This is a genomic window from Streptosporangium vulgare (genome assembly GCF_042428775.1).
Lineage (GTDB): Bacteria > Actinomycetota > Actinomycetes > Streptosporangiales > Streptosporangiaceae > Streptosporangium > Streptosporangium vulgare.
Genome location: NZ_JBHMBS010000021.1, coordinates 1 through 57419, shown reverse-complemented (window position 1 = coordinate 57419; position 57419 = coordinate 1). Strand labels below are relative to the sequence as shown.

Annotated in this window: 47 protein-coding genes and 1 riboswitch (1 of these 48 running past the window's edge); of the genes, 20 read left to right on the top strand and 27 right to left on the bottom strand. The window is 69.9% G+C overall.

Annotated elements, in window-relative coordinates:
* Positions 1-395: the 5' portion of an HAD family hydrolase gene (locus tag ACFFRH_RS32425; protein WP_344746326.1), read on the bottom strand. Its footprint begins 265 nt before the window's first position; the window shows 395 of its 660 coding nt (coding positions 1-395); it begins with the start codon at positions 393-395; its stop codon lies beyond the left edge, outside the window.
* A gap of 493 nt (positions 396-888) precedes the next feature.
* Here ACFFRH_RS32425 and ACFFRH_RS32420 point away from each other — a divergent pair, with 493 nt between their 5' ends.
* Positions 889-1965, top strand: coding sequence for a methyltransferase domain-containing protein (locus tag ACFFRH_RS32420; protein WP_386161204.1), 1077 nt, complete (start codon positions 889-891; stop codon positions 1963-1965).
* 56 nt (positions 1966-2021) lie between these two features.
* Here ACFFRH_RS32420 and ACFFRH_RS32415 read toward each other — a convergent pair whose 3' ends face one another.
* Together ACFFRH_RS32415 and ACFFRH_RS32410 are read right to left on the bottom strand one after the other, a co-directional pair.
* Positions 2022-4292: a sigma-70 family RNA polymerase sigma factor gene (locus tag ACFFRH_RS32415; RefSeq protein WP_344746328.1), complete on the bottom strand. Its 2271-nt coding sequence runs from the start codon at positions 4290-4292 to the stop codon at positions 2022-2024.
* 48 nt (positions 4293-4340) lie between these two features.
* Positions 4341-4673, bottom strand: coding sequence for a YciI family protein (locus tag ACFFRH_RS32410; protein WP_344746330.1), 333 nt, complete (start codon positions 4671-4673; stop codon positions 4341-4343).
* Positions 4674-4964: 291 nt separating this feature from the next.
* Between ACFFRH_RS32410 and ACFFRH_RS32405 the strand changes: the two genes are divergently transcribed.
* Entirely contained in the window at positions 4965-5666 is a 702-nt protein-coding gene (locus ACFFRH_RS32405) for a DUF998 domain-containing protein (RefSeq protein WP_344746331.1), read from the top strand.
* Between the two features lie 260 nt (positions 5667-5926).
* On the opposite strand, the gene ACFFRH_RS32400 is transcribed toward ACFFRH_RS32405, so the two are convergent.
* Positions 5927-6562, bottom strand: coding sequence for a DUF998 domain-containing protein (locus ACFFRH_RS32400; RefSeq protein WP_344746332.1), 636 nt, complete (start codon positions 6560-6562; stop codon positions 5927-5929).
* Between the two features lie 553 nt (positions 6563-7115).
* On the opposite strand from ACFFRH_RS32400, the gene ACFFRH_RS32395 reads away from it, so the two are divergent.
* From ACFFRH_RS32395 to ACFFRH_RS32385, 3 genes are all read left to right on the top strand, one after another.
* Positions 7116-7931, top strand: coding sequence for an SAM-dependent methyltransferase (locus ACFFRH_RS32395; protein WP_344746333.1), 816 nt, complete (start codon positions 7116-7118; stop codon positions 7929-7931).
* Between the two features lie 565 nt (positions 7932-8496).
* On the top strand, positions 8497-9066 hold the full coding sequence (locus ACFFRH_RS32390; RefSeq protein WP_344746334.1) for a gluconokinase: 570 nt from the start codon (positions 8497-8499) through the stop codon (positions 9064-9066).
* Positions 9063-10436 (top strand): GntP family permease, encoded by a 1374-nt coding sequence (locus ACFFRH_RS32385; RefSeq protein WP_344746335.1) that lies wholly within the window; start codon positions 9063-9065, stop codon positions 10434-10436. Before ACFFRH_RS32390 ends, ACFFRH_RS32385 begins: the two co-directional genes overlap by 4 nt.
* Positions 10437-10480: 44 nt before the next feature.
* Here ACFFRH_RS32385 and ACFFRH_RS32380 read toward each other — a convergent pair whose 3' ends face one another.
* Positions 10481-12394, bottom strand: a complete 1914-nt coding sequence (locus ACFFRH_RS32380; RefSeq protein WP_386161203.1) for an FUSC family protein — start codon at positions 12392-12394, stop codon at positions 10481-10483.
* 10 nt (positions 12395-12404) lie between these two features.
* A complete protein-coding gene (locus ACFFRH_RS32375) occupies positions 12405-13199 on the bottom strand; it encodes an SDR family NAD(P)-dependent oxidoreductase (protein WP_344746338.1) in 795 nt (264 codons plus the stop codon).
* A gap of 188 nt (positions 13200-13387) precedes the next feature.
* Between ACFFRH_RS32375 and ACFFRH_RS32370 the strand changes: the two genes are divergently transcribed.
* The gene (locus ACFFRH_RS32370; protein ID WP_344743390.1) at positions 13388-13663 is read left to right on the top strand and encodes an O-methyltransferase; all 276 of its coding nucleotides are present in this window, start codon (positions 13388-13390) and stop codon (positions 13661-13663) included.
* Between the two features lie 60 nt (positions 13664-13723).
* Here ACFFRH_RS32370 and ACFFRH_RS32365 read toward each other — a convergent pair whose 3' ends face one another.
* From ACFFRH_RS32365 to ACFFRH_RS32355, 3 genes are all read right to left on the bottom strand, one after another.
* Positions 13724-14233 (bottom strand): DUF4396 domain-containing protein, encoded by a 510-nt coding sequence (locus tag ACFFRH_RS32365; protein WP_386161202.1) that lies wholly within the window; start codon positions 14231-14233, stop codon positions 13724-13726.
* 233 nt (positions 14234-14466) lie between these two features.
* Positions 14467-15036 (bottom strand): carboxymuconolactone decarboxylase family protein, encoded by a 570-nt coding sequence (locus tag ACFFRH_RS32360; protein WP_386161201.1) that lies wholly within the window; start codon positions 15034-15036, stop codon positions 14467-14469.
* Positions 15037-15171: 135 nt separating this feature from the next.
* Entirely contained in the window at positions 15172-15627 is a 456-nt protein-coding gene (locus ACFFRH_RS32355; protein ID WP_344743392.1) for a winged helix-turn-helix transcriptional regulator, read from the bottom strand.
* Between the two features lie 162 nt (positions 15628-15789).
* On the opposite strand from ACFFRH_RS32355, the gene ACFFRH_RS32350 reads away from it, so the two are divergent.
* Entirely contained in the window at positions 15790-16500 is a 711-nt protein-coding gene (locus tag ACFFRH_RS32350) for an SDR family oxidoreductase (protein WP_386161200.1), read from the top strand.
* Positions 16501-16771: 271 nt separating this feature from the next.
* Here the strand turns inward: ACFFRH_RS32350 and ACFFRH_RS32345 are convergent, their stop codons facing one another.
* Positions 16772-17362, bottom strand: coding sequence for a phosphoribosylanthranilate isomerase (locus ACFFRH_RS32345; protein WP_386161199.1), 591 nt, complete (start codon positions 17360-17362; stop codon positions 16772-16774).
* 750 nt (positions 17363-18112) lie between these two features.
* On the opposite strand from ACFFRH_RS32345, the gene ACFFRH_RS32340 reads away from it, so the two are divergent.
* Complete coding sequence (locus ACFFRH_RS32340) at positions 18113-18634, top strand: helix-turn-helix transcriptional regulator (protein ID WP_344743395.1); 522 nt, start codon at positions 18113-18115, stop codon at positions 18632-18634.
* 126 nt (positions 18635-18760) lie between these two features.
* Here the strand turns inward: ACFFRH_RS32340 and ACFFRH_RS32335 are convergent, their stop codons facing one another.
* From ACFFRH_RS32335 to ACFFRH_RS32320, 4 genes are all read right to left on the bottom strand, one after another.
* Positions 18761-19840 carry a lysylphosphatidylglycerol synthase domain-containing protein gene (locus ACFFRH_RS32335; RefSeq protein ID WP_386161198.1) on the bottom strand — a complete coding sequence of 360 codons (1080 nt, stop codon included), beginning with the start codon at positions 19838-19840 and terminating at the stop codon, positions 18761-18763.
* A gap of 139 nt (positions 19841-19979) precedes the next feature.
* On the bottom strand, positions 19980-20936 hold the full coding sequence (locus tag ACFFRH_RS32330) for a UbiA prenyltransferase family protein (RefSeq protein ID WP_344743397.1): 957 nt from the start codon (positions 20934-20936) through the stop codon (positions 19980-19982).
* Between the two features lie 19 nt (positions 20937-20955).
* Positions 20956-22002: an NAD-dependent epimerase/dehydratase family protein gene (locus tag ACFFRH_RS32325; protein ID WP_344743398.1), complete on the bottom strand. Its 1047-nt coding sequence runs from the start codon at positions 22000-22002 to the stop codon at positions 20956-20958.
* On the bottom strand, positions 21996-23303 hold the full coding sequence (locus ACFFRH_RS32320; RefSeq protein WP_344743399.1) for an aspartate aminotransferase family protein: 1308 nt from the start codon (positions 23301-23303) through the stop codon (positions 21996-21998). Before ACFFRH_RS32320 ends, ACFFRH_RS32325 begins: the two co-directional genes overlap by 7 nt.
* On the opposite strand from ACFFRH_RS32320, the gene ACFFRH_RS32315 reads away from it, so the two are divergent.
* The 6 genes from ACFFRH_RS32315 (at position 23265) to ACFFRH_RS32290 (ending at position 29179) form a co-directional block, all read left to right on the top strand.
* Positions 23265-23471, top strand: coding sequence for a hypothetical protein (locus ACFFRH_RS32315; protein ID WP_344743400.1), 207 nt, complete (start codon positions 23265-23267; stop codon positions 23469-23471). The two genes, ACFFRH_RS32320 and ACFFRH_RS32315, sit on opposite strands and share 39 nt — an antisense overlap.
* A gap of 382 nt (positions 23472-23853) precedes the next feature.
* Positions 23854-24885 (top strand): aldo/keto reductase, encoded by a 1032-nt coding sequence (locus tag ACFFRH_RS32310; protein ID WP_386161197.1) that lies wholly within the window; start codon positions 23854-23856, stop codon positions 24883-24885.
* 260 nt (positions 24886-25145) lie between these two features.
* Entirely contained in the window at positions 25146-25802 is a 657-nt protein-coding gene (locus ACFFRH_RS32305) for a class I SAM-dependent methyltransferase (RefSeq protein ID WP_344743402.1), read from the top strand.
* Positions 25803-25873: 71 nt separating this feature from the next.
* Positions 25874-26974, top strand: a complete 1101-nt coding sequence (locus ACFFRH_RS32300) for an endonuclease/exonuclease/phosphatase family protein (RefSeq protein ID WP_344743403.1) — start codon at positions 25874-25876, stop codon at positions 26972-26974.
* A gap of 23 nt (positions 26975-26997) precedes the next feature.
* On the top strand, positions 26998-28164 hold the full coding sequence (locus tag ACFFRH_RS32295; RefSeq protein ID WP_344743404.1) for a glycosyltransferase: 1167 nt from the start codon (positions 26998-27000) through the stop codon (positions 28162-28164).
* Positions 28157-29179: a glycosyltransferase family 2 protein gene (locus ACFFRH_RS32290; protein ID WP_344743405.1), complete on the top strand. Its 1023-nt coding sequence runs from the start codon at positions 28157-28159 to the stop codon at positions 29177-29179. The genes ACFFRH_RS32295 and ACFFRH_RS32290 overlap by 8 nt, the downstream gene beginning before the upstream one ends.
* A gap of 182 nt (positions 29180-29361) precedes the next feature.
* Here the strand turns inward: ACFFRH_RS32290 and ACFFRH_RS32285 are convergent, their stop codons facing one another.
* The 7 genes from ACFFRH_RS32285 to ACFFRH_RS32255 form a co-directional block, all read right to left on the bottom strand.
* Positions 29362-31017, bottom strand: a complete 1656-nt coding sequence (locus ACFFRH_RS32285; RefSeq protein ID WP_386161196.1) for a penicillin-binding transpeptidase domain-containing protein — start codon at positions 31015-31017, stop codon at positions 29362-29364.
* A gap of 254 nt (positions 31018-31271) precedes the next feature.
* Positions 31272-32090, bottom strand: a complete 819-nt coding sequence (locus ACFFRH_RS32280; RefSeq protein WP_344743407.1) for a PIG-L family deacetylase — start codon at positions 32088-32090, stop codon at positions 31272-31274.
* Positions 32091-32287: 197 nt separating this feature from the next.
* On the bottom strand, positions 32288-33571 hold the full coding sequence (locus tag ACFFRH_RS32275; RefSeq protein WP_344743408.1) for a Gfo/Idh/MocA family protein: 1284 nt from the start codon (positions 33569-33571) through the stop codon (positions 32288-32290).
* 109 nt (positions 33572-33680) lie between these two features.
* Complete coding sequence (locus ACFFRH_RS32270; RefSeq protein ID WP_344743409.1) at positions 33681-34943, bottom strand: ABC transporter substrate-binding protein; 1263 nt, start codon at positions 34941-34943, stop codon at positions 33681-33683.
* Between the two features lie 34 nt (positions 34944-34977).
* Positions 34978-35838, bottom strand: a complete 861-nt coding sequence (locus ACFFRH_RS32265) for a carbohydrate ABC transporter permease (RefSeq protein ID WP_344743410.1) — start codon at positions 35836-35838, stop codon at positions 34978-34980.
* Positions 35822-36802 carry a carbohydrate ABC transporter permease gene (locus ACFFRH_RS32260; protein WP_344743411.1) on the bottom strand — a complete coding sequence of 327 codons (981 nt, stop codon included), beginning with the start codon at positions 36800-36802 and terminating at the stop codon, positions 35822-35824. The genes ACFFRH_RS32265 and ACFFRH_RS32260 overlap by 17 nt, the downstream gene beginning before the upstream one ends.
* 763 nt (positions 36803-37565) lie before the next feature.
* On the bottom strand, positions 37566-38543 hold the full coding sequence (locus tag ACFFRH_RS32255; protein ID WP_344743412.1) for a LacI family DNA-binding transcriptional regulator: 978 nt from the start codon (positions 38541-38543) through the stop codon (positions 37566-37568).
* A 147-nt stretch (positions 38544-38690) separates the two neighbouring features.
* Between ACFFRH_RS32255 and ACFFRH_RS32250 the strand changes: the two genes are divergently transcribed.
* Genes ACFFRH_RS32250 through ACFFRH_RS32235 form a run of 4 tightly spaced genes read left to right on the top strand, consistent with a single transcriptional unit; the run spans position 38691 to position 43422 of the window.
* Entirely contained in the window at positions 38691-39578 is an 888-nt protein-coding gene (locus ACFFRH_RS32250) for an NAD-dependent epimerase/dehydratase family protein (protein ID WP_344743413.1), read from the top strand.
* A 24-nt stretch (positions 39579-39602) separates the two neighbouring features.
* On the top strand, positions 39603-40469 hold the full coding sequence (locus ACFFRH_RS32245) for a 5-dehydro-4-deoxyglucarate dehydratase (protein WP_344743414.1): 867 nt from the start codon (positions 39603-39605) through the stop codon (positions 40467-40469).
* The gene (locus ACFFRH_RS32240; protein WP_344743415.1) at positions 40466-41509 is read left to right on the top strand and encodes a mandelate racemase/muconate lactonizing enzyme family protein; all 1044 of its coding nucleotides are present in this window, start codon (positions 40466-40468) and stop codon (positions 41507-41509) included. Before ACFFRH_RS32245 ends, ACFFRH_RS32240 begins: the two co-directional genes overlap by 4 nt.
* A complete protein-coding gene (locus tag ACFFRH_RS32235; protein WP_344743416.1) occupies positions 41506-43422 on the top strand; it encodes a DUF6807 family protein in 1917 nt (638 codons plus the stop codon). Before ACFFRH_RS32240 ends, ACFFRH_RS32235 begins: the two co-directional genes overlap by 4 nt.
* A gap of 217 nt (positions 43423-43639) precedes the next feature.
* Here ACFFRH_RS32235 and ACFFRH_RS32230 read toward each other — a convergent pair whose 3' ends face one another.
* From ACFFRH_RS32230 to ACFFRH_RS32210, 5 genes are all read right to left on the bottom strand, one after another.
* Positions 43640-47536 (bottom strand): NB-ARC domain-containing protein, encoded by a 3897-nt coding sequence (locus tag ACFFRH_RS32230; protein ID WP_386161195.1) that lies wholly within the window; start codon positions 47534-47536, stop codon positions 43640-43642.
* Positions 47537-48205: 669 nt separating this feature from the next.
* Positions 48206-48712 (bottom strand): lytic polysaccharide monooxygenase auxiliary activity family 9 protein, encoded by a 507-nt coding sequence (locus ACFFRH_RS32225; RefSeq protein ID WP_344743417.1) that lies wholly within the window; start codon positions 48710-48712, stop codon positions 48206-48208.
* Between the two features lie 244 nt (positions 48713-48956).
* Positions 48957-51203: a 5-methyltetrahydropteroyltriglutamate--homocysteine S-methyltransferase gene (gene metE, locus ACFFRH_RS32220; protein WP_386161194.1), complete on the bottom strand. Its 2247-nt coding sequence runs from the start codon at positions 51201-51203 to the stop codon at positions 48957-48959.
* An 89-nt stretch (positions 51204-51292) separates the two neighbouring features.
* Positions 51293-51503, bottom strand: a riboswitch (cobalamin riboswitch).
* A gap of 287 nt (positions 51504-51790) precedes the next feature.
* Positions 51791-51985 carry a DUF397 domain-containing protein gene (locus ACFFRH_RS32215; protein WP_344743419.1) on the bottom strand — a complete coding sequence of 65 codons (195 nt, stop codon included), beginning with the start codon at positions 51983-51985 and terminating at the stop codon, positions 51791-51793.
* On the bottom strand, positions 51976-52800 hold the full coding sequence (locus tag ACFFRH_RS32210) for a helix-turn-helix domain-containing protein (RefSeq protein ID WP_344743443.1): 825 nt from the start codon (positions 52798-52800) through the stop codon (positions 51976-51978). Before ACFFRH_RS32210 ends, ACFFRH_RS32215 begins: the two co-directional genes overlap by 10 nt.
* Positions 52801-52977: 177 nt before the next feature.
* Here ACFFRH_RS32210 and ACFFRH_RS32205 point away from each other — a divergent pair, with 177 nt between their 5' ends.
* Positions 52978-53304, top strand: a complete 327-nt coding sequence (locus tag ACFFRH_RS32205; protein WP_344743420.1) for a hypothetical protein — start codon at positions 52978-52980, stop codon at positions 53302-53304.
* Positions 53305-54381: 1077 nt separating this feature from the next.
* Here ACFFRH_RS32205 and ACFFRH_RS32200 read toward each other — a convergent pair.
* Positions 54382-54594, bottom strand: a complete 213-nt coding sequence (locus ACFFRH_RS32200; RefSeq protein WP_344743421.1) for a hypothetical protein — start codon at positions 54592-54594, stop codon at positions 54382-54384.
* A 447-nt stretch (positions 54595-55041) separates the two neighbouring features.
* Between ACFFRH_RS32200 and ACFFRH_RS32195 the strand changes: the two genes are divergently transcribed.
* The gene (locus ACFFRH_RS32195) at positions 55042-57024 is read left to right on the top strand and encodes a tetratricopeptide repeat protein (RefSeq protein ID WP_344743422.1); all 1983 of its coding nucleotides are present in this window, start codon (positions 55042-55044) and stop codon (positions 57022-57024) included.
* Positions 57025-57419 lie beyond the last annotated feature (395 nt).

The following is a 57419-nucleotide window of genomic DNA, read 5'->3' as shown; positions in this document are numbered from 1 at the left end:
GTGGTCCACGCCCGGCAGCGTGACCGGCCGTCGATGAGGTCGAGGAAGTGCTCGACGTGCTGGGGCTTGCCCGACGAGGCCAGCACGACGGTGAACCCGCGCCCGCCGAGCTCGTCCAGGAGTTCCGTGGCTCCCTCGAAGGGCCGTATGTCGTCGAGGAACACGTCGAACTCCTCCACCCACGCGTCGCGCAGCGCGTCACCGTGCCGCCGCTCGACGTCCTCCCCGGCGAGGGCGGTCACCAGCCGGTCCCCGCCCATGCCGATGTGCCGGTGGATGCGCCACACCGGCAGCCACACGTCGTAGCGCCCCAACGCCCTGAACCAGGCGAGCGCGTGCTGGTAGTTGGTGTCGACCAGGGTGCCGTCGATGTCGAGGATGGCGGTGTCGGCCATGTGGGGGATGTGCCCTCGCCCGTACGACGTCATTCGGAACGGCGTCCCCGGGATTGGGGAAAGAACCTGCCTGACGCGCTTTGCGAAGAAGGCATCGCGGGTGTCGCGGGCGTCGTCCTCGGCCCGGAGCGCCGACGCCCCTCGAACGGTCCCCGGGTGCCCCTCGGGGGAAGAGGACAGCGGGACGAAGCTCGGCGGGGCGCTCACCGGGCGTCGGTGCCACAGACCGCCGGCCGCGCCGGGCACGTGCTCGCGTTACGGTCACCTCCGCCTCCGGTTGCGTACGCGGCTCCGATCACTAAGATTCTCGGCATGACGTATTCGTTCTTCTTCAACCTCCGCTAAGCCCCCGTCGGCGAAGCGAGGCACACCCCGTCGTCGACGACGCGGGGCGGCGTGGCGCCGTCCCGGGCTGACGTGGGAGAAGAACGATCACTATGCGCATTCGCGCGAGTTTTCTCACCGCACCGCGTCCCAGCGCCCTCGCCGTCTCGTGACGGCGGCGCGTCTGGTGGCGCGGTGCGTTCACGGGCTGGAGTCGACGGTCGCGGCCGAGATACTCCAGCTCGGACTCGGAACGGTCACCCATCTGGGGCATCGCGAAGTCCACTTCCGCACGTTCCGTTCGGGCCCGCGAGCGCTCGGGCTGAGCACGGCGGACGACGTGTTCCTGCTCGCCGCGCAGCGGCCCGACATCGGCACGACCAAGCGGGACCTCACCGAGCTCGCCCGGCTCGCCGACACCGCCGACATCGGCACGCTGATGCGGCTGCGGGAGGAGCAGGGAGGTTCCGGCGCGGTCACCGGGGTCGAGGTGTCGGCGTCGTTCCTGGGCAGGCGTACCTTCAACCGGTACGACGCCGAGGACGCCGTCGGTCAGGTCCTGGCGCGGCGGCTGGGGATCGGCTACCACTCGCGGCGGGCGGGCGTCGGTCCCCCGCCCGCGCACAGCGGGTGGCGGCTCACCCTCGACGGCACGCGGGCCACCCTCATGCTGAGGATCACCGACCGGCCCCTGCACCGGCGCGCCTACAAACAGCGCTCCATCCCGGGGACCCTGCATCCTCCGCTGGCCGCCGCGATGGTGCGGATGGCCGACATCCACCCCGGGCACACGGTCCTCGACCCCTGCTGCGGTGCCGGAACCCTGCTGATCGAGGCCGGGCTCCACCAGCCGCGGGCCCGTTTCCACGGCTTCGACCTGGCCTCGGAGTCGTTGCGGGCGGCGAAGGAGAACGCGGCGGGGCTGCCGATCTCCATCGACCAGGCCGATGCCGGTCACCTGCCGCTACCGGGTGGCGGCATCGACCGTGTCCTGTGCAATCCCCCCTGGAACGGCCAGGTCGCCGCGCGGGGCCGGCTCTCCGGCTCCTCCTCGCACTGGTGGGCGGAGTTGCGCCGCGTCCTGGCGCCCGGCGGCATGGCCGTGGTGCTGCTTCCCGAGGCCGGTGACATCGCGGCCGGGATCCGGCGGCGGTTCGTCCCGCTGCGCGTGCAGCGTGTCCGGATCTCCGGCGCGCAGCCCTTCCTCGTCCAGTTCGCGGCGCCCGACGAGCAAAGGGGGTCGTGAGGAGAGGGACACGTGTCACGGGGTCCGTCCGGCGGGAGGAGCGGCCGGACGGTCCCCTAGCGGGTCCTGAGCTGGTCGAGGGTGTGGCCGGTGGCCCGTTTGAACAGGTATTCGGCCCGTTCGTAGGAGAGCCTGCGACGGCCGGTCTCCGGACACAGGTCGCCGGGCGCCGGAGGCCGGCCGGGGCCGGGCCTGCGGTCGGACAGGAAGAGCGGGCCCCGGCGACGGCCCGCGACGAGGTACGGGAGGAGTTCGGCGGTACCGGAGCGCCAGTGAACCCAGCCGGATCCGGTGGCCGCCCTCCCGCGCCTTCCGGCCAGGTCGAGATCCTCGACGTTGAGCGAGAGCACCGGGCCCGCTCCGGCCGCGCTCTCGTGGAGCAGCACCCACAGTGCGCGCTCGCGCGGGGCGATGTCCGGACGCTCCCAGAGCGCCTCGACCTGCGGCCGGTCCATGGGGTGGGTGCGCCCCCGGGGTTCGGGCCTGCGTCCGAGCCCCGCGGCCAGGTCGCGGAGCACTCCACCGCCCAGGTCCCCGACCGGTGAACCCCGACCGGCGGCCCGCGTCCCGGCTCCGGAGGTCGGGGGTTCCTGGGCGGCGGCCCAGGCGCAGAAGGAGCGGACGGCCCCGCGGTGACGGTTCCAGGTGGCGGGGGCCGCGTCTCCCCACGCGGCGCCGAAGATCTCCGCGACCCGCGTGGCGGTCACGTCCGGCAGCGGCGTGTCGTCACCGAGGTCGCGGCGCAGCCGGTTCATGGTCTGGCGGTAGGAGCGGACGGTCGCGGCGTCCAGGTCGTCACGGGCGAGGAAGGCGCTCGCGGCCTCGGCCAGGGTGACGACCGTCCTCGGCACGGCCTTTCGAGTGAGCCCTTCCGGAGTGACCGTCTCCGGCTCGCCCGTCTCCAGCCCGGCCGTCCTCGCCCCGGATTTTCCTCGCGCGACCGTTCCCGGCCCGGCCACCTTCGGTCCGGCCACTCCGGATCCGTCCGTTCCCGGCCCGGCAGCCCCCGGTCCGGCCGTTCTCCGCGCGGTGACATCGGCGCAGGCCGCGGCGCGTCCTGTGAGGATGGCGCGTTCCGGTCCGTTGAGGGTGAGGGCGGCGGCGCGTTCGAACTCCCGCCGGGCCTCCTCGTGGCGACCGAGCCTGGCCAGCAGGTCACCGCGCACGCTGGGCAGGCGGTGGTAGCCCTTGAACACCGGTTCGCCGACCAGCGTGTCGGCGAGCGCCAGACCCGCTTCCGGGCCGCGGGCCATGGCCAGCGCGACCGCGCGGTTGAGCTGCACGACAGGAGTGGGCAGCACCCGGGCGAGCGCCTCGTAGAGGGCGGTGATCTGTGTCCAGTCGGTCTCCTCCGCCGTACGGGCCCGCGCGTGGCAGGCGGCGATGGCGGCCTGCAGCACGTACGGGCCGAAAGGCGCGGCGCACTGCCTGGCGCGCAGCAGGGCGGCGAACCCCCGGCGGATGAGGAGTTGGTCCCAGCGCCCGCGGTTCTGCTCGTGCAGCGCGACGGGCTCCCCCGACGCTCCCGTCCTCGCGGCCGACCGCGACGCCTGGAGCTCCATCAGCGCGACCAGGCCGTGCACCTCGGCCTCGCCGGGCGCGAGTCCGGCCAGCAGGCGGCCCAGGCGCAGCGCCTCCTGGCAGAGGTCCTGACGCATCCAGTCGTCACCGGCAGTCGCCGCGTACCCCTCGTTGAACACCAGGTAGACGACCCCGAGAACCGACGACAGGCGCGCCGCCCGGTCAGGCCCCTCCGGGACCTCGAAGGGGATCCGGAGGGCGGCGAGGGTGCGCTTGGCCCGGACGACGCGCTGCGCGACGGTCGGCTCGGAGACGAGGAACGCGCGCGCGATCTCCTCGGTGCGCAGCCCGCCGAGCAGTCGCAGCGTCAGAGCCACCCGGGACTCGGCGGACAGCGCCGGGTGGCACGAGACGAACATCAGGCGCAGGACGTCGTCGCCCACCTCGTCGTCGAGGGCCGCGTCGATGTCGGCCTCGGCGGTCCCGACGGCCCCGATGCCCCCGGTCGTCCCGGCGGTGTCCTGCCGGGTGGCGAGGTCGTGGGCGATCTGCTCGTGCCTGAGGCCGAGCCGCCCCTCACGGCGCAGGTGGTCGATGGCGCGACGCTTGGCGACGGCCATCAGCCAGGCACCCGGGTTGTCCGGGACGCCTGCCCCCGGCCACTGTTCGAGGGCGGCCAGGAGCGCGTCCTGCGCGAACTCCTCGGCCAGCCCCACATCGCCCACCATCCGGACGAGCCCGGCGACGATCCTCGCCGACTCCATCTTCCAGACCGCGTCGACCGCGCGGTGGGCGTCTCCGGACATCACGTGCTCGATGAGAGCACCCTCCGGACCGGGTGCGCAAGCGCCCGGTCAGTCCCCCGGGCCGAAGACCTGCTGGATGTCCCCCTCGCCGTCGCCGACGATCCTCCAGAAGCCCCGGGCCAGCTCGACGGCCTCCTCCTTCGAGCGCGCCTCGACGAGCGCGAAGCTGACGATGGCCTCCTTCGCCTCGGTGAACGGCCCGTCGGTGACGGTGATCTCGCCGCCGGAGGACGAGATGTGGGTGCCGGCCGGGTCCAGGCCGCCGGTCGCCAGCAGCACTCCCGCCTTGGTCATCTCCTCGATGAAGGCGGCCATCTCGGCGTGCATCGCCTCACTCGGGGGCGCCGTGTCGCCGCCCTTGGACGTCATCAGGAATCGCATCGCCGTATCTCCTTCGGGTGGTCAGGTGACCGATCCTCGCCGGTCCTCGGCCACGCGTCGAACGGATCGGCCGGAAATCGACACGCGTCACCCGACCTGGGCCGTGACCGGATGTGACAGGGAATGCGATGTGACAGGGAATGCCCGCCGGATCCAGGTGATCGCAGCTCAGGGGTGCACTGGAGGGGAGGCGTCGATTCCCGCCCCTCCCGTTCGACGCGTCAGCGAGGCCGGGCGAACCGGCGGACCGAGAACGGCGACGGACCACCGTCACGCCGAGAGGAAACAGACATGACCGCCATCCGGCCCGGCATCGCCACCGGTTCCAGCAGCGACTCCACCGGTGGCTACGTCACCGGTCCCCTCGCCCCCGCGACGCGCGTGCTGCTCGCCTGCTCCGTCGCCGCCGCTCCCCTCTTCGCGGTCGTGTCGCTGGCGCAGGCCTTCACCCGCGACGGGTTCGACCTGACGCGCCACCCCCTGAGCATGCTCGCCACCGGCGACCTCGGCTGGCTCCAGATCGCCAACTTCCTGCTCAGCGGCGCCCTGACGGCCGCCGGGGCGGTCGGCCTGCGCCGCGTCATGCGCGGCACGCCCGGCGGTACGTGGGCGCCCCGGCTGATCCTGGTCAACGGCGTCACGATGGCCGCCGCCGGTGTCTTCGTGATGGACCCGGGCGACGGATTCCCCGCGGGTACCCCCCTGGGCCAGACGGGCACGCTGAGCTGGCACGCGCTCATGCACATGGTCGCCGGGTCCATCGCGTTCACCGCCCTCATCGCCGCCTGCTTCGTCCTGGGCCGCCACTTCTCCCGCGCCGGTCGCCCCGGTTTCGCCGCGGCCTCGCGGCTCAGCGGGCTGGTCTTCGCCCTCGGGGACGGCTGGGCGATGTCGGGCGGGCGGGCCGGTTCGCTGACCCTGGCCGTCGGCGCGATCACCGCGATGGTGTGGATCTCCGTGGTGGCGGCCGACAAGCGGGCCGCGCTCCGCTAGGGCCGTGCCCCACCGGGACCGCCTCCGCGGGCCGGGGCTCCCTCGTGACGCGAGGGAGCCCCGGCCTTTCCCTTCCCACCTGCCCACCTGTCTCGCCCCGGTCCCGCACAGGCTTGTCCGGTCTCGGACCGTCCCGCAGCGTGCCGGTCCCCACCTCGGCTCGTCCCGTACGCGCCGGTCCCCGCCTCGAGGCGTCCCTGTGCCGCACGGGCTTGTCCCGCCTCCGGCCTCGTTCCGGACGGTGGAGGAGATCTCCGGCCCTAGGTACGGCTGACGACGGCCGCGTCCGGAAGGCCGCGCATCACGCGGACCGCCAGGGCCGCCACGAACGCGAACAGGACCGCCGACGCGAGCAGCAGCCGCACGCTGAGGCCCTCCGGATCGGGCCACGCGGTGAGCACCAGGGCCGCGACGGCGGTCCCCGCGCACGCCGCGACCCAGCCCCACCACCCGAGCGCGGCGAACCGGCGGGCGAACACCAGGCATCCCACCGTCATCCCGCCGACCGCCGGCATCGGCCCGAGACCGTGCACGGCACCGTGCCAGCTGATCTCGGGTGCCCCGGCGGGAGCGCCCGGCGGGTACCCGGCGCCCGCGTCGGTGACGAAGACCCCGCCCACGATCAGCCCGGCCCCGAGAAGGCCGACCAGCAGCGGGCCCCAGGTGCCGCTCCGGCCTGGACGCAGTGCCCGCCGCATGCCGACGGCGCAGGCCACGTACAGCACGCCGGTCACGGTGAAGTTGACGATCTGGATCCAGCCCAGATCGCCGAGACTCAGCAGGCTGATCGGGTGGTGGCCCAGGTCGTACCCCTCGCGGGTGAACGCCTGGATCAGCACCACCGCGACGAACAGCGGGCCTGCGACGACGCCGCACGCCGGCAGCTTGTACTTCACGGCTCTGTCTCCTCGCCGGGCACCCCTGCGGTGCCACTCGGCGGGGACGTCGGAGCAACCTGCCCCGTTCCGGACATCCGCTCGTCACCACCTCGCGGGAGCCTCACGGATCCGGCCCTCCGCCGTACGCACCCGGCCGGATCCGTGGGGCTCCCGCCCCGGGCCGCGCATTCGTTCTCGGCAAAAGCCCCGCCCCGCAGGAACGCGTTTCGGGTGGCTGAATGTCGCGTATTTCGTGCCAATACTCCGTCACCTCCGCCGCGAGTCGGCCGAGTCGCGGGTCCGAAGAAAACGGCATCCGAGGAGACGGGTGGAGAACGGTGATCGGCGGGCGTGTCCGTGCCGCGCCGCCAGTACTCCCGCCCGATCGCCGCCTTTCCCGTGCCTCGGAGGGCGTTCGGGGTTCGTCGCTCTTCATCACGTGAAATGGCAGCCGCATAAGGGCTTCACGATGACCGTGGACGCGCAGTTGATTTGCCTCGAACATCACGTTTGTGATCGACTACCTCCCGTCCCATTCGATGCGAATACCTCATGAACGGATCCCGCCCCCATGAGTACCTCTCGCGAATCCGACTGGCAGCCCGTGGAACTCGACGCCGGCCGGCCTCATTCGGCCCGCATCTGGAACTACTGGCTGGGCGGGAAGGACAACTACCCCGCCGACCGCGAGGCCGGGGACATGGTCGAGGGGCTCATCCCCGGCATCGTCGACTCGGCCCGCGCCGACCGGGCGTTCCTCGGCCGCTGCATCAAGCACCTCGTCACCGAGGCGGGGATCCGCCAGTTCCTCGACATCGGCACGGGCCTGCCCACCGCCGACAACACGCACGAGGTGACGCAGCGGCTCGCCCCGGAGTCCCGGGTCGTCTACGTCGACAACGACCCGCTGGTCCTGGTCCACGCCCGCGCCCTGCTCGTCAGCAGCCCCGAGGGCGCCACCACCTACATCGACGCCGACCTGCGCGACCCCCACCACATCCTGCGGGTCGCGGCGGAGACCCTCGACTTCACCAAGCCCGTCGCGCTGATGCTGCTGGGGATCCTGCACCACCTCACCGATGACGAGGAGGCCGGGAAAGTCGTGCGGGACCTGGTCGACGCCGTCCCGCCGGGCAGCTACCTGGTGATCGCGCACGCCACCGCCGAGGTGCACGGTGACGCCATGCACGAGGCGATGCGGCGGTTCATGGAGCGGGGCGGCACCCCGATCGTGGCGCGCGACCGTGACCACCTCGCCTCGTTCTTCGACGGCCTGGACCTCCTGGAGCCCGGCGTGGTCTCCTGCTCACGCTGGCGCCCGGAGCACACGCCGTGGGGAGAGCCCGCGGAGGTGTCCCAGTTCTGCGGTGTCGCCCGCAAGCCCTGACACCTCTCCCCCGCCCCTTCCGGCCCCATTCCGGCTCTCCCCCCCGAGGGCCGTCCTCCACTCCCCCGCCCATGCTCCCCCGGACCCGCCTGCCCCGCCGAACGATCCCAGGGGCGGGAGGGTTCCAGGCCGGTACACCGAACCGCCGTGCCCACCGTGCCCACCTGGCCTGCCTGGCGAATCCCGAGGCCGGAGCCCGGGAGCCGGGGACGGCGGGAGTTCCCGCCGCTCGCGTGCGGCCACGACGCCGGCACCCGTACGGTCACCGGCCGGTCCTGACGGGCTCCGGGGTGTGGATCACCGCCCCGGACGCCCCGCGCGGAGCCGGGCGGCCCGGGTCGCGGCACCTGACCGGTGACGAGGTCACCCGACGCGACCAGCGCGCCGAGTTTATTCGGGGCGCTCCGGTGCAGTCCCATAGTCGTCCGGTCGTTACCCCTCACAACGACTGAACATCCCAAAAAGGGAAGTAACAGTACAAAACGTGATTTACAACCTTTAACTCTGGGTGCAGATCACTGATCCAGTCAGGCTGTCGCGAAGATCGACATGGGAGGCCGTCTCCATGAACCCCACTCAGGATCCCGCCGCACCACCCCCCGGCGCCGCGCTGCTCGTCGTCATGGGGGTGACCGGTTCCGGCAAGACCACCGTGGGCGCCGCCCTCAGCCAGCGGTTACGGCTGCCGTTCGCCGACGCCGACGACTTCCACAGCGAGGCGAACATCGCCAAGATGTCGGACGGGATCCCCCTCGACGACGAGGACCGGCTGCCCTGGCTGCGCGCGATCGGCGTCTGGCTCGCCGAGCACGCCGCCACCGGCGGCGTGGCGAGCTGCTCGGCACTCAAACGAAGCTACCGGGACATCCTGCGCGAGGCCGCACCGACGGTGACCTTCGTCCACCTCCACGGCGAGATGGACGCCGTACGCCGGAGAGTGGCCGGCCGCCCGGGACACTTCATGCCCGCCTCGCTGGTCGAGTCGCAGTTCAAGACCCTGGAGCCCCTGGAGCCCGACGAGCGGGGGATCGTCCTCGACTTCGCCATGTCCGTCGACGAGCTCGTGGACGCCTACCTCGCCGCGACGGCCGAACCCGGAAACCGGGACGCCGGCGAGGCCGGGAGCGCGAGGTGAGCCCCCTCCTGACCGCGCTCGCCGAACCCGCCGCCACCTCCCCCGGCAGGCTCGTCCCCGCCGCGCTCGTCGGCATCGCGCTGATCGTCGTACTGATCACGTACTTCAAGCTGCACCCCTTCCTGAGCCTCACCCTCGGCTCGCTCGCGGTCGGAGCCGTCGCGGGCCTGGCGATGACCGACACCATCGCCGCCTTCACCGACGGGTTCGGCAGCACCGCGGCCGGTGTCGGCACCCTCATCGCGCTCGGCGCGATGTTCGGCAAGCTGCTCGCCGACTCAGGCGGGGCCGACGAGATCGTGGACACGATCGTCGGCCGGTCCAGCCCCCGCTCCCTGCCCTGGGCGATGGCCGCGGTGGGCGCGCTGATCGGCCTGCCGATGTTCTTCGAGATCGGCCTCGTGCTGCTGATGCCGGTCATCTTCCTGGTCTCGCGCCGCTCCGGGGTCTCGCTGATCCGGGTGGGCATCCCCGCGCTCGCGGGTCTTTCCGTGATGCACGGGCTCGTCCCCCCGCACCCGGGCCCGCTGGTCGCCATCGACGCGCTCAAGGCCGATCTCGGCATCACGCTGGGCCTGGGCGTGCTCATCGCCGTCCCGACGGTCGCCATCGCCGGGCCGCTGTTCGCCAAGTACGCGGCCCGCTGGGTGGACGTACCGGCACCGGAGCTCTACGAGACCCGGCCTCCGGCGGAGGACACCCGGCGGCCGTCGTTCGGCGTCACCCTCGCCACCGTGCTGCTGCCGGTCGTGCTGATGATGGGCAAGGCCCTCGCCGACATCCTCGCCCCCGAGGGCAACGTGCTGCGCACGGTCCTCGACTTCCTCGGTACGCCGCTGGTGGCGCTGCTCATCGCCGTCATCGTGGCGATGTTCACCCTGGGCCTCGGCGCCGGCATGGACAGGAAGGGGGTCGCGAAGTCCCTGGAGCAGTCGCTGCCGCCGATCGCGGGCATCCTGCTGATCGTGGCCGCCGGCGGCGGTTTCAAGCAGACGCTGATCGACACCGGGATCGGCGACCTCATCGCCACGTGGGTGGAGAACAGCGGCCTGTCGGTGCTGCTGCTCGCCTGGCTGGTCGCCGTGCTCATCCGGCTGGCCACGGGCTCGGCGACCGTCGCGACGGTCACGGCCTCGGGGATCCTCGCCCCGCTGGTCGCCAACCTCAGCGTCGGGGAGACCTCGCTGCTCGTGCTCGCCATCGGCGCGGGCTCGCTGTTCTTCTCCCACGTCAACGACGCGGGCTTCTGGCTGGTCAAGGAGTACTTCGGGCTCACCGTGGGCCAGAACATCAAGACCTGGTCGGTGATGGAGACGATCATCTCGGTGACCGGCCTGGTGTTCGTCCTGCTGCTGAGCCTGTTCATATAGCCCTCGCGACAGGTCGGTCCTCGCGCGACACGGTGCCGGTCAGGTCAGCCCCGGCGGTCACCCGACACCGTGTCGCGCAGGCCACGGACCGCGGAGTGGACCCGTTCCAGGGACTCCTCCGCGCAGAGCCCGGGGTCGCCGGGGTCGCTTCTCTCCCGGATGTTCCCGGCGATGTCCTCCAGGCTGCCCGCCAGCGTCCATACGGCCGCCTCCGGCGGCGGCGGCGCGCCGCGCTCGGTGCACGCGACGGTGACGGCGATCGCGTCGGCCACCTGTTCCAGCGCTGCCATCGCGGGCATCCAGGTGGTGACGCGTCGGCTGATCACGGGAGGTTCGGCCAGGGCCCGCTGGAAGACCGTCCGCAGGTCGCCCAGGGCGTCGTACACCCCGCGGCGCAGCCGCGCCCTGCCGGCGTGTTCCGTGTCGAACGCGTGCCGCAGGTAGTTCGCGGTGGCCGCCACCGCGTCGGCGAGCCGCGGCCCGACCGGCGCCTCCCAGCTCGCCGGCCACGGCAGGTATCCCAGCACCAGGACGATCACGCATCCGATCAGCGTGTCCACCATCCGGATCCTGCCCAGGTCGGGGCCTCCGTGGGTCAGCAGGTCCACCAGGAGCAGGACCAGCGACGCCTGGAAGGTCGACATCAACCCCCAGTTGCGTTGCAGGCCGTACGGCATGAGCGCCGCGCACACGGCGATGGGGACCAGGAGCAGCGGACCGTACGGCACCAGGACGAGCAGGAGGGTGCCGATCAGCGCGCCCACGAAGGTGCCGAGCGCGCGTTGCACGGCGCGCACGAACACCGACCCGAAGTCGGGCTTGAGCACCAGCGCGACGGTCAGCATCATCCAGTAGGACCGTTCGAGCCGGCCGGACGCGCTGAACGCGGCGGCGACGCCCATGCAGAGCGCGAGCCGGACCGTGTAGACGCGGACGAGGTGGCCCCGCCACATCTGTTCCAGAACAGAGAGGGCCCGGGAGCGGTAGCCGACCGGTTCGTAGGGCAGCTGGTCCGCCGCGACGTCGCCGCCGGACACCAGCTCGACGGCTCCCCGCACGGCGGAGCAGAGGGCGCGCGCGGCGGGCGAGCCGAGCTCGCAGGGCGGCATCCGGGGCGCGGGCCCACCGGCGAGCGCCCCGGCGACGGCCCTGACGGCGGACGCGGCCTCGGCGGGCGGCTCGCGTCCCTCGTAGCGCAGCGAGAGCAGCGCGTTGCGGATCAGCGAGGCCTGGTTCAGCAGGGCGACCAGGCGGGTGCGATCGGCATCCAGCCCCGCCGCCGGGGAGCGGGCGCCGAGCACGACGTCGTAGCCGCGCTTGAGATCGGTGTCGAACGCCGCCAGCGCGGGGGCGTCGCGGTCGGAGAACAGCCGGTCGAGAGCCTGGTAGACCTCCATCACGGCGCCCCGTTCCGGCGCCCGGGGATGGAACGGCCAGTCGGCGACCGCCAGCACGATCACCCACAGCACGCCCAGCAGGAAGGCCAGCGCGTTCGTCTCCGACGCTCCCGGCAGTCCTATCCCGGTGGCGATCACCGTCATCACCAGCAGTTGCAGCCCGGCCGCCGAGCCCGTCGCCCCGCCCGTGCTGACGAACGCGGACACCACCGAGACGGCCACCACGACCGGCACGATCCACCAGCCGTGGCCGCGGACCATGGACCCGACGAGATACCCCAGCGCCCCGGCGACACCGGCCGCGCCCATCAGGACGATCCTGGCCCGGTACGAGCCGCCCCGGTCGGCGATGCCGGCGTTCATCGCGCCCAGCGCGGGCAGCAGTCCGGTCGTGACGTTCCCGGAGACGAACCCCAGCAGGAGCGGGACGGTCACCGCCACGGCCAGGCGCAGCATCGGCCACCACCGTAGCGGCGCGGGCGCGGGCCTCACCGTCTCGACCAGCCAGCCGGGTGCGGCGTCGGTCAGCCGGTCGGCGGCCCGCCGGAAGAGCGGGGGCATCGCTCGCCGCTCAGGGGAGGATGGCGTCGACGTATCCCCCGTCGACGCGCAGGGCGCCGCCCGTGGTGGCGGAGGCCTGCGGCGAGCTGAGGTAGACGACCATGTTGGCGATCTCCTCCGGCTCGATCAGCCGCTGCAGGAGCGACTGCGGGCGGTGCTCGCGCATGAAGACGCGCTGGGCCTCCTCCCAGGGCAGGCTCCGGTCGACGAGCCCGTAGACGAAGTCCTCCACCCCGCCGGTGTGGGTGGGGCCGGCGATGACGGAGTTGACGGTGACGCCGCTGCCCGCGGCCTTCTTCGCGAAGCCGCGCGAGACGGCGAGGAGGGCGGTCTTGGACATCCCGTACTGGATCATCTCGATGGGGGTGACGATCGCGGAGTCGCTCGCGATGTACTGGACGCGGCCCCAGGAGCGCGCCGTCATCCCCGGCAGGTAGGCGCGGGTGAGGCGGACCGCGGACAGGACGTTCACCTCGAAGTAGCGGCGCCACTCGTCGTCGGTGATCTCCAGGGCGTCCTTCGACTCGAAGATCCCGAGGTTGTTGACCAGGATGTCGACGTTCGGCAGGAGGTCCACGGCGCGCTCCGCGCCCTCCTCGGTGGCGAGATCGGCGGCGAGCGGGACGACCCGCGCGCCGGGGACATTGGCGCGCAGCACGTCGGCGGCGACCTCGACCTTGTCGGGTTTGCGGCCGTTGACGGCCACTGTCGCGCCCGCCCGCGCGAGGCCGGTGGCGATGGCCGCCCCGATGCCCTGGGTGGATCCGGTGACCAGCGCCGTCCTGCCGGTGAGATCGATATGCATGCGTCACGTCCTTGGCGCCCGGCGCCCGGCGCGCGGCCGCCCGCCGGTGCGGGCGCCTCACGACCTGGCGATATGTCGTCCTGCTGATCCGGTGTTCGTTCCCGTGTCCGCCGGGGCGGAACGTGCGGACGGTGATCGTCTTCACGAAACAAGTCCAGGTGACAGTGATTTTTCCTGATAATGCCCTCATGTCACTGCTAGGCACCGAGGCGTACCGGAGCGAAACCGGCCTCCCACCCCTCGTGGCCCGCGCGGTCGAGGCCGCCGCCGACCCCGGGCGGTTGCTCACCCCCGGTGGCGTGCTGGTCGTCGACGACTTCACCCCGTCGGCCACCTGGCCGCCCGAGCATCTCGGGCGGCCCGACTCCGCCCGCGTCCACTGGCTGGAGCATCCGGCGCTCCGCGCCGTCGACCTCCCGCTGTCCGGGGACCTCAGCACCGTCGTCGGGGTCCGCCGTCCCTGATCCGATCGGATTCGACGATCTCCCGGTGGTGGAACGGTCTCTCAGCGGCAGGACTGTCTCTCAGTGGTGGTAGGCGTGGACGACGGCGTGCCCCCTGCCCCGGCCGATGACCCACTTGTTGACGGGCGTGGTGACCAGGAAGGCCACCGCGAGGGCGAAGGCGAGTGAGCCCCAGAAGAGGCCGGAGGTGAGCCCCGCGTCCATCGCACCGGGGACGACGACCATCACCCCGTTGTCGACGATCTCCATGACGACGATGGACAGGGTGTCGGCCGCGAGCGCCAGCCGCAGGGCCTCGCGCCACTCGACTCCGGCCCTGCGCAGCCCGACCAGGGTGAGCGCGTATCCGAAGAAGAAGGCCAGCGCGACGGCGAGGACGAGGGTGGGCACGTTCGGCCACCCCAGAGCCGTGCCGACCACCATGCCGAGCACCTCACCGATGGCACACCCGGTGAGGCAGTGCAGGGTCGCCGACGCGGCCACCCGCCAGGTCGCCTTCCGCGGATGGTGGCCGGATCCGTGGTGGCCCTCGCCGCCCGGACTGCTCGCGTGCTGCGCCGGTTCGGACATCACGATCTCCTCCTTCACCTGTCGATCGTTTACCGATGCCCAATCTATACCCATGGGGGGTATCTGGCAACGATCGGAGGCAGGCGGGAGGAACCGGCTCGACCCCATCGGGCACAGGGCCTGCGGCGAGCACGGCCACCCGGCCTTCCGGATACGCGAGCGACAGGAAGGCCGGGATACCGGGCGAACGGCCGCCCGGAGCCCCCGGAACGCGGAACGGCGCCGCGAACCGGTCAGACCCCGGCCGTCCCCCCGTCCCAGGCGAAGTCGCGGAACGGCGGGTCGAGGGGGGCGTCGATCAGGCGGTTGGCGAAGGTCGAGATCGTGTACGCGCCGACGCCGAGGACGACCTCAAGGGCGTTCCGCGCACTGTGGCCCGCGTCGAGGAACGCGAGCATCTCCTCGTCGCCGACCGCGCCGCGACGGTCCATGACGGCGACGGTGAACGACCGCAACGCCTCCGACCGCGCGTCCGGGAGGGGTTCGCCGGTCCGGAGCGCCTCGACGAGCTCGGGCGGGGCCTCCAGCCCGACCAGCGTGGCGGTGTGCATCGCCACGCAGACGTGGCAGCCGTTGCGGGTGGCGACCGTCATGATGACGATCTCCCGGTCGACCGGGGCGAGGGTGCTCTGCTCGAAGGTGGCACTCGCCGCCAGGAACCCCTTGAGCAGCTGCGGGGAGGTGGCCATCCGGCCGACCGGCGTGGGGACGTGGCCGAACTTCCGCCGTACGCCCTCGATGGTGGCGCGGGCGTCGGGCGGGGCGCTCTCGGCGGTGTGCGTGACGAAGACGGCATGGGACATGGGGGCCTTCTCTCTTGTTCTCCGGGTCCTCGGACGTGGGCTCCGTGATCGCACTCAGGGCGATATCGTCAACGAGGTTGTCTATATAGTAAAGATGGTTGACGACTTTGGCAACGCCGTATCCCGGAGGGCCGCTCAGGTACCGAGGAAGACCAGGTCGACATCCTCCCGGGGGACGGGCGCGCCGGTGTCGTCGACGAACGCGACGCGCACGCCACGTCCGGTGGACCGGCTGCGGCTCAGCACCGAGGGGCCGGCCTCGTGGGGCCGGTTGGCGTCGCCCCACTGCTGGAGCGAGGCGAGCACCGTCACCAGCTCCTCCCCCGCCGGGGTCAGGTGGTAGCTGTGGCGGACCCTGGCCCCCGGCTCCCGGTAGGGGCGGCGCTCCATGACACCCGCGTCGACCAGCGCGTTCAGCCGGTTGGTGAGCAGGTCGGAGGCGACGCCCAGGGACTCGCGGAAGTCGGCGAACCGGGTCAGGCCCGCGAGAGCGTCCCGGACGATCAGCAGCGTCCACCGCTCCCCAAGCACCTGCAAACTCCGGGCGACGGAGCAGCGCGGTTCGGGTACGCGGTCGATCTTCGTGGGCATGATTCCAGTCTATGCGAGGTTGGGTTTTCCAATCCAGGATGCTAGGTTGGATATACAAACTCAGATGCCGGAGAACCCTTCCGGTGACCCCGTGACGGGGAGACCGTCTCGCGGCGTCCCGGCCACCGGCGTCCTCGGCGACCACCCACGGTAAGGAACATCATGCGGATCAACGGTTCTGTCGCCCTCGTCACCGGCGCCAATCGCGGGCTCGGCGAGCGGTTCGTCCAGGCACTGCTCGAACGCGGCGCGTCGAAGGTCTACGCCGCCGCGCGCAACCCCGACACGATCACCACGCCCGGCGTGGTGCCCATCGCGCTGGACGTCACCGACCCGGCGGCCGTCCGCGCGGCGGCCGACGTGGCGCGGGACGTCACCCTGCTGATCAACAACGCCGGAAGCTCCACCAGGGCGGGGCTCCCCGACGGGGACCTCGACGACTTCCGGCTGGAGATGGAGACCCACTACTTCGGCACGCTCGCCATGAGCCGGGCCTTCGCCCCCGTCCTCGCGCGCAACGGCGGCGGGGCCGTCCTCAACGTCCTGTCGGTGCTGTCCTGGATCGCGCTCCCCAGCAGCGCCGCCTACTCGGCGGCCAAGTCGGCTGCCTGGGCCCTGACCAACGCGCTGCGCCTGCAGCTCGCCGAGCAGAAGACCCTCGTCACCGCCCTGCACGTCGGATACATGGAGACCGACATGGCCGCGCACGTCGACGGGCCCAAGAGCGATCCCGCGGCCGTCGCCCGCGCCGCCCTCGACGGTGTGGAGGCCGGGCGGTACGAGGTCCTCGCCGACGCGATCAGCACGCGCGTCAGGGCCGCGCTCTCCGGCGACCTCACCGCGCTCTACCCGCAGCTGACCGAGACCCGCTGAACAGCACGGGCCGATGAACAGCGCCAGCCGCTGAACAACGCGAGCCGATGAACAGCACCGGCTCCCCCGAACAGGCACCGGCCCCCCGGACGGCTCCGCTCCCGGTCCTCGAACGCCCGAGCCGCCGTCCTCACGGACGTGCCACCGGGTGACCAGACCGGCCACCGGCCTCGTGGACGCGGTGCCGGGTGACCAACCCGGACACCGGCCTCGTGCACACGGTGCCGGGTCACCGGTCCGGACCCCCGCCGGGCGAGCCCGGCCGCGACGCTCAGCCGCCGCGGGCGGCGGTGACGAAGTCCCTGATGAGACCGGGGTCCTTCACCCCGGGCGCGACCTCCACCCCGCTCGACACGTCGACCCCCCAGGGCCGGGCGGCGGCGATCGCGCGGGCCACGTTCGACGGGTCCAGCCCACCGGCCAGCATCCAGCGGCCCTCCGGGCGCCCGCGCACGGCCGACCAGTCCCACGGCTCCCCCGAGCCCGGCCTGGGCGCGTCGACGATGAGCAGGTCCTCGTCGAGAGCGCCGCAGCGCAGGTCGGTGCTCGCGGCCCCCGCGCGCACCAGCGTGACCCCGAGGTCCCTCAGCGCGGTGAAGTCCTCGTGCGGGTGGTCGCCGTGCAGCTGGACGGCGCGCAGGCCCGCCTCCAGCGTGGCAGCCCTGACCTCCTCGGAGGGCTCACCGGCGAACACCCCCACGGTCAGCACGTGCGGGGGGACCGCCTCGGCAAGCTCCCTCGCCCGCGCGGGGGTGACCCGCCGCGAGCTCCTGGTGAGGACGAACCCGATGGCGTCGGCTCCCGCCTCCACGGCGGCCGTCACATGTCCGGGCTCGCGCAGCCCGCAGATCTTCACGTACACCCTGTGTACGGTAGCCCGTCCCTCACCCCCGATGGCCCTCGATAGTCCCTGCGGGGTTTCCCGCCCCCGGACCACCCTTGACATCATCCGTCACAAATGTTGAATCTGTAGAAGTCAGAGAGCGCTCTCCCAATGAAGGAGGAACTCGGGTGACGCACGAGGGGGCAATCATCCAGCCCGGCACCGCGGCGGGCGTCACGAGAGACATTCCGGACGGCGACTCCCGCACGGTCACCCAGCCGCGTGACATCGATTACGGTCTACCTTAAACAAATACGCGCGTCCTTTATCGCCATCCTGCCGAGGATATTCCGGCAAGGAGGCATTCGCAAGCCGTTCCATCGACCGCGGAATACGGCCCGACCTCCGATCCGAAACCGTACGGCCGCGACCGCGACAGCCGGTAAGGCGCTGATACGTAATCCCCTTAAGGGTGACCGTAAACTTCACAAAACATAACCGGGCATCCGGAAGCGAGGCGCCGTCCGCATGCTGGACGAATTTAGTTCCGTTATTGCAACATCTTGACCTTGTGCCCATAATGAACGAGTGAGGCAATATCCGCCCAAACAATCGGGGGCCGGAGTGATAGAACAAAATCGAGGATCGGGCGTCAAGATTGCAGACCAAAAGCTTAACGTCGGAATAGTCTCCGAGAATGAAATACTCCGTTTCGGGCTGAGGGTCGCCCTCACCGATCTCAAGGTGGTCGAGAGCCTGAGGGAGCTTCGGCCCAATAACGCGACATCCGTGAACGAGACGTTCAGGTCTCTCGACGTCGTCATGGTCTCCTACACGGAATGGGCGACGGCCCAGCGGGTCGTCTCCGCCGCCCACGCCTCTGACGTGCGGGTTCTCGCCTTCATCGACGACACGAGCGCCAAGGATCCCGAGAAGCTGGTGTCCCTGCGGCCCGACGGGTTCATCCTGCAGCGCGAGCTGAACAAGGACACGCTGGAGGAGGCCCTGGTCAAGGTGTCACGGAGCGAGGCGGCCGTTCCCGCCGAGATCATCTCGGAGGTCTTCGACTCGGCGGCCCGCGCGCTGAAGACGTCACACCTGCGCTTCATCGAGCTGACGTCGAGGGAGAAGTCCGCCCTCGAACTCCTCGCCGACGGCCTCAGCAACAAGGAGATCGCGAAAAGTCTCAACATTTCCCTGCACGGCGCGAAACGCCTTGTCGGGAATATACTCCTCAAGCTTAATTGCCCCAACAGGACCCAGGCCGTCGTTCTCGCGATGCGTTACGGTCTGGTCGGCGAGGGAAAATAGTGCGACTTCCCGGATGAGCCCTCCGCAGCGGGCTTTTCCATCCGATCTTTTCGAACGACTCTTTTCGAACGACAGCTTTCCCACACGGGACTCCTCGGGGGGACGCGCTTTCCTCACGGCTCCGGATCAGGGGGTGGCGCCCACCCCCTTTTCCCGTTCCGGCGCCCGCGCCGGCATCCGGGAACGGCTCTCCCCCGGTGAATCCTCCGATGATTCCCGCGGTTCCCCCGATGCCAAGGAGACCTCGGACAAGGACGACGGTGAGGCGGAAACCACTCCCGGTGATTGTGCTCCCCCCTTCCCGGCTCGCACCCGCAGCTGGGCGACGCCGAGCACGGCGGCCGCCAGGCCCACCTCGCTGACAGTGCACACCAGCCGGCTGGTGAGCACGATGGTGCCCGCGACGGGAAGAGGCAGCACCGTCGTCAGGGCCGCCAGCAGGATCGCCTCGCGGACGCCGAGGCCGTCGGGGACGAGCACCATGAGGTGGCCCGCCACGACGGCCAGGCCGAAGGAGCCCACGCATATCACGTACGACCGCAGCGGCGGGGCGCCCGCCGCGAGGGCGAGGAACCAGAGGTGGTGGCCGGAGACCAGCCAGGAGAGCGTCTGCAGGACGATCGCCAGGCGCACGGCCCGGTCCGAGGTCCTGGTGAGCGGCCCGGGGCGTCGCAGCACCCGGGCGGCGGCCGTGGCGACGCGGTGCGTGAGGTCCGGGCGGATGACGCACGCGACGACCGGTATCGCCGCCAGCCCCATCCACGCGCCGTGCTCGCCGAGGACGGCCGGCGCCGCGACCAGGCCCGTCGTGAGCCCCGTCAGGGTTCCGACGGCTATGTTGACCAGGTAGACCGTCGCCGTCCTCGCCGGTGGGATGCCGCTCGCCTTTCCCATCTGAATGTTGGCGAGAAGCGCCCAGACCCGGCCGGGCACGAACTTGGTCATGAATCCCACGAAGAAGATGCGGGCCACCGCCCACATCCCGACCGGTGCCCCGGCACCGACGATCAGCGCCCGCCACGACAGCATGCCGAGCAACAGTCCGGCCGCGTTGGCGACGAGCCCGGCGCCGACCAGCGCGAGTGCCCTCGGCTCCGCGAGGGCGGCGAGCAGCGACCAGTCCTGCTCACCGACCGTCACGGCGACGAACACCGCGACGGTCAGCACGGCCAGGAGGGTCAGTACCGGGCGAATCTTTTTGATCATCTTTTCACCGACGGAGCCGGTCGGACGGACGGGCGTACGCGAAGGGACAGACGGTCGCGGACGGACGCGCGATCGCGAGCGGACGTCGCCGAGGCCGGCGGTCCGTCCCGGGACACGAGGTCACCGAACCCGCCGGGGGTCATGGCAGCCACCCCGCACCCGCCACATGCCCGGTGACCACCAGGGCCGCGAGCAGCGCGGCGGTCAGCAGGGCGGTGAGGACGATCGCCCGGTCACGCAGCAGCGCCCGTACCGGGTCTCCCCCGGCCCGGTGGACGGCGAGGATCTGCAGGTACCGGAAGAGGCCGAAAAGGCCGAGGGGGGTGAGCAGCAGCGTCGCCAGGTCGTCGAAGTCGGACGCGGGCGGGGTACGGCTGAGGAAGAACAGGAACGCCACCGCGGTCAGGCCCGCGCTGAGGGTGAGCATCTGGTCGATCAGGCCGGGCGAGTATCCCGCCAGCGCCGGCCGGTGGGTGGCCCCCGAGTCCTCCAGCTCCCTGCGGCGCTTCCCCAGGATCAGCATGAGGCAGAGGAAGAACACGCACAGGAGCAGCCAGGTCGACGGCGTCACGTCGACGGCCCGGTACCCGGTGACGATGCGCAGTTCGAAACCGAGCACCACGGCGAAGAGGTCGAGGAGCGGCACGTGCTTGAGCCAGGTGCTGTAGAGGACGTTCAGCACCAGATAGCCCGCGACCGGCCAGGCCAGCCGGGGGACGACCAGGACGAGCAACGTGGCCAGGACCCCGGTGAGGGCGCAGCCGAGGGCGACGGCCAGCGCCACCGAGACGTGCCCGGCCGCGATCGGGCGGCCACACTTGACCGGGTGGCTGCGGTCGCGCTCCCGGTCGGCGATGTCGTTGCCGATGTAGACCAGGGCCGACGCCAGGGTGAAGACCACCACCGCGACGGCGAGCCGCGCCACCGAGGCCGGCGTCCAGGCCGCGGGTGCCACCAGGGGAAGCGGTACCACCAGCAGGTTCTTCAGCCACTGGTGGGGCCGTACGAGAACGAGCAGGTCACGCGACAGACTCCGGCGTGACGACGCCGGGGGGACGGCCAGTGCCGGTGGCAGTTCCAGCGGTGTGCTGGACATACCTCACCTCCGGGAACGCTCAGAAGAAGACCTTGGACAGTGCGAGCACACCCTGGCTCCAGGGGTCCCTGCTGGTACGGCCGGTGGCGCGGCCTCCCGATTCGACCCGGTTGCGCCGCCACCAGTCGTAGGTGCCCAGGATGGCGTCCCGGTTGGAGAGGCGGGGGGTGAACCCGAGCCGCTCCCGTGCCTTGTCGATGCTCACGTACGAGTCGGCGAGCAGCTTGTGCAGCAGCCTGCCGTACACCGGGGAGAGCCTGCAGCGCTCCAGGAGCCGCAGCGCCCCCACCGCCGGGCGGCCGGGCACCGAGATCACCCGCCCGCCGTGGCCCGCCGCGTCGAGCACCGCCTGGAAGTCCTCCCGGATGGTGCCGAAACGCGCCGCGCCCAGGTTGTAGGTGTCGTTGGCGACGTCGTCGGGAGCGGCGATGACGGTCGTGACCGCGTCGACCAGGTCCTCGAGCCCGAGCATCTGGATGCGTACGTCACCGCGTCCGAGGACCGGGAAGTCGCGCCCCTCCTCGGCCCACTCGAAGAGCATCGAGAACAGGCCCATGCGCCCCGCGCCGAGGAACGTCTTGGGCCGCAGGACGCTCACGCACCGCCCGCCCGCGCGGTGCTTCTCGGCGATCTCCTCGGCCTCGGCCTTGGCGGCGCTGTAGGTGTCGACCGGTTCGCGGGGATGCTCCTCCGTCGTGGGCACCGTCTTCGGCAGCCCGTACACCGCGGTGGACGAGATGTGGACGACCCTGCGCACCCCGGCGGCGTCGGCCGCGCGCAGGACGGAGGCGGTGCCGTCGACGATGATGGACCGGATCTGCTCGGCCGGGTAGCTGGGGAGCGCCGCCGCGCAGTGCACGACCGTGTCCGCTCCCGCGAGGGCCTCCGACATCGCCCGCGTGTCGCGGATGTCGGCCACGCGCGAGGTGAGACCGGGGGCAGGGGGGATCTCGCGCACGTCGATCCCGCACGGGGCGGCCCCGTCGGTGAGGAGGCGGCCGACCAGGTGCGAGCCGAGGATCCCCGCGGCTCCCGTCACCACCACGCGCGCGGAGGGGTTCACCACAGTGAGCTCACCTTCTCCTTGAGGAAGCGGGTCAGCAACCGGGGCAGGCCCTGCGCGAGGGTGGCGTCCAGCGCCTCCAGGAAACGTTCCATGTCCGCCGGTTCCGCCACGAGCGGCGGGCCCACGACCAGCGGGCTGCGGCCGTTGAGGGTGTAGTAGGCGTAGACGTCGTGCTCGTGGTAGAGCGTGTCGATCACGGAGCACGCGACGAGCTTCGTGCGCAGTTGCGGGTCCTTCAGGGGCGAGAACCTCCCGGCCAGGTCGAGCAGCTTGGGGCCGCCGGACAGGAAGATCCCCCACAGGGCTCCGGCCCCGCGGACCTCCTCGACGTAGTCGGGGTGGGATTTCTGGACACGTTCGAGCCCTGGCCGCAGGACGCGGTCGAGGTCCCTGGCGCGTCCCGCGTAGTCGTCCTCGATCGCGATGTTGACGGCCTCGATGGCGGTGGCGGTCTCCTCGCCGAACCCGTAGTACGTGGTGCTGGTGCTCTGCATCAGGGCGTCGGACATGTTGTCGTACGCCCTGCGGAACACCGGTTCCCTGGTGATGAACGCGGATATCGAGGACTTCCCGCCGCCGAAGGACTTGGACGTCGTCAGCACGTCGGGAACGAGGTCCGGGTAGCGCGTGAAGTAGAAAAGGCTCCCGGTCTTTCCCCATCCGGTGTAGATCTCGTCGAAGACGAGGATGATTTTCTCCTCGGTGCAGATGTCCCGCACCCCGCGCAGGAACTCCTCCGAGCACCAGTTCATGGTCGAGGCGCTGAAAGGCTCGATGAGCAGGGCGTACACATCGCCGCGATGAGCCCGTACGGCGGCCCGGACCGAATCCAGGTTCCCGTACTCGAAGGTGACGATTCCCGGAATGGTGGGGAAGTCGAAACGGTTCTGCGTGCTGCCGGTCAGGCCGCCGGAACCCAGGAGCTTTCCGTGGAAACCGATATCGGACCTGAGAATGGTGTTGCGGCGGCCACGGTGATATTTGTAGGCCATTTTCACGGCGCCCTCGACCGCCTCGGCACCCGAATTGGGGAAGAACGACATGTTCAGGTCGCCGGGCAGGATCTGGGCGAGGTTGTGTCCCAGGGCCGCGAGATAGGGCGAGAAGTAGGTCTTGTGGACCTCCATCCGGCGGTCTCGCTGGAACCTGGTACGGGCGGCCAGGATGCGCGGGTGGTTGTGGCCGTGGTTGAGCACCCCGACACCACCGGTGAGGTCGAGGACGCGCCGACCGTCCTTGAGGTGCAGGTACGCGCCCTCGGCGTGGTCGACCAGCTCGCGGCCGAAACCGAACGAGGTCATCAGCGAAACCTGGCTGCGGTTGATGTACCGCCGGTACAGATCATGGATTTGACCGATACCAAGCTGTTCGGTCTGTTCCAGACTGAGAAGCTCGGACATGTGATTCCCTTCTCCACCGACGGGCGTCCCCCGCCGGCCACCGAACCGAATCCGAACGTGGGCGCGTGAACGCACGCGAACGAGGTGAAGACCTGGTGAGGACAGGGGACGCGGAGCAAGAACGCAGCGAATCGTCATGGTCGTGGCGGGCGTTTACGAGGTGCCGAGGCGCCGGGGTGTTAGCGGGGATCTCGCGGACGTGCGATGTCCGGCGTTCGGAAACATCACCCAGCACCGGGCGAACCGGATATCCGACCCGTTGTGCAGCACCAAAAGCATGACCAACCACAATCCACCACGCGAGGTGCGAACGCTCGCTCGAAGGAGGTAGCCGTTCGGCCAGTCCCGCCGGAGAAACGACCCTTCCGATTTTCCTTTTGGGGTTGACCTGGAGTCCACTCCAGCGGGAAAAGTGGACACCGTGAATCCCGACGACCTTGGAGAGCGGACAATGAGGCGGATCATCGGTCGCAGCGGTATCGAGACCAGCGCGCTCGGCATGGGGTGCTGGGTGATCAGCGGCCCGTGGAAGGGCGGCGACGACCAGTTCGGCTGGGGCGCGGTGGACGACGACGAGTCGATCCGCACCATCCACCGGGCCCTCGATCTCGGGGTGACCTTCTTCGACACCGCGAGCAACTACGGCGCCGGGCACAGCGAGTCGGTGCTGGGCCGGGCTCTGGCGGGGCGCCGCGAGGAGGTCGTCGTGGCCAGCAAGTGGGGATGGACCTTCGACGAGCGGACGCGCGAGGCCGGCGGCTCGGACGCCAGCCCCGCCTACCTGCGCGAGTGCCTTGAGGGGTCGCTCCGGCGGCTCGGCACCGACTACATCGACCTCTACCAGCTCCACATCAACGAGTTGCCGATCACCGAGGCGCTCGACCTGGTCGAGACGCTTGAGGACCTGGTGGCCGACGGGCGGATCCGGTCGTACGGCTGGAGCACCGACAACGCCGAGCACGCCAGGGCGTTCGCGATCGCGGGGGCGCACTGCACCGCCATCCAGCACGACATGTCGGTGCTGCGGGACGCGGCCGACGTGATCGCGGTGTGCGAGGCGACCGGTCAGGCGAGCATCAACCGGGGTCCGCTCGCGATGGGCCTGCTCAGCGGCAAGTACAACGACGGCCGTACGGTGGGCCGCGACGACGTTCGCAGCCAGAACTTCGACTGGCAGATCTACTTCAGGGACGGCGCGATCGCGCCGGAGTGGCTGCCCCACATCGAGGCCGTGCGCGAGCTGCTCACCTCCGGCGGCCGTACGCTCGCCCAGGGCGCCCTCGCCTGGCTGTGGGCCCGGAGCGAGACGACGATCCCGATCCCCGGTTGCCGCACCGTCGCGCAGGTCGAGGAGAACGCCGGAGCGCTCCAGTACGGGCCGCTCAGCCGGGACGAGTTCGCCCAGGTGGAGGAGGTGCTGAAGGACGCGCGGAGCACCCCTGACACGAAGCCCCTCGGCGAGGAGACCCCTCTGAACGGCTGACCCCGTCCGGGCCGTGCGGGACGCGGGGCACACGGTCACCGCGGTGCCGGGCACGAACCGGCACCGCGTGGGCTGGCCGAACGGCTACCTCCTTCGAGCGAGCGTTGGCGCCTCGCGCGGGCGGATCACCGTTGGTCATGATTCGGGGGTCGCCGCGGCGTGGCCGGGACGCCCTTCCGGTCTCGGACGCCGTGGCCCCCGCGATGACCGCCGGCGACCACGCCCCGGCGGCTCACGACGCTGGAAAAGGAGCCTCACCGATGATCGGAGTTCCCTCGCGCCCGCTCAAACTGCTCCCCGAGTCCGCGCTGCTGCGTTCGAGCCCGGTGGACCATCCCGACTGGAACTACCGGCCGCTGCTCGGGACCGTCCAGCGGCTGCGCTTCCAGATCGTGCTGGAGATCCTGGGCGACAGGCGCTACGACCGGCTGCTGGAGATCGGCTACGGCAGCGGCGTGTTCATGCCCGAGCTCGCCGGACGCTGCGACGAGATCTACGGGATCGACCCGAACTCCAGGCCGCGTGAGGTGGCCGAGAACCTCGCCCTGCACGGCGTCAAGGCCGACCTGACCCGGACGGGCGCGGAATCCCTGCCGTACGAGGACGGATACTTCGACTGCGTGGTGGCGGTGAGCTCGCTGGAGTTCGTGCCGGACATCGAGGCCGCCTGCCGGGAGATACGGCGCGTGCTGCGCCCGGGGGGCACGCTCGCGGTCGTCACCCCGGGTGACACGCCCCTGTGGGACCTCGCTCTGCGGGTGGCGACGCGGGAGAGCCCGAGCATCTTCGCGGACCGGCGCCAGAAGCTCCAGCCGGCTCTGCGCTCGCACTTCAGGCTCGCCCGCGAGGTCAGGATCCCCCGCCTCGCCTGGAAGGCGGTGCGGCTGTACACGGGCCTGCACCTGCGGACGGACTGACCGGACGGACTGACCGGACGAACCGCGACCGAACGGCAGACGGCGAGACGGCAGGACGGGCGAGGGAGAACATGACCACGGACCAGGTACCGGCCGCGAGCCCCGTACCGGACACCCGCCACACACCGGCCGCGGGCCGTTCCCGGGCCCGCCGGTGCCTGGGCACCCGGCTGCTGGTGGCCGGAACCGCTGCCTGGACGGCGTTCGTGGCCGCCCACGTGCTGCTGACCGGCCGCTGGTGGTTCTGGCTCGTCGTCGAGTCGATGCCGCCGGTGACGCTGGTCGTCGTCCCGCTGCTGCTGCTCGCCGTCACCCCCCTGGCCCGCCCGGTACGCCGCAGGCTGTCCGTCGTCCTGTCGGCCCTGCTGCTGCTGGGCGCGCAGCTCGCCGGTGTCAGCCCGCTCGGCCTGGCGCGGGGGGGCGGACCCCCCGACGGCGCCCTGAAGATCTTCTCCTGGAGCACCGACGTCTGGGAGATGAGCGACGACCCCGTTGAGTTCTACGACTACCTGCGCGCCCAGCGGGCCGACGTCTACCTGCTGCAGGAGTATCTGCACTGGGGGGACGGGCCGCTGCGGGTCGACGACCTGGCACGGGTCCGCGCGGCCTTCCCCGGCTACCACATCGTCACCGAGGGTGAGCTGATCACCATCTCCCGGCTGCCGATCGTCGCGACGTACCCGAGGAGAACCTCGCCGACCGGCACCGACTGGTACTGGCGGGGAAACAAGGCCCTCCGCGTCGACGTGCGGTCCGGCACCGGCGTGCTGTCCCTGTACAACGTGCACCTGCCGGTGCCGATCAGAACCGAGCGCAGCCCGCTGACGGCGGGTTTCTACGAGTTCGTCCGCGACCAGTATCACCGCAGGCGGGGCGAGTTCGCGGCGCTCAGCGCCGACCTGGCGCGCAACCCGAACCCGGTGGTGGTCGCCGGGGACTTCAACTCCGCCTGGATGAACCTGATCCCGCCCGGCGAGGGCCTGCGGCGCCTCGATCCCGAGGGCTCGGTGCTCCCGCTGACCTGGCCGACGTCCTCCTTCGCCATCCCCCTGCCCCGGCTGTGGCGGCTGGACTGGGTCTTCACCACCGAGGAGGTTCGGGTGTCCCGGTACCGCCTCGTGCCCAGCATCTCCGACCACCTCGCCCAGGAACTGTACGTGTCACCGAACTGACGAACTGACGAGAAGGAGCCTCGATGCGGACAGCCGATCGGTTCGACGTCACGGTCGCACTGGACTACTACGCCCCCTACGTCAGTGGGCTCACCGAGTCGGCCCGGATGATCGCCGAAGGGCTCGCGGCCCGGGGCTGGCGGGTCGCCGTGGCCTGCGCCGGGCACCGTCGCGAGCTGAGGCGGTACGAGCGGATCAACGGCGTCCACGTGTTCCGCGCGCCGGTCCTCACCTCCGTCAGGAAGGGCGTGCTCAGCCCCGGCCTGCCCCTGCTGGCGTCCCGGCTGGCCGCCCGCTCGTCGCTGCTCCACCTGCACGTGCCGATGCCGGAGGCCGCCGTGGTGGCCTGGTTGTCGCGCTCGGTGCCGACGGTGACGACCTACCACATCGACGCCTTCCTGCCGCCCGGCCTGGTGAACGCGTTCGGGATGCGCGCGGCCGACAGCTCGGCGCGCGTCGCGCTGCGGCGCTCCGACCTCGTGGTGGTCAACAGCCACGACCAGGCGAGGGGGTCGAGGCTCTGGCCGGTCCTGAGGCGGCGCGCGGTCCGCGACATCCCCGCCCCGTGCGCCGACCGGAGCGGGGGCGACCCCTCCTACCGGGACGGGAACGGGCTGCACGTGGGGTTCATGGGCCGCGTCGCCGAGGAGAAGGGCATCGAGTATCTCCTGCGCGCGTTCCTGGCGATCGACGACCCGAAGGCCCGGTTGCTCATCGCCGGCGACTACCAGGCCGTGGCGGGCGGCAGCAACATCGACCGGCTGCGCGTGGAGGCCCGTGACGACACGCGGATCCGGTTCCTCGGCATGCTGCGGGACCGGCAGATCAACGACTTCTACGCCTCCATCGACGTGTTCGCCCTGCCCTCGATCGCGGAGTCGTTCGGCATCGTCCAGGTCGAGGCGATGATGGCCGGGGTGCCGTCGGTCACCACCGACCTGCCCGGGGGCCGGTATCCGGTCCTCGCCTCCGGTTTCGGCAGGGTCGTCCCCCCGCGTGACCCCGAGGCGTTGCGCCTCGCCCTCCTGGAGACGGCGGACATGCCGGTGTCGCGGCGCGCGGAGGGCAGCGCGAGGACGACCGAGCTGTTCGGCGGGGAGACGTATCTCGACGCCTACGAGGAGGCGTTCCTGTCGCTGACCTCGGGCCACTCCACCCAGCCAAGAAGGACGAGGAACTCGAATGCCTGACACCGCCCCCCGAGTCTCGGTCGTCATCCCCAACTACAACTACGAGAAGACACTGGGCAAATGCCTGGAGTCGGTCTTCGCGCAGACCATGCGGCCGTACGAGGTCATCGTCTCCGACGACGCCAGCACCGACGGTTCGTGCGAGGTCGCGGCGCGGTTCCCCTGCCGGGTGGTGCGCGCGCCGCACAACAGGGGGGTGTCCGCGGCGCGCAACGCCGGGGTGGCGGCGAGCACGGGGGACGTCCTGTTCTTCGTCGACTCGGACGCGGCGCTCGCCCCGGACGCGATCGAGAACGCGGTCCGGCTGCTGGAGGAGAACGAGCGGTACGGGTGCGTCCACGGCATCTTCGCGCCGGAACCGCTGATCGACGACGGGCCGGTGGAGTGGTACCGGACACTCCACACCTATTACGGACGCATCCGCGGCATCGGTCCCACCGTGACGGCCCATTTCGTCGCCGCCGCGATGCCCAGGCACGTCTTCGAGGAGATCGGCCCCTTCGACGAGAATCTCCGGGACATGGAGGACATCGAGTACAGCGACCGTCTCTCGGAGAAGTACGAGATCCTGCTCACCGACCAGGTGGTGATGTACCACGACGAGGCGGACCGGCTGCTGCCTCTCCTGCGCGAGCAGTACCGGCGCGCGCAGCTGCTGGTCCCGTTCGCGGCGGCGCACCGCAGCCGTCCCGGCACGCTGTGGCTCAACAGCCGCACCGGTGTGATGGCCGCCGCGTTCACCATGGCCACGCTGCCCGCCCCACTGCTGTCCCGCAGGCTGGTGGCGCTGCCGCTGGCGGGTCTCGCGGTCTTCTCCGCCGCCGACCCGAAACTCTCCCGCTTCGTCCTGAAGCAGCGGGGGGCGGGGTTCCTCGGCTACTTCACCGCGATCCACTTCGTGGTCAACGCTTCGATCGTCGCGGGGGCCGGGGTCGGCGCGCTCCGCTCGTTCGCCAACCGAGGATTCGGACGCCCGTCGGCACGGACCGACTCGAAAAGGACCGACCCTGCATGAACCCCCTCGACACTGACTGACTCGGTATGAGCCGGTTCGACGCACACCGGTACGGCACGAACCGACATAAAGCTGACTGACACGGAGCGGACTGACGCGAAGCGGACCGGCTCGACGCGCACCACCGGCGGCAAGCCGGGCGACACAGATGATGTGAGCGTGCCCGGAACGCCGGGAGCGCGTCAGAGGGCGTTCAGGAACCTCGCGGCGATCGGCGCCGCGACCTTGCCCCCGGCGCCGCCGTGCCGCACGAACACCGCGAAGGCCAGGGAGTCCCGGTAACCGATGAACCAGGCGTGGTCCCCGCCGCCCTCGACCTCGGCGGTGCCGGTCTTGCCCGCGGTGCCCGGCGGGAGCCCGGCCTGGGAGGCCGTGCCCTGGGTGACCACGGCGCCCATCATCGTCCGCAGGCTCGCGGCCACCCCCTCGTCCAGCGGCACCGGGGCCGGTGAGTCCGCGGGAGGCTGCTCGGTCAGGATGGCGGGCTTCCAGACACCGCTCGCGACCGCGGCGGCGACCTCGGCCATGCAGAGCGGGCTCGCCTGCACCGAGTTCTGGCCGATGGCGTCGGACCCCAGCTGGTCCGGGCTCCCGTACGGCTGGATCCGGCAGGAGCTCAGCCCCGGCTTCTCCCGGAAGCCGAAGCGGTCGGCCGCCTCGGCGCGCAGCCGGTCGTCGCGCAGCCGCTCGTACGTCTGCTGGGCGAAGGTGGTGTTGCAGGAGAGCGCGAAGGCCGTGGTGAGGGCCACGCTCCCGTGGTCGACGCCGTCGGAGTCGCTGAAGCTCCTGCCGTTCGGGATGGTGTAACTGGCCGGGCAGGCGACCTGCGAGTCCGGGGTGAGACCGGCGCGGAGCAGCGCGGCGGCGGTCACGACCTTGAACGTCGAGCCGGGCGGGTAGAGGCCGCCGAACGCCTCCTTGCCGCCCAGCGTGTCCGCCACCGCGCGCACCTGGGCCGTCTGGACGTCCACGGCCACGATCGCGGCGGACTGCGCGACACCGTCCAGGGCGCGGGCCGCGGCGGCCTGCACGGGCTGGGAGATCGTGGTCCTCGTCCCCGAGGACGGCGGGGGCGCGGAGGCGAGCAGCACCCGGCCGGAGGGCCTCTCCTCCAGCTCCAGGTCGACCGCCATGTCACTCAGCCCGCTGAAGTAGTGGCCCGCCCTGCTGTCGCGGGGGAACGGCTCCCCCTCGCGGGTCAGCGTGGCCGGGCGCCGGACCTCGGTCTCCTTCAGCCGCAGGCTCCCGCCGTCCTTGAGCGAGCGGTGCATCGTCTCCGGGCTCCAGCGCACCTTCCACACCCCGAACCGCAACTCCAGGCGCAGGACGGAGTCGAACGGCCAGTCGCCCAGCCCGTCGACCTTCCGCACTCCCCTGAAGGACATCTCGGCCGCCTCCTCGCCGTGGCGGCGCAGCTCGCCCGGCGTGAGCGAGAGCGACGAGACCCGCAGGTCGGCGTCGAACCCGCGGTGCCGGGTGCCGAAGTCCGCCGGGGGGTCGACGACCATGCCCGCCATACTCGCGAAGTCGCCGCCCTGCCAGGCGTTGAGGTAGTTCGCCGCGGTCGTCTCGGGGCCGCCCTGCGGGATCGGCGTGACCGGGGTCAGCGTGACCAGGTTCGGGGGCGGCGAGACGGGCACCGGGCTGGGCGCGTTCCCCGCCCTCGTCACCGTCGCCCTGACCTTGGGGGTCTCCGCGTCGTCGGCGTCACCGGCCGGCGTGGGGCGCGGCGACGGCGAGGCCACCACCGCTCCCGGGGCGGCCACCACCCCGTACACGCCGAAAACGAGGATCGCGGTCGCGGAGAAGATCAGTACGAGGAGCCGTCGATCACGCATGCCGTTTACTCCCCCGGGTTTGCAGAATTGCATACCAGAGAAAAGATCGTAAAGGTGATGAGAAGCAGTGAACCAGGGTTTTCCGGACTTCGGTATGACACCGTAGCCCTCGGCGGGACCGCCCGCGACGGCGCACCGTCCCGTGGAGACCGCCCGCCTCGTGGAGACCGCCCCGAGAGCCGTTCGGCGGGGGCGGCCCCCTTCCCGGACACGTCTTCCCCGCGGAGGACGTCTTCCTGGCGAAAGCCGCCTTCCTAGCGGAGGCCGTCGAAGAGGTCGTCCTCGCGGTCGGCCGCGGCGGGGACGCGGTTGATGTGGCGGATGAAGGTCTCGTGCTCGAACACCCGGTGCTGGGCCTCGGCGGGCATGCGCAGGAAGAAGATGCTGTCCCCCTGGCTCGCGTGCGCCTTCAGCGCCTTGAGCTTGCGCTCCACCTGGGCGGACACGTCGACCACGGTGGTGATCTGCTCCTCGGGGACACCGAAGTCGTCGGAGGGCTCGAAGTCCTCCGGGGCGTCACCGGTCGAGCGGAGATACTCGAACAGCTCGGCCATCCGCTCGCGGGCCACGGCCGTGTAGTAGAGCTTGCCGGGAATGCCGCTCGCCTCGGCCGCGGCCACCGCGATCCGGTGGGCCTGGATGTGGTCGGGGTGGCCGTAGCCGCCGTTCTCGTCGTAGGTCACGACGACCTGCGGGCGATAGTGCTCCATCAGCGCGACGAGCCGGCCGACGGCCTGCTCGAAGGGGACGTTGGCGAAGGACTCCGCCGCCTCGTTGGCGGCCCAGCCGACCATGCCCGAGTCGCGGTAGCCGAGCAGCTCCACGTGGGAGATCCCCAGATGGGCCGCCGACTCGCGGAGCTCCTCCAGGCGCAGCGCGCTCACCGCCGCCTCGTCGTGACCGGGCTCCCCCGGCTTCACCCCGCCGGGACCGTCGCCCTGCTCGCCGTTCGTACAGGTGACCAGGACGGTACGGACACCCTCGTCCGCGTACCTGGCGAGGATCCCGCCGGTGCTGATCACCTCGTCGTCGGGGTGGGCGTGAACGGCCATCAACGTCAGCTTTTCATCCATAAATTTCGCACCATTCCCGAAAAAGCCCTGCGGACCGGCCCACTCTACGGCGACCGCCGGGGCGCCGGAGCCGGTAGGACGTCCTCGTCAGGAAGTCCTCGCCGAGCAGGGCCGGTCCGCGTGCCGGGTGCCGCCGCCCTCCAGAAGCGCGGCCGTTCTCCAGAAAGGCCGCCGTTCTCCAGAAGCGCGAAGGAGGGTCAGCCCGCGTACCGGGTGCCGTCGTCCTCCAGGAGGACGGGGGCGCCGCTCGCGGCGGACCGGTTGGCCGAGACCCCGACCATCACGCTGGCGACGCCCGCGCGGTGCCCGGCCTGGCGGCCCAGCGGGTCCTCGCCCGCGCCGCGGAAGACGTCGTCCAGCATGAGGGCGTCGCCGCCGCCGTGGCCGCCCGCCCCCGAGGAGATCGCGATCTCCTCGGGCTCCTGCCAGTGCCGCTGCAGGACGAGCCGCTCGGAGGTGCCGGTGGCGTGCGCCTTGTCGGCGGCGGTCGGGTCGATCGCGGCCCGCGGCGGGGTCCAGGCGCGTTCGACGACCTCCAGCTCCAGCCGCCCCTCGGTGCCGTTCATCGCGACCCGGTAGCCCTCGAAGGGGCCGTGGGCGTTGAGGGAGTAGGTGAGCGCCGCCCCGCGGGAGTAGCCGACGAGGACGGCCATGTTGTCCTCGATGGTCACGCCGTCGTCGAACACGTCCTGGTCGCGGATGTAGCCGTCCTCGTGCTCGGCGTCCAGATAGAGGCGCTTGAGCCTGGGGTCGGCGGAGATGTCGAGGAGGTAGGGGTCGGTGCCGAGCTCCGGCGCGCCGTGGGCGCGTCCCGGCCGGTCGCGCAGACCTCGGGCGCGGGCGTTCTCGGCCCCGTAGAACCGCAGCGACGAACGGGCGTAGACGGAACGGGCGGTGTCGGCCAGCCACCAGTTGACCAGGTCGAAGTGGTGGGTGGACTTGTGCACCAGCAGGCCGCCGGAGTTGGCCTTGTCGCGGTGCCAGCGGCGGAAGTAGTCGGCCCCGTGGATGGTGTCCAGCACCCATTCGAAGTGCACGGAGGTGACGTCGCCGATCGCCCCGTCGGCGACCAGCCGGCGGACGGCGCTGTTGCGCGGCGAGTAGCGGTAGTTGAAGGTGACGATGAGCCGTCCGGTGCTCCGCTCGGCGGCCTCGGTGATGGCCGCGCAGTCCTCGGCGGTGGTGCACAGCGGCTTCTCCACGATGACGTCCTTGCCCGCCTCCAGCGCGGCGACGACGTAACGGGCGTGGGTGGCGTCGACGGTGGCGACCACGACGGCGTCCGCGAGCTGGAGCATCTTGCCGAACTCGTGCGGCGCGAAGCACGGGACGTCGCGCCCGATCCGGTCGAGGTAGTAGCCGATCCGGGTCCGGTTGACGTCGCAGAGGGCGACGATCTCACCGGTGTCGCTCCACTCGCCGAGCAGCGCGTCGATGTACAGCTGTACCCGGTGGCCGAGCCCGACGAAGGCGTATCGCATCAGGGACTCCATCAAGAGAGTGGTGAGAACGGGAGTGCCGTACGGCTCGGCGCGAGCCGTACGGCACGTCAGCGGATCCCGGCCGCCGCCGGCTACTTGGTGATGGCGGCTACTTGGTGATGGCGGCGTTGGCCTCGGTGAGGAAGGCCCGCGCGGCCTCGTCGGCGGAGGTCTTGTTGAACAGCACCGAGTCGGTGGCGCGCTTGAGGATGTCCTCCATCTCCATGGCGCCCTTCGGCGGGATCGAGATCGGGCTCAGCTCGCTCCTGATCGAGTCGATGAAGGCCAGCACCTTCTGGTCGGTCGGGGTCAGCTTGTCCTTGATGGCGGCGACGACCTTGGCGTTGGTCGGCAGGCCGCGGTCGCTGAGCAGGATGGCACCGGCCTCGGGGTCGTTGACGAGGAAGTCGACGAACTTCTGGGCGGCGTCGGCCTGCTGGGTCTTGGACGAGATCGTGTAGTACATCGCCGGCTGCAGGAACATCCCGGCGGTGGTCGCGCCCTCGGCCTTCGGCATCCGCAGCAGGTCGAGCTCCTGGCCGGAGCCCTTGCTCAGCGCGGTGAGCTGGTTGCTCCACCAGCTGCCGAACGCGCTGGCGTTCGTGGCGAGCAGGGCCTGGTCGACCTTGGTCCCGGTCTCCAGCATCAGGGCGGCGTCCGGACCGGCCTTGGTGGAGATGATCTTCTGCAGGAGGGCCCACCATTCCTTGATGGTCTGCTCCGACAGGCCGATCTTGCCGTCCTTGTAGAACTGCTCCCCGCGCTGGGCGGCGAACAGCTGCAGGAAGGCCGGGTTCTCGTTGTACTCGGTGCCCCAGACCTTGCCGTCACCCTTCTGGGTCACCTGCTGGGCGAGCCCGATGTATTCGTCCCAGGTCCAGGTCGTGTCGTCGGGGACCTTGAGACCGGCCTTCTCCACCGCCGCCTTGTTGACGATCATCGGGAAGGTGTTGACGCCGGTCGGGATGGCGTACTGCTTGCCGTCGACCTGACCGGCCTTGAGCACATCCTGGTCGAGGTCGGCGGTGTTGACCTTGCCGTTGAGGTCGGCGAGGGTGGCGCGGCCGGAGTACTCGGCCAGGCCGCGGATCTCGATGGACATGACGTCCGGGGCGTCGCCGGCCGCGGTCTTGGTGGCCAGCTTCTCGTAGTAGCTGTCCCAGTCGGAGAAGTCGCCTTCGATGTCGATCGTCGGGTTCTTCTTCTCGAACGCGGCGATCGCCGACTCCGTCAGCTTCTGCCGGGCGTCGCTGCCCCAGTACGAGAAGACGACCTTCGTCTTCCCGCTGGACTCGCCGCTGTCGTCGCTGCCACACGCGGTGGCCGACACGGCGATCAGGGTGATGGCGGTGGCCGCCAGGATGCGCTTCATCGAGATACCTCCGGAAGATGGGGGATGGGAGGGGTTACTTGAGACCGGTGGTCGCCATGCCACGGACAAGATACTTCTGGCCCGCGAGGAAGAAACCGAAGATCGGGCCGAGGGAGATGATCGACATCGCGAACAGCGGGCCCCAGGAGGACTCGCCGCTGGAGTCCATGAACTGCCGGAGCGCGACGGGAACGGTGAGGTTGTCGGAGTTGGTCAGGTAGAGGTTCTGGGTGAAGAAGTCGTTCCACGTCCAGATGAAGGTGAAGATCGCGGTGGTCGCCAGCGCCGGGACGCACAGCGGCAGGATCACCCTGACGAACGTGCGCCAGTAGCCCGCGCCGTCGATCGCCGCCGCCTCGTCCAGCTCCCGGGGAAGGGTGCGGATGAACTGCACCATCAGGAAGATGAAGAACGCGTCGGTCGCGAGGAACTTCGGCGCGACGATCGGCCAGATCGTGTTGATCCAGTCGATCTTGGCGAACACGATGTACTGCGGGACGACCGTGACGTGGTGCGGCAGCATGATCGAGCCGAGCATGATCGCGAACCACATCTTCTTCAGCGGGAACTCCAGCCGGGCGAAGGCGTAGGCCGCGAGCGAGCAGGCGATCAGGTTGCCGAGCACCGCCAGCGCGGTGAGGACCGCCGAGTTCCACAGGTAGTAGCCGAAGGAGTGCTTGAGGGCGTCCCAGCCCTCGGTGTAGTTCTCCGCCGTCACCGCGGTCGGCATCAGCCCCGGCTCCCGGAAGATCAGCTCCTCGGGCTTGAACGAGCTGGAGACCATCCACAGCAGCGGGTAGAGCATGAACAGGCCGGCGCCGATGAGGAGGACGTGCCTGAGCAGGCGCGGGGCGGGCCGGAACAGGACCGGCACGCGCTTACTTGTCGTCGCCATAGAAAACCCAGAATCGAGACATGAGGAAGTTGACACCGGTCAGCGCGGCGATGATGAGCAGCAGCACCCAGGCCATTCCGGCCGCGTAACCCATTTCGTAGTTCTTGAAGCCCTTGATGTAGAGGTAGAGCGTGTAGAAGAGGGTCGAGTCGACCGGCCCGCCGTTTCCGCCGCTCACGATGAACGACTGGGTGAAGGACTGGAACGACTTGATCACCTCCAGCACCAGATTGAAGAAGATGATCGGGGTGAGCAGCGGCAGGGTGATCGAGCGGAAGTTCCGCCACCTGCCGGCGCCGTCGACCGAGGCCGCCTCGTACAGGCTCTGCGGGATCTGGCGGAGGCCCGCCAGGAAGATGACCATCGGGGCGCCGAACGTCCAGATGTGCAGGACGATCAGCGTCCACAGCGCGGTGTCGGGACTGGTCACCCAGCCCTGCCCCTCGTAGCCGAACAGGCCGAGGAACGAGTTGACGATGCCGTCGGTCCCGAAGATCTTCCGCCAGAGGATCGAGATCGCCACGCTGCCTCCGAGCAGCGACGGCAGGTAGAAGATCGAGCGGTAGAACGGCAGGCCGCGCAGGCCCTTGTCCAGCACGAGCGCCAGCGCGAGGGCGAAGGCCAGCTGCAGCGGGACGGACACCAGCACGTAGGTCGTCGTCACCTGGAGCGACGCCATGAACCGGTCGTCCTGGGTGAACATCTTCACGTAGTTGTCGAACCCGACCCACTTGGCCTCGGTCAGCAGGCTGTAGTCGGTGAACGACAGGTAGAGCGAGGCGATCATCGGGCCGAGTGTGATCGCGAACAGGCCGATGAACCAAGGGGCCAGGAACAGATAGGCCGCCCGCGCCTGCGATCGGCTGCGGTGGCTTTTGAGACGCCCGGGTTGGGGGGCGCCCGCCTTCTCCGGGGGCGCGACCGGCACCTCGGTCGTCCCCGCCGGTGCGGGACTCAGCGTCATCACTGGCCCTTCGGGGAGTTGGTGAATGGGATGCGCTTTTCCTATAGCTTCACAAACTAAGACGTCAACCCTTTGCAGTGAGCTAGCTCACGAATCGTAACCTTCGGTTTTGTTGTTATCGCAGCTCAGGCGGGTTATCCCTTATCAGAGGCCTGATGGAAAAATCTCGCTCGAACACGAGTTAGTACAACCGATTGCAGTAGCGGACCGTGATCCGTCCTGGGCGGGACGGGCGGGAAACGCCTGGTGGCCGCCCTCTCCGCAAGGCGTCCACGCGAAGCGCGCCACTCCCGCGAACACCCCTCGGCGCACGCGGTACGCCAGGCCGTTGCACGGTACGCCGGGACGGTGCGGCTCCCCGGGATGTTGCGGGGTTCCGAGGCCTTCCCGGGGAGCCGGAACCTCGGCGAGACCGGAGAGGCGCCTTCCGTCGAAGCCGTCACGTTCACGGAGGAGCGGAGGAGCCAGGGAACGCAGGAGCCGGAGAAGACAGGGCCGGAGAACACAGAAACCCGGGAACGCAGGAGCCAGGGCACGCAGAACCCGAGCATGCGGAAACCCGGGCACGCGGAAACCCGGGCACGGAGCGAACGCAGGAATCACCCGCGCCGGACCAAGGCTCGGCCGGGCAGACCGCAGGAAAGCCAAGCAGATCGGATGAAAGTCGAACAGATCTAAGGAAAGCCAGACAGGCCAGACAAAAGCCGGGCAAAACAGAAAGAGAAGAGAGCCCAGGGCTCAGCCGGGCGAGGAGATCCGGAACTCAGGCGGCGTCGTGACCCCCGGAAGGCTTGGGCGGCGCGGTGGACTCCCGGACCACCAGGTGGGTCTCCAGGACGGTGGCGGCGCTCATCGACTGGATGAGCAGATCGACCGCCATCCGGCCCGCGTCGCTCGCGGGCATCGCGACCGTGGTGAGCTTGGGGCGGTGCAGCCGTCCGGTGATGCTGTCGTCGAAGCCGATCACGCTGACGTCGCCCGGCACCTCGACGCCGAGGACCTCCAGCCCCTCGATGAGGCCGATGGCGACGAGGTCGTTGTAGGCGAGCACGCCGGTCACCCCCGCCTCGGCGACCTTGGGCGCGGCGGCGATCCCGCCCTCCTCGGTGGGTGAGTTGGGGCCGATGACGACCGTGTCGAGACCGGGGATCTCCGAGACGGCCTTGCGGATCTCGCCGCTGGTCCACGAGCCCGCGGGCCCCGCCACCAGGGCGACGCGCCGGTGACCGAGTCCCACGAGGTGCTCCATCGCGGCGCGGGCGCCGTTCGCGACGTCCATCACGACCGTGGTCAGCCCGCGGATACGCCGGTTGACCAGCACGAACGAGACCTGCTCGGAGAGCTTCTCCAGGGCCTTGTTGGACAGCCGCGGGCTGCACAGCACGATGCCGTCGACCTGTTTGGAGAAGGCCAGTACGAGGTTCTCCTCCTCGACGGGGTCCTCGCCGGTGTCGGCCACGAACAGGTGGTAGTCCTGGCGGCGCGCGGCGGCCTGCGCGGCCTTGATCAGCGGGGGGAAGAACGGGTTCGCCAGATCGGCCACGATGAGCCCGATGTTGTTGGTGCGGCCCGTCTTGAGCGAGCGGGCCGCCCGGTTGGGCCGGTAGTCGAGCTGTTCGGCCGCCGCCAGCACCCTGGTCCGGGTCTCGGCGTTCACCAGATGGGGCGCCGAGAAGGTCCGGGAGACCGTCGACACATGGACACCCGATGCCTGGGCGACGTCCCGGATGGTCACTGACATGCCGCACACCTTAACGCAATCGTTTGCAGACCGGTCAACCATAATGAGACCGGTTGCCGGTGATTGACCCCGCTCACTTGACGTATTGTCCTGCCGGACGCGATTGTTTACTGCAACTGATTGCAGTCTTCAGAAGGAGTCCACACGGTGAGCAGAGTGCTCGTCACCGGCAGCGCGGGCCGGCTCGGCCGCAGCGTGGTCACCTCGCTCGCGGCGGCCGGACACGAGGTGATCGGCGTCGACAGCGCGCCGGGCACCCCTCGCGAGGCCGCCTCGACCCTTCCGGCGGACCTCACCGACCTGGGTGAGGCCCACGCGGCGATCGCGCGGTTCCGGCCGGAGGCGGTGGTCCACCTGGCGGCCATCGCGGTGCCGTTCAGCCGTTCCGAGCCCACCACGTTCCGGGTCAACACCCAGCTCGCCTTCAACATCTGCGCGGCCTCGGTCGCCCTCGGCGTGGAGAAGCTCATCGTGGCGAGCAGTCCCACGGTGATCGGTTACGGCGCGCCCGGCGGCTGGACCCCCGCCTACCTGCCCCTCGACGAGGACCACCCGACGGAGCCCTGGAACGCCTACAACCTCTCGAAGGTCGTGGCCGAGCAGACCATGCGGACGTTCGCCCGGACCACCGAGACCACCCGGATGGCCGCGGTCCGCCCCTGCTTCGTCGTCGCGCCCGAGGAGTGGGAGGGCGCGCCCACCCAGTCCGGGCACACGATCACCGAGCGGCTGAACCGGCCCGAGATAGGCGGGACCTCCCTGTTCAACTACCTCGACGCCCGCGACGCCGGCGACTTCGTCGACACGCTGCTCACCAGGCTCCCGCTGCTGGAGACGAACGGCGAGGTCTTCTTCGCGGGCGCCGCCGACGCCCTGGCCCGCGAGCCGCTCGCCGAGGTGCTGCCGACCGTCATACCGGAGACGAAGGCGTTCGCCGCCCACCTGACCGGTACCGCCCCCGCCTTCTCCTCCGCCAAGGCGGAGCGGCTGCTCGGCTGGACCGCCAAGCGCAGCTGGCGTACCGAACTCTCCTGAACTCTCCCGAAAGAGAGCCCGATCATGAATCTCGAAGGTGTCCTTTTCTTCCCCGTGACCCCCTTCGGCCCGGACGGTGAGCTCGCGCCCGGCGTGCTGGCCGACCACATCCGGCAGGGACTCGGCCACCGGCCGGGCGGTGTGTTCGCCGCCTGCGGGACCGGCGAGTTCACCGCGCTGTCGGAGGCCGAGCACGCCCAGGTCGTCCGGGTGGCGGTGGAGACGGCCGCCGGGAGCGTCCCGGTGTTCGCCGGGGCGGGCGGGCCGATCGGCGCGGCGCTCGCCCAGGCGCGGGCCGCCCGCGAGGCGGGCGCCGACGGGCTGCTGCTCATGCCGCCCTACCTCGTCCAGGGGCCCGGCTTCCCCGAGTACGTACGGGCGATCGCCGCCGAGCTCCCGGTGATCATCTACCAGCGCGGGCCGATCGCCCTCGAACCGGAGGTGGCGGTCGCGCTGGCCGGGATCCCCGGCGTCATCGGGCTGAAGGACGGCCTCGGCGACATCGACCGGATGCAGCGGATCGTACTGGCCGTCCGGGAGGCCCACCCGGACTTCCTGTTCTTCAACGGGCTGCCGACCGCCGAGCTGACCCAGCCCGCGTACCGGGCCCTGGGCGTCGGCCTGTACTCCAGCGCGGTGTTCTGCTTCGCGCCCGAGATCGCCAACGCCTACCTGAACGGTGACGAGCGGCTGATCACCGAGTTCTACGCGCCGCTGGTGCGGCTGCGTTCCAAGGTGCCGGGCTACGCGGTGTCGCTGGTCAAGGCGGGAGTACGGCTGCGCGGGCTGGACGCCGGCGCGGTCCGCCCGCCGCTGGTCCCGGTGACCCCCGAGCACGAGGCGGAGCTCGAGGCGCTGATCAAGTCTGGACTCGCCCTGGTAGCGCCATGATCAAGGATCTGGCGGTCACGCTGCGCTCGGTGCCCCTGAGCCGTCCCTGGGGCGCGGACGTGCCCTTCAACCACGCGCTGCTCGTCACGATCACGCTGGACGACGGGCGGCGCGGCACCGGGCCGGCGTGGACGCCGCAGATCGGGGCACAGGCGATCAAGGCCCTGCTGGAGCACGACGTCCGCGACGCGGTGATCGGCCTGCCGCCGCACCCGGAGGTCGTCTGGGACCGGCTGTCGGCCCACCTCGGCGAGGCGGGCCGGGCCGGGATCGTGCCGATCGCCCTGGCCGGGGTGGATCTCGCACTGTGGGACCTGCGCTGCGGCGAGCGCCCGCTGGTCGAGGTCCTCGGCGCGCGGCGCGAGAGCGTCCCCGTCTACGGCAGCGGGGTCAACCTCCACTACTCGCTGGAGGAGCTCCGTGCGCAGGCCGAACGGTGGGTCGCCACCGGGTACACCGCGGTCAAGATCAAGGTCGGCCGCCCCTCGCTCGCCGAGGACGTCGAGCGGGTGGCCGCGGTCCGCGAGGTGATCGGCCCCGACCGGCTGCTGATGATCGACGCCAACCAGCGCTGGGACCTGCACCGGGCCCGGACCGCGCTGCGGGCCCTGGAGAGGTACGACCTGTTCTGGATCGAGGAGCCGCTGCCCGCCGACGACCTGGCCGCCCAGGTGGAGCTGCGGCGGAGCGTCGGCACCCCGGTCGCGGTCGGCGAGAACGTCGCCACCGTCCACGGGTTCCGCGACCTGCTGACCGGGGGCGCCTGCGACGTCCTCCAGCCGAACCTGGTGCGGGTCGGCGGGATCACGCCGTTCCTGCGGATCGCCGAGCTCGCCCGCGCCTTCGACGTCCCGGTCTACCCGCACCTGCTCACCGAGCTGTCGGGTCAGCTCGCCCTCGCGCTGCACCATCCCGCGATGGTGGAGAGGGTGGAGGACGCCGCGCTGACCGATCTCGGGCTGCTCGCCCCGCCCTTCCCCGTGGAGATCACCGGGCCGGAGCTGCGGGCGACCGGAGCGCCGACGAGGTGGGTGCCGTGAAGCCGGTACGCGTGGTGGTCGCCGGGATCCACGGCCACGGACGCAACCACGTGGAGAACGTCCGGCGGCTCGCCGCGACCGGCCGGGCCGAGCTCGCCGGGGTCTGCGACACCCGCCCGGCGCCCGCCCTCGACGTGCCGTGGTCGGCGGACCTGCCGTCGCTGGTCACCGAGACCGGGGCGGAGGTGGTGGTGATCGCGACGCCGATCCACACCCACGCGCCGCTCGCGGTCGCGGCCCTGCGGGCCGGGGCGCACGTGCTGCTGGAGAAGCCGCCCGCGCCGTCGGTGGAGGAGTTCGAGCGGATCTCCGCCGCCGTGGCCGAGACGGGGCTGGCCTGCCAGGTCGGCTTCCAGTCGCTCGGCTCGGCCGCCGTCCCCGCCGCGGCCGGGCTGCTGGGCGAGCCGATCCGCGGCATCGGCGTCGCCGGGGCCTGGACGCGCCCGTTCACCTACTACTCGCGCGCCCCCTGGGCCGGGCACCGCCGGCTGGACGGCGTGGACGTCATGGACGGCGCGCTGACCAACCCGTTCGCGCACGCGGCGGCCACCGCGCTGGCCGTCGCCGGGGCCGACGCGGTCTCCTCGATCGAGGGGATCGAGCTGGAGCTGTACCGGGCGAACGCGATCTCCGCCGACGACACCTCCAGCGCCCGGCTCCGCCTCGCCGACGGAACCGTCATCGCGATCACGGTGAGCCTGTGCGGCGACCGCCGGACCGAGCCCTACCTGCATCTGCACGGTGAGACCCGCTCCGCCCTGCTCTTCTACACCCTGGACGAGATCGAGATGGACGGCGTCCGTACCGGCTTCGACCGGGTCGACCTCCTCGGCAATCTCCTGGCGCACATCAGGGAGGGCGAGGAGTTGCTGGTGCCGCTGGAGCGGACCGGCGGCTTCACCCGGTTGCTCGACGAGATCCGGCGCGCGCCCGACCCGCTGCCCGTCGACGGCGCCCGTACGGAACCGTCCCGGCTGGTGCTGCCGGGCATCGACGGCCTGGCCGTGCGCGCCGCGGCGGAGCTGAAGACCCTGTCGGAGGTCGGTTTCCCCGGCGGTCCCGGTTCCCGGCGGGCCACCTGGCCGGAGACGGTCTGGCCGGAGACGGTGCTGCGCGCCGGTTCGCGGGAGGTCGCGACCTACGTCCAGCGGGGCGACCTGCGGGCGACGGACGCGCCCCGGCCCCACCTGCATCCGGTCCGCACCCTCGGCGGGACGGTCGTGACCGAGACCCAGCCCGACGACCACGTGCACCACTTCGGGGCGGGCGTGGCGATCTCGGATGTCAACGGGGTCAACTTCTGGGGCGGCTCCACCTACGTCCCCGGCACCGGCCCGACGATCCTGCCCAACCACGGACGGCAGCGGCGGCGCTCGCTGCGCCCCGTGGACGGCGGCTTCGCCGAGCGTCTCGACTGGACCGGACCGGACGGCGACGTCCTCGCCGCCGAGGAGCGGACCCTCACGGCCCGCGCCCTGCCCGGCGCCTGGGCGCTGGACGTCACCTTCACCCTGCGCAACCGGACCGGCGAGCCGCTGTCGATCCAGAGCTCGGCCTGCAAGGGCCGGACCGGCGCCGGCTACGGCGGGTTCTTCTGGCGCGCGCCCAAGGACTCCCCCGGGCTGGACGCCTTCACCGCCGACGCCTCCGGCGAGCGGGCCGTGCACGGGAGCCTCTCGCCCTGGCTCGCGCTGACGTCCGACGACTGGAGCCTGCTGTTCGTGCAGACCCTCGGGCTCGACCCTTGGTTCGTCCGCGTCGAGGAGTACCCCGGCGTCGGACCGGCCCTGGCCTGGGACACGCCGCTGACCGTCCCCGACCGGCTGGAGCGCGCGATCACCGTCGTGGTCGCCGACGGACGGCTCACCACCGGACGGGCCGCCGCCCTCGCCGCGGAGCTCGCCGTCCCCTGAGGATCTCCGCTGTGGGGCGCCCCGGCGGGACGGCGCCCCACAGCGGACCGCGACGCGGAGAACCGGCGCTCCGGCCTCATGGACTCGCGAACAGCACCGTCGCACGGCCGTCGAACCGGTGACGGCCGCACCGGCCACCGTCCGGGCGAAGAGCGGTCGGGCGGAGGGCGGTCGGGCGGAGGGCGGTCGGCCGCCGTCCGGGCGTGATGGACGTCCGCTATCCGGGCGGCGGGTAGAGGTCGAACCCGTACAGGCCCTGGTCGCCGCCCGCGGCCAGGGCCAAGCCGCTGGGAAACCAGGCCAGGCAGTTGAGGCCCGCCTCGACCCGGGCCCCGGCGGCGGACGACTCGCCGTACCGGTCCCACACCCGGATGGTGCCGTCGTCGGAGCACGTGGCGAGCAGGTTGCTGTCCGGGGAGATCGCCACTCCGCGGATCCTCCCCTCGCCGCCGGACAGCCTCGCCCGCTCCCTGCCGCCCGCCGACCAGACACGGGCGCCGCCGTCGTCGAAGCAGGCGGCCAGCCAGGTGCCGTCGGGGGCGATCGTCACCCCCCGGGCCGGTCCCGGGCACCCCTTGAGCGAGGCCCGCGCCTTCCCGTCGGCTCCCCACAGGCCGGCCGTCCCGTTGGCGGAGAAGATGGCGAACCACCTGCCGTTCGGTGCCACGGTGATCTCGCCGATGTCCTCCACCCTGTTCCTCAGGGTGGCGTACCTGCGGCCGTCCGGTTTCCAGAGCTGGATCCTCCCGTAGATGGACAGGGTCGCGAGCCAGCCGCCGTCCGGGGAGATGAGGAGGTGGGCCGTCGCCCTGACGTTCGCGACCAGGACGGCGCGCTCGGTGCCGTCGGCCCACCACACGCGGGCGGTGCCGTCTTCCGAACAGGTGGCCAGCCAGGTGCTGTCGGGCGCGATCACCACCTCGCGGACCGGCCCGGTGTGACCGGCCAGCACCGCCCGCCTGCTGCCGCCCGCGCCCCACAGCCGTACGGCCCGGTCGGCCGACCAGGTGGCCAGCCAGGTGCTGTCGGGGGCGATCGCCACTCCGCGCAGGCGGCCCGAGTGTCCCGTCGGGATGGCCCGCCTGCGGCCACCGGCGCCGCGGATCCGGACGACGTGGTCGGCCGACCAGACGGCGAGCCACGTCTTGTCCGGCGAGACCGTGCCGCGGTGGCCGTTCTCCAGGGGGACGGTGAGCGTCGCCCCCTCTATCCTGTCCTCGTTCCAGAGTTTCACCGACCCGTCGCCGGAGTGCGTGGCGATCCAGCTGCCCTCGGGGGAGATCGTCACCTGGCGCACGGTCCCGGTCCGGCCCCTGCGGCCCTGCCGCGCGGCGCGCTCCGACTGCCAGATCCGGATCGTCCCCTCGTCGGAGCAGGCGGCGAGCCAACTGCTGTCGGGCGCGATCACCACCTGCCGGACCGTCCCCGCGTGACCCGTCAGAGCGGCTCGCTCGGCACCGTCGGCCTCCCACAGACGCACACTCCGATCACCGGAAAGCGTCGCCAGCCAGCTGCCGTCCGGCGCGATCACCACCTGCCGGACCGTCCCCGCGTGACCCGTCAGGACGGCCCGCTGCCTGCCGTCGGCCTCCCACAGACGCACACTCCGATCACCGGAAAGCGTCGCCAGCCAGCTGCCGTCCGGCGCGATCACCACCTGCCGGACCGTCCCCGCGTGACCCGTCAGGACGGCCCGCTGCCTGCCGTCGGCCTCCCACAGACGCACCGGACCGGTGGACGCCCAGGTGGCCAGCCACGAACCGTCGGGCGAGATCCGCATCCCCGACGCCGCCCCGGTGTGTCCCGTCAGGACGGCCCGCTCGGCGCCGTCGACTCCCCACAGGCGCACGCTCCCGTCTCCCGAGAGGGTCGCCAGCCATGAGGCGTCAGGTGAGACGGCGATCCTGGAGACCTTGCCGATCGGCCTGTTCCTGCCGGAGACCTTCTCGTCCTCCTGGCTCCAGCCGCGCATCCTCAGGACGTCCTTCAGGCTCCGCGACCTGGTCCTCACCCTGATCCGGCTCCTGAGGACCAGACGTCTCCCCCCGTCGGGGCTCCAGAGAACGACCCCTCCCGTCGCGGAGAGGGTCGCCAGCCACGAGCCGTCCGGCGCGGCCACCATCCCGGCGAGCTTGCCCATCCCGTTGCGCAGGACGGCGCGCCTGCTCCCGTCGGGATTCCACAGGCGGCCCCTCCCGCTCGCGGAGAGGGTCGCCAGCCACGAGCCGTCGGACGCGGCCACCACCCTGACGAGCCTTCCCGTCCCGTTGCGCAGGACGGCCCTCTCCGTGCCGCCGATCCCCCATATCTGCACCCTCCTGCTCCCGGAACGGGTCACCAGCCACGAGCCGTCCGGCGCGACGACGACCTCGTGAACCCGCCTGCCGTGGGTGGCCAGCGTGGTCCGGGTGGTGCCGTCGACCTTCCAGATCTGCGCGCCGCCGTCGCGGGCGTGCACGACGAACCGCGATCCGTCCGGTGTGACCGACGCCTCGTCGAGCCGTCTCGTCGCCGAGGTGAGGGTCCGCAGGAGGCAGGTGGCGCCGTCGTCGGGCAACGGCCAGCGGGCTCTCAGGAAGGTGGTCTCGTTCTCCTGGCTGTAGCGCTCGACCGACGCCCGCATCGGCGGGAACGCGTAGAGGCGGGCCAGCAGGTTCGCCGTGGAGACGGCGTCCGACTCGAAGGGGGTGAGCAGGTGGGCGCTGCGGGCGATCAACCGGCGGACCCCGGCGACGGAACGGGAGGTCGACAGCGCCAGATCCGACTCCGCCGCGGCCACCCCGAACGCGCGTACGCGGGCGACGAACCACCGCACGTCGTGCAGGAGCGACTCCAGCTCCCGGTATCTCCTCGCCTCGGAGAGGTGGAAGAGCAGATGGTCCCAGAGGTAGGGCACGGTCAGGGGCAGCCTCCACCATTCGGCGTCCGCCGTGAGGTCGTCGTCGGGTATCAGGTTCCTCGCCTCGTCGAGGAGGTCGCGGTTGGCGGCCTCGGCCCGCTCCTTTCCCAGGCCGCCCTCCGAGCGGACGGCGGAGCGGACGACGTCGTGGATCGTGATCGACGGCGCCGTCTCCCCCGCGTGGCGCATGCTGACCAGCGAGAGGTCCCGGAGCCTTCCGCAGAGCCGCTCGGCCTGCTCGGACGTGAGCCCCGCGGTGCCCCGCCAGAGCAGCTCGACGACGGTGAGCGGGATCTCGGCGTCCTCGGGGAAGACGCCCAGCTCCAGGAAGCGGGCCCGGTCGAACGCGCCGAGGGCCTCAAGGCCGTGCTCGACGGTGGCGAGCACCGCGGTCTCCCGCTGGGAGGCGACGGTGACGTCCAGGACGGCGGGGACCGTACGGCCGAGCCGCTCGGCCGCCCGGCGCGCGGCGACGTCGGCGTTCGTCCCCGCGCCGTGCTCGTCGCGCAGCCGCGCGTTGACGAGGGACAGCAGCAGCGGCCACCTGCCCGTCAGGCCCACCAGGTCGCTGACGACCCCGGGGTTCATCGGCGGCAGCCCCCGGCTCAGCACCTGGACGGCCACCCGCGGCGCCATCTCGTCGACGATCATCGCGATCGCCTTCGAGGGCAGCGCCCGGGGCAGCCGGGTCGTCACCAGCACCCGGGACCTCACGGCCGCGGACAGGAAGGGGCGCAGCTGCTTGAGGCTCCACACGTCGTCGACCACGAGCAGCACGCGGCCCCGCTCCGCCAGGGCCTCGGCCATCCGGTGGCCGGCCTGCTCGGGGCTGGAGAACTCCGGCCGGACGCCCAGCACGGCCTCCGTGACGTCGTTGGCGAGCGCCGCGATGTCGGCACCGGCGCGGTCGCGGCCCACGGTGACCCAGATGACGCCGCCGCCGAACCGCTTCCGCACCTCGTCGCTGTGACACGCCTCCACGGCCAGGGAGGTCTTGCCGAACCCGCCCGCCCCGGCGAGACCCGTGGTCAGCCCGACGGTGCCCGAGCCCCTCATCGTGAGGGTGGAGATCACGTCGTCCAGCTCGGTCCTTCGCACCCAGCCCGGCTGCCTGTCCGGCACCAGGAAGAGCCCGCCGCGCGTGCGCGACTCCCTCAGTTTCGGCGTCGTCCACGCCAGCAGCACGACAAGGGAGGCGGTTAATCCGAAAATCACGACCCATTCGATCCGGTGCTCGACGACCGTGTCCGGAAGATATTCTTCGACCATTCGCACCGGAAGTCCGACCAGGATTCCTAAAACCACCAGAATCGCCGTGGCGACATCGGTGATTCTTTTTGTGCGACGAGCCACCGCCCACCCCTACAGTGCCGACCCCTGCCCCGACGGGCGCCGGGAACCCTGGACGCACGATATCTGTTCCCCATTGCCCTTGAGTTGAATCACCGATGTTTTGGCAATTAAAGCGCAGGCGAAAAGCCGTGTTGCACACTTTGAGCTGCTATGTCCACGACGTCGCGCCCGCCATTCCGACTCCCATTCAAGGGAGATCCTTTTCCGTGACGTCGCGGTCGCACTTGGTGACCCCTTTCGAATCGTCCAGGGAGCGGGCCGCGGGGGGAGACACCGGGAAGGCACCAGGAAGATGCCAGGAAGGCACCGGAACGGCGAAACCGCCCCCGCGCCCATCGGGCCGGAGACGGCGCGGGACGCCGTCGGGCCGCGAAGGGCGCGGGAGCGGTTCGGGTCTGGCGGACCGAACAGGTTCGACAAGTCGAACGGGTCTGGCAGGTCTGGCGGATCTGGCAGGTTCGACGGGTCGAACGGGTTCGGCGCGTCCGGACCTCCGCGGTCAGGTCCGACCGGGAGATCGCGGGCCGTGGATCAGCGCTGCAGGTCGACGCAGGAGTAGAAGGCGTTGGCGGTGTCGGCGATGTTCCAGACGGCGAGGACCTTCAGACGGCCGGTCCTGCCTCCCAGGTTCACGTTGTGCGAGACGGTGGCGCCGGGCTGCCTGCCGCCGTCGTTGAACACCGCGATCCGGGTGTTGCCGATGAAGTACTCCCACGTGCTGGTGGCGTGACGGGCGGTCAGCACCCAGTTGAAGGTGACCGAGTTGCCCACGCTCGTCGCCGGCCAGCCCTTGCTCTCGTCGCTGAGCTGCGAGAACCGGGCGACGTTGCCGTGGCAGTTCTTCAGGCCCTTGGGACCTTCCACGCTCTGCGGCTCGTAGATGATGTCGCCGCAGCCGGTGACCCGGCCCTGGGCGCACATGGCCTGACGGCTCGGCGGCGACGAGATGTAGCCGTGCGCGTTGGCCGGTGAGGCGATGAACACGGTCGAGGCGACGGCGATGATCGCCATCGCGAGGAAGGTGACCGTTCTGCGCATATCCTGCTCCTTCGCTGGGGGGTGGCTCAAATATAAAAGAAAGTTTCCTAACAGTAAACCTTCGAGTCATGAAAGATTCGGGAGTGAGTCAGGCGCGACGGGCGTCCGTACCTCCCCGGCGAGGAGAGCGAAGAGGGGGCGCGACCCGGACAGGTCACGCCCCCTCGAACACGACGGCCGCCAGGCAGTCAGGCCGTCTCCCCGCAGACGCGCAGGGCCTCCAGGCCGCTAAGCCGCTAAGCCGTCAGGCCGTTTCCCCCCGGACGCGCAGGGCCGCCTCGACCATGTTCCTGAGGCTGGCCTTCGTCTCCGGGTAGCCGCGGGTCTTCAGGCCGCAGTCGGGGTTGACCCAGAGCAGGGCCGGATCCACTGTGGCCGCGGCCGTACGCAGAGCGGCCTCGATCTCCCCGGTCGAGGGCACCCTGGGCGAGTGGATGTCCCACACCCCGGGCCCGATGCCGCGCGTGTAACCGAAGGCGCGCAGGTCGTCCAGGAGCTCCATCCGGGAGCGGGCCGCCTCGACGCTGGTCACGTCGGCGTCCAGGTCGCCGATCGCGCCGATGATCTCCCCGAACTCCGAGTAGCACATGTGGGTGTGGATCTGCGTGCTGTCGGACACCCCGCCGGTGGCGAGCCGGAACGCGGCGACCGCCCACTGGAGGTAGGCCTCGCGGTCGGCCCGCCGCAGCGGCAGCAGCTCGCGCAGCGCGGGCTCGTCGACCTGGATGATCCTGATGCCCGCCGCCTCCAGGTCGCGGGTCTCGTCGCGCAGCGCCAGCGCCACCTGCCTGGCGGTCTCGCCCAGCGGCTGGTCGTCACGGACGAAGGACCAGGCCAGCATGGTCACCGGCCCGGTGAGCATGCCCTTGACCGGCTTCTTCGTCCGCGACTGCGCGTAGGAGGCCCAGCGCACCGTCATCGGCTCGGGACGGGAGACGTCGCCGAACAGGATCGGCGGGCGGACGTAGCGGCTGCCGTACGACTGCACCCAGCCGTGCTCGGTGGCGGCGTAGCCCTCCAGCATCTCGGCGAAGTACTGGACCATGTCGTTGCGCTCGGGCTCGCCGTGCACCAGCACGTCCAGGCCGATGTCCTCCTGCAGCGCGATGACGCGGTCGATCTCGGCCTCCATCCTGCGCTCGTACCCGGCCCTGTCGATCTCGCCCGAGCGCAGGGCGGCGCGGGCCTGGCGCACCTCGCCGGTCTGCGGGAAGGAGCCGATGGTGGTGGTGGCCAGCGGCGGCAGGCCCAGGTCGGCGTTCTGCACGGCGAGCCGCTCGGCGTGCGGGGCGCGCGGGGTGCCCTCGCCCAGGGCGTCCAGCCTGGCCCGTACCCGGGGGTTGAGGAACCGCTCGACGCTCCTCTCCCCCGCGACGACCTCCTCGCCGTTCAGCGCCCTGCCGATCCGTACGACCTCGTCGACCTTCTGCCTGGCGAAGGCGAGCCGCTCGCGCAGCCGCGGGTCCAGCGAGGTCTCGGCGTCCAGGTCGAGCGGGACGTGCAGCAGCGAGCAGGAGGTGCTCACCACCAGCCGGTCGCTCAGGCCGAGCAGCGCGGCGCAGGTCGCGAGCGCCTTCGCGGTGTCGGTACGCCAGACGTTGCGGCCGTCGACGACCCCGGCGACGAGGGTCTTGCCGGGCAGCCCGCCGGCGGCGGCCAGCGCCTCCAGGTTGCCGGGGGCCGAGACGAAGTCCAGCCCGACGGCCTCGACCGGGCCGCGGGCCAGGATCTCCAGCGCGGGCCCGATCTCCCCGAAGTAGGTGGCCACCAGCAGCCGGGGGCGGCTGCTGAGCTCGCCCAGCCGCGCGTAAGCCCGGCGCAGCGCGGCCAGCTCCTCGTCCGTACGGTCGGCGGCGAGCACCGGCTCGTCCAGCTGCACCTCGGCCACCCCCGCCGCGGCGAGCCGTTCCAGCAGCTCGGCGTAGGTCTCCAGCAGGCCGTCCAGCAGCCGCAGCGGCGCGAAGCCCGGCTCGGTGGACTTGGCCAGCAGCAGGAACGACAGCGGCCCGACCAGCACCGGCCGGGTCTCGACGCCCAGCCGCCGCGCCTCGGCGTGCTCGGCGAGCGGCTTGCTCCAGTCGAGCCGGAACCGGGTGCCGGGGCCCAGCTCGGGAACCAGGTAGTGGTAGTTGGTGTCAAACCACTTGGTCATCTCCAACGGCGCCACCCCCTCGGTGCCCCGGGCCATCGCGAAGTACGGGTCCGCGGCCCCGGAAAACCGCTCGGGCACCGCACCCACCAGCGTGATCGCGTCCAGCACGTGGTCATACAAGGAGAACGTGTTGGACGGTACCGCATCCAACCCCGCCCCCGACAACTCCCGCCACACCCCTTGCCGCAAACCGGCGGCCGTCTCCTGAAGGCTCGCGGCGTCTGCGCGCCCGACCCAGTAATCCTCCGTCGCCCGCTTCAACTCGCGACGGCCCCCGACACGCGGGTACCCCAAAACGGTCGTGGTGACCTTACCCATGGCGTCCTTCCCTCGGCTCATGCCATGCCGACCCACGACCACGCGGAAGGAACACACGGGAAACACCTATCCCAGGCCCTCCCACGAGGCCACGGATCACCGCACACCGGACGGCGCACGGGCGACTGGCAGGTCTTCGGACTCGCGGGCACCACACACACTCCTACTGACCGTCGCTTCCCAGGTGACACGCACCCAGTGCCGATGACGGCGTTCGTTCCCACTCACCGCTGCGGGGCAGTCCCGGAATCACACCGGGTTCCCTCTTACGACTCCCGACACCAACACGACGCCAGGAGAACCAACCGCGCCACGAGCATAACCCGCCTGCCGAAGAGCCCACGCTCACTCTGTCCGAGGGGCACCACACTGGAAGCGGCCACCGACACGGCGAACCCTTCTGGGCGGAACTGATTCGGCAACGTATCGCTACCGCTCGGCGGATCGCCCGAGAGCGCGAACGCCAAGACCGGGGCTGACGATCGTGTTGATCACGCACCGAGTGGTGTGGTCGGCGGAATGCCGTAGGCACCCGAAGGGCTCGCGAAGCGAGTTCGGCCGGCGACACCACGGCGGAAAGCCGGGCACCGCCTCAGAAGGGGAACGGCTTAGATCGTGTCTGCCTTCACCGAGGTGATGAAGTCGGCCCACACCTCGGGGGTAAACGCCAGGGCGGGGCCGTTGGGGTTCTTGCTGTCGCGGACGGCCACGATGCCGGGGAGGTTGGTGGCCACCTCGACGCAGTCGCCGCCGTTGCCGCCGCTGCGGCTGCTCTTGAACCACCGGGCGTCCGTCAGGTCCATGATCCCATCGCTTTCTCCATCAAGGCCACCGATGCGGACTGCGGCAGGGCGCAGGCCCGTAGCGCATCAAGCTGGGTCAACAGGGTCTCGATCTCGGTGGGACCGTTGACGATCTGACCTTCGGCTGCGGTTTCCAAATAAACTATATCGGGCGATCCTCTGAAGCTCGCGATCACGAAAGCCCCAGTTAGACCAGCGTGTGCGCCCACGTCGAGCGGGATGACCTGAATGGTGATCCGGGGCCGCCGGACCAGTTCGAGAAGTTGCTCCAGCTGCTTGCGCATGACCTGCGGGCCACCGACCGGACGGATCAGCACGGCCTCATCGAGGATGGCCCAGAACATGGGCGGGTCCGGCTTGGTGAGGATCCGTTGGCGCTCCATGCGCGCGGCGACCAGTTCCTCCACCTGCTCGTCGGTGTCGCCTGGTCGTCCCGCTCGCAGAACCGCCCGCGCGTAGTCCTCGGTCTGTAGCAGTCCCGGCACGAGGACGGGCTGAAAGCTTCGCAGGGGCCGGGCCTCTCGTTCCAGCTCGACGAACGGCCGAAACCACACGGGGTAGACGTCTCTACCGATCAAGGGCCACAGACGAACGAGAGCACCGCCCGTCTCCAGCACCTCGTCACACTTCGCCGCGAACTCCCTCGTCGGCGCACGCTTGGCCGTCTCGACAAGCCCGACAAGGGAGGTGGAGTAGGAGATTCTGTGTGCCAACTCCTTCTGGCTCCATTGTGCTTTCTCCCGGTATTTGCACAGTTCAGAACCCCAGTAAGCAAGGACGCCGGCGTTCGCGTCCAGCTCGCTCGGTGAGGGCATCTGCACTCCCGTCCTTCATGGCTCTACACAGATCGTTGCGGGTCCTACATGAGACGCAACTGAATGTGCGGATTGAGCGTTGGAGGCGCACACCTACCGAACGTAACTGCCTGGCGACAGTCTTGGAAGGGGAATCCGACTACGTCCATCGATCGCGCCGAGAGGAGACGGACAACGATGATCGCTCCCGCTCCGCTAACCGGAACGCCTGCCGTACATGCCGCTGACCAGCTGAGTAACGCGCTGGAACAGCATGGGATAGCCGCTGACGTCCATGACGGCTACGGCATCGCCCTGGTGTCGGCCTGGGTCGATCTTCTGGTCTGGACCGACGGCTTCGTCTACCGCTGGTGGACGGGACAGTTTTCGGGGCGAAGCCGCCGACGGCTCTACACGGCCTACACCGTGGACAACCCGACCGCCGCCCGCTGCGTCGCCCGGCGCTACGAGGAACTACAGCAGGGCCACCCGGCGTCGCCACTGCTTCATGGGGACCCGTTGTGATCCTGGTTGAGGAGTGCCTAAGTCCTCATGTGGCCATGGCGCAACGCGATCACACGCGGTTGCAGTGGCGGCCTCCGGATCGCTGATCGCGTAAGGCCGGTGAGCTGGACCTGTGTATGCCGCGCCACGGTCTACGAACTGTGCCAGGGCGGCGGGCAGGCGTTCATCCGGCGAACCGTTCAACTCGACCGCGAGCACGAGGTCCACGAGACGTGCCGATGGTCTTTCCCCGAAGCTCGGGTGATATGGGCGGCACTGCTGGCCGGTAGAGCCCGGTAGAACGGGCGTGGCGGCGTGTGCTTCGGAGGGACGGCGTCGCCACGCCTGCCAGGGCCACCATGCAGGCTCCTGGCCCATTCCTCCCCTGTCCCCGATAGCTGCTGTCTGTGTGGCCCGACCGAGGGGTCAACTCCGTCTTCGCGTGTCCGTTCCCCACGACGTACACCGCTACCCCACACCCAACAGGTACAGACGGAGTTGACGCCGACCGAGGGAGACAAACACTCCGGTAGCGGGGGCGGGGAAGTCACGGCCCGCAACCTGGCTCTTGATCCGGCATTCACCAATGATCACGGCAAGCAGGCTGCATCGTAAGAGCTTTGATCGTTTACAGGGTACTCGTCGGAGTTTGCCGGACGTGGGCGGACGGCGGGCGAGAACGGCCTCCCAGGCCGCAGCGCAGCCCGCCGGGCCGCCAAGCGGCCGGGTGGGCTCTGGCCGGGCAGACAACCCAATCAAAAAGCACGTGCTTTAGGAGTCAGGAGGTCTCGGAACGTGTTTTTTGTAGGCAAGGGAGGGTGGTTGGAGTAGAGAGATCCAAATTTACGTACGTATTTGGCATGAACGAAGAGATCAAGCACATATGTAGTTCATCTATTGCTCCAGCAACTGCGGCCGATCAGCACCGCACTGTGGGCAGCGCCCCGGCTGTCCGGCGGGGATCTCAAATTCTTCCCGACGCAACCAGCGGCAGCAGATCACCCGCTGGACTTTTATCGACCGTACCGGCCCTGGAGGTTCGGACTCTGTAAGGTTCAGGGCTGAGCGCCCGCCGCTTTCAGGCTTGCCAACGTGTAGTCATAGGTGTGCCAGCGGCGCACTGGTCCGCCCGGCCAGACGTTCCATTCCTGTGTGGTCGATCGACTCCCAGCCGACGTCGGAGAACCCCGTTTCGAAGTGCAGAATCTCGATCTTCTCCTCCCGCCAGAATCCGCTGTTGGCCTCTACCCGGCCGTAGGAGGAGAGGTACAGTTCAGTTGGCTCGTACAGGATCCATGGGGATCGCGGCACGGTAAGACAGCAACGAGGCTCCTGGTTGGGGCATCGGATCTTGGTCGAGTACCGTCTTGCCGGGAGCCTCACCTCACCGCCAATCCATACCCTCGACCCACATCCTGACCAGCACCAGCAGGATGAAAATGGCTCACGTCTCCCAAGCGGGATCTGATGTAGTCTGGAATAGTGCCTTGGGATGCAATTGGTGCGATCGCCTCTATTCTGGCAATTCCGGTTGCGATCTTGCTTGGGGTTTCGGAGCTACGCAAACGGGGACGAGGCATTCTGCAGCCTCTCGAAACGTCGGTACCTCAACTAATCCGTGAGCGAGGACGGACAGGATCCGCAAGCCGCGAATCATCCTCAATTCATCCCCCTCTGGGCAGGTTGCCGAGCAAGATACGCGGCCGAGACGATCTGCTGGCGCTTCTGCTGAGACGGGTACGCGAGCGGGACCCACGGGTGCATGTGCTCGCCGGGCTGGGTGGATCAGGAAAAACAACCATTGCGCTGGAGCTCGTGAGGATGCTCTCGGATGGCGAGAAGCGAGTGTGGTGGGTGGACGCATCCAACCAGGCCCAGCTGATGTCCGCGATGATGCAGATTGCGCAGGACGATCTCGGTGTGCCAAACGGTTCGATCATGGAAGCGCTGGCCGGCAAGAGGAACGCAGCCGACCTGTTCTGGGAAGCCATTTTCGAAAAAAGTTCGCCCGGATCGTACATGTTGATCTTGGATAACGCAGACAATCCGGATGACCTGATTTTAAGCAAGGGATCTCGACTCGGTGATGGCAACTCCTGGGTACGAGGCTACGTCGAATGCTTTACGTTGGTCACCTCCAGGGATCGCAACGAAGCCACCTGGGGATCTCGGGCCGTTGTACTACCTGTCGGCCCACTTGATTCGGACGCGGCGACCACCGTTCTCCTGGACCTGGCTCCCAATGCTCGCGATGTGTCCGAAGCAGGCTCGCTGGCCGAGAGTCTCAACAGACTGCCACTTGCTCTTCATTTGGTCGGCACGCATATCGGCTCCCCATACAGTCGCTATCAGAGTTTTGCGGATTACCGGAATGCGCTAACGGTGAATTTCAAGGAAGCGATCGCTGCCGGAGATCTGAATGCGGTCACTGATCGCGAAACGATCAGTCGAACCTGGGCGACCTCGATCGATGCGCTGACCGACCGAGGAGTCGCGCATGCCGACCTCCTTATGTCGATCATCGCGCAGTTCTCTCCCGGGAAAGCCGTCCCGTTGCGCATGTTCCAGACCGGCAGAATGCGGAGGGCCTTGGGAGTCGAGAGCCAGGATCTGATCTTTACTGAAATCTCGGCCCTGGGTCGTGTGGGGCTGGTCGATGAAGCAGACGCACTGGGACTCCCCGGTCTGCTGGTACACCCCCTGGTCGCCGACACGGTCCGCACCCAGAATCGATCATGGAAGAAACTGATTGCACGCCCTAATCGGTGGCGCTGGCTGTTCATTTCTCATTGGAGCGTGGCAGTGGATCTTCTTTGGGCATATTCGCAGGACATCAATCCGCGCAATCCGGGCGACTGGCCCCAATGGCATCTGGTCGCCAGTCATCTGCGAGCGCTTATATCGAACTCCGCCCAGATCCATCAGGCAGACGTCAGAGGAATCACTAAAATAGCTGCGAAGACCGTTTACGCCTTATGGGCTGCAGGTAACTACGTGGAGGCGGAAGACGTAGCTAGTATGGCTGGCGAAATTGCACGAAAGCTTCCGAAAGAAGACCTCGATCTACTGAGGTTCGAGCACTATCATGCGATCCTTCTTACCCATCGCGGCGAGTTCGAAAAGGCGGAATCACTTCTCAAAAGGATAACGTCCATCCGTCAGTGCCGACTGGGTGAAGAGCATCCGGAAACGCTGGGAAGCCTCCATAGTCTGGCTGTCATAGCGTGGCTGCGAGGGGATTTCGCCGCAGCCACACCGCTGTTTGAAGTCGTATTCCTGGCCCGTCGGCGCGTGCTGGGCAGGGAGAACGAGGAAACGCTGAGAAGCCAGCACTCCCTGGCCGCTGCCAAACGAACGATTGGCGAGTACCAAGAGGCTGCCGCACTATATCAAGATGTTATCGATATACGCCGGAGGATTCTTGGTGACGAACATCCCGAAACCCTTTCGGTCCGCCATGGTTACGCAATGTTAATTCATGAAAATGGACAATACGATCAAGCTGAGAGGCAGTATCGCGAAATCCTGGAAATTCAGGAGCGTAGGCTTGGGCCGAAGTATCCAGATACGATTAAAAGCCGCTACGACCTTGCTGAACTTTACAGGGCGATCGGCCGAATCGACGAAGCGAAGAGTCTCTATGAGTCGGTGATCGCCGCGCGGGTGGAAGTGCTGGGACTCATGCATCCAGATACGATTCTCGCGAAAGAACGCATGGACCAGCTCGAAAGCAACCTCTGATCAAGGTAGGGCCGATCTCATCGTCGCGGACGGCGAACACCTCGCGGACGCGACCATGATGATTCGATGGCATCTCCTGACCGCAGCGGCTCTCGTCATCGCGACCGCTTTCCGGGATCGAACACCAGCTAACAAACCTCAAAAGTCTCACCCGTTGTAAAGGCAGACCTGGGAAAACGATGGAGACCCCTTCATTACGAGTCAACGGCACGTCCCAGGTCGATGGCCTTGCGCCCTGGTCAGATGGTAGATACGGGTCGGTGGTGTGTGATCGTGTAAGGCGGTGTTGCTGTATGGGACTGCTGTACTGAGCGAGAAAGCCGAGCGTTACATCGGCTCGGAGATCATGAGGCCGGTCTGGGCGATGAACCCGGCCAGGAGCTCGGGCTGGTACT

Bases quoted from the DNA above. Each gene is read 5' to 3' on its own strand.
- ACFFRH_RS32355 (WP_344743392.1), bottom strand. From the start codon at position 15,627: ATGCCCACGAAGATCGACCGCGTACCCGAACCGCGCTGCTCCGTCGCC.
- ACFFRH_RS32215 (WP_344743419.1), bottom strand. From the start codon at position 51,985: ATGGACCTGACGGACGCCCGGTGGTTCAAGAGCAGCCGCAGCGGCGGC.
- ACFFRH_RS32405 (WP_344746331.1), top strand. From the start codon at position 4,965: ATGACCGCCATCCGGCCCGGCATCGCCACCGGTTCCAGCAGCGACTCC.
- ACFFRH_RS32305 (WP_344743402.1), top strand. From the start codon at position 25,146: ATGATCGGAGTTCCCTCGCGCCCGCTCAAACTGCTCCCCGAGTCCGCG.
- ACFFRH_RS32330 (WP_344743397.1), bottom strand. From the start codon at position 20,936: ATGTCCAGCACACCGCTGGAACTGCCACCGGCACTGGCCGTCCCCCCG.
- ACFFRH_RS32285 (WP_386161196.1), bottom strand. From the start codon at position 31,017: ATGCGTGATCGACGGCTCCTCGTACTGATCTTCTCCGCGACCGCGATC.
- metE (WP_386161194.1), bottom strand. From the start codon at position 51,203: ATGAGCCGAGGGAAGGACGCCATGGGTAAGGTCACCACGACCGTTTTG.
- ACFFRH_RS32390 (WP_344746334.1), top strand. From the start codon at position 8,497: ATGAACCCCACTCAGGATCCCGCCGCACCACCCCCCGGCGCCGCGCTG.
- ACFFRH_RS32300 (WP_344743403.1), top strand. From the start codon at position 25,874: ATGACCACGGACCAGGTACCGGCCGCGAGCCCCGTACCGGACACCCGC.
- ACFFRH_RS32380 (WP_386161203.1), bottom strand. From the start codon at position 12,394: ATGCCCCCGCTCTTCCGGCGGGCCGCCGACCGGCTGACCGACGCCGCA.
- ACFFRH_RS32415 (WP_344746328.1), bottom strand. From the start codon at position 4,292: ATGTCCGGAGACGCCCACCGCGCGGTCGACGCGGTCTGGAAGATGGAG.
- ACFFRH_RS32335 (WP_386161198.1), bottom strand. From the start codon at position 19,840: ATGATCAAAAAGATTCGCCCGGTACTGACCCTCCTGGCCGTGCTGACC.
- ACFFRH_RS32375 (WP_344746338.1), bottom strand. From the start codon at position 13,199: ATGCATATCGATCTCACCGGCAGGACGGCGCTGGTCACCGGATCCACC.
- ACFFRH_RS32350 (WP_386161200.1), top strand. From the start codon at position 15,790: ATGCGGATCAACGGTTCTGTCGCCCTCGTCACCGGCGCCAATCGCGGG.
- ACFFRH_RS32295 (WP_344743404.1), top strand. From the start codon at position 26,998: ATGCGGACAGCCGATCGGTTCGACGTCACGGTCGCACTGGACTACTAC.
- ACFFRH_RS32360 (WP_386161201.1), bottom strand. From the start codon at position 15,036: ATGTCCCATGCCGTCTTCGTCACGCACACCGCCGAGAGCGCCCCGCCC.
- ACFFRH_RS32245 (WP_344743414.1), top strand. From the start codon at position 39,603: ATGAATCTCGAAGGTGTCCTTTTCTTCCCCGTGACCCCCTTCGGCCCG.
- ACFFRH_RS32205 (WP_344743420.1), top strand. From the start codon at position 52,978: ATGATCGCTCCCGCTCCGCTAACCGGAACGCCTGCCGTACATGCCGCT.
- ACFFRH_RS32265 (WP_344743410.1), bottom strand. From the start codon at position 35,838: ATGGCGACGACAAGTAAGCGCGTGCCGGTCCTGTTCCGGCCCGCCCCG.
- ACFFRH_RS32225 (WP_344743417.1), bottom strand. From the start codon at position 48,712: ATGCGCAGAACGGTCACCTTCCTCGCGATGGCGATCATCGCCGTCGCC.
- ACFFRH_RS32365 (WP_386161202.1), bottom strand. From the start codon at position 14,233: ATGTCCGAACCGGCGCAGCACGCGAGCAGTCCGGGCGGCGAGGGCCAC.
- ACFFRH_RS32310 (WP_386161197.1), top strand. From the start codon at position 23,854: ATGAGGCGGATCATCGGTCGCAGCGGTATCGAGACCAGCGCGCTCGGC.
- ACFFRH_RS32280 (WP_344743407.1), bottom strand. From the start codon at position 32,090: ATGGATGAAAAGCTGACGTTGATGGCCGTTCACGCCCACCCCGACGAC.
- ACFFRH_RS32270 (WP_344743409.1), bottom strand. From the start codon at position 34,943: ATGAAGCGCATCCTGGCGGCCACCGCCATCACCCTGATCGCCGTGTCG.
- ACFFRH_RS32370 (WP_344743390.1), top strand. From the start codon at position 13,388: ATGTCACTGCTAGGCACCGAGGCGTACCGGAGCGAAACCGGCCTCCCA.
- ACFFRH_RS32260 (WP_344743411.1), bottom strand. From the start codon at position 36,802: ATGACGCTGAGTCCCGCACCGGCGGGGACGACCGAGGTGCCGGTCGCG.
- ACFFRH_RS32320 (WP_344743399.1), bottom strand. From the start codon at position 23,303: ATGACCTCGTTCGGTTTCGGCCGCGAGCTGGTCGACCACGCCGAGGGC.
- ACFFRH_RS32410 (WP_344746330.1), bottom strand. From the start codon at position 4,673: ATGCGATTCCTGATGACGTCCAAGGGCGGCGACACGGCGCCCCCGAGT.
- ACFFRH_RS32210 (WP_344743443.1), bottom strand. From the start codon at position 52,800: ATGCCCTCACCGAGCGAGCTGGACGCGAACGCCGGCGTCCTTGCTTAC.
- ACFFRH_RS32275 (WP_344743408.1), bottom strand. From the start codon at position 33,571: ATGCGATACGCCTTCGTCGGGCTCGGCCACCGGGTACAGCTGTACATC.
- ACFFRH_RS32255 (WP_344743412.1), bottom strand. From the start codon at position 38,543: ATGTCAGTGACCATCCGGGACGTCGCCCAGGCATCGGGTGTCCATGTG.
- ACFFRH_RS32395 (WP_344746333.1), top strand. From the start codon at position 7,116: ATGAGTACCTCTCGCGAATCCGACTGGCAGCCCGTGGAACTCGACGCC.
- ACFFRH_RS32290 (WP_344743405.1), top strand. From the start codon at position 28,157: ATGCCTGACACCGCCCCCCGAGTCTCGGTCGTCATCCCCAACTACAAC.
- ACFFRH_RS32240 (WP_344743415.1), top strand. From the start codon at position 40,466: ATGATCAAGGATCTGGCGGTCACGCTGCGCTCGGTGCCCCTGAGCCGT.